The organism is Clostridium sp. Cult3, assembly GCF_021655115.1.
Lineage (GTDB): Bacteria > Bacillota > Clostridia > Tissierellales > Tepidimicrobiaceae > PPXY01.
Genome location: NZ_PPXY01000007.1, coordinates 1 through 52,047, shown reverse-complemented (window position 1 = coordinate 52,047; position 52,047 = coordinate 1). Strand labels below are relative to the sequence as shown.

The following is a 52,047-nucleotide window of genomic DNA, read 5'->3' as shown; positions in this document are numbered from 1 at the left end:
AAAGCCAATCAACAAGGTTGGACAGAATATCGACTTAATAAAAGATCAAATTCTAAAGATTAACAAGCTATTGGATTTAAAAGATAGGCTGGATAAAGTGAATAAAAATCTATCTATTGGCATTGTTTATACAAATAAACTTACACATATTGAAGAAGTCATAGATATCCAGAATTCCCTAGAAGAAAAAAACGATTTATTGATGAAATTAATAAACCACAGAGAAAGATATGAAGGGATTGACAAAGAAAGACTAGATGTGAAAAGGAAGGTAAGTAATATAGATAAACAGATAAACGAAAACGCTGATGAATATAAAAAAATATTAACAAAAATTGAAGTGTGCCCATTATGTTTTAGTCCTATTAATAGACTAAAAATTGAAGATATCATAGATAATTATAAATAGGGAGGATAGAATATATGGATTATGAGAAGGAACTTAATATACTAAAAGACAATCTTGAAAGGGCTAAGAATTTGAAATATAAAGCAGAAGCCAGATTGGAGCAATTAAACAATCAACAGGAGGAAATCATTAAAGAACTAAATAGCCTAGGGGTAAATCCTGAGAATTTAGAAGAAGAAATTCAAAAATTAACATCGGAGATAAATGATCTATTTAACAAAGCCAATGCTTTATTACCAAGGGATATTTTAGAAAAGAAGTGATAATATGAATATCAATAATTATAGTGAATTGGATACTTATGTATCCGAAATGAAATCCTATATTTCAAAGGAGCAAGGAAAAAAAGAAAAAATATTAGAACAAATACAGCAATATATAGAATTAGTTGAACAGATTGAATCCGATATTGATCTAATAGAAAAAGTAAGTGTACTTTTACAAAGTACTTCTGAATTTGCTAGGAATCAAGCAAAACTTCAGGTGGAATCATTGGTTACAAATTGCCTACAGTATATATTTGAGAATAATGCGGAGTTTGAAATAGAAATTGAAGAATTATACGGTAAACCAAATGCAGAATTCTATGTATTAACTAAGGTGGAAGAAAGTATAATTAAAACAAAGCCAGAATTGTCGAGGGGCGGAGGCGTAGTAGATATAATATCCTTGGCATTACGGATAGCTTTCCTGCAAATATATAAACCTACAATAGAAGGGCCACTTATATTGGATGAACCAGCTAAACATGTAAGTGAAGAGTATATATTCAATGTAGCTGATTTTTTGATGAGAAGTTCAGAATTATTTAATAGACAAATTATTATGGTAACACACAATAACCATCTCTCATCCATTGGTACCAGAGCTTATAAAGTTTATATGAAGGGAACGGAGAGCCAAATAGAAGAGATAACTCCTAATTAACCCACTTGACATATTTACCAAAAAGTAATAAAATAAAATCGTACCTTGCTATACAAAAATATATGTGTAGACTCTATAGGCCGAGACTACTCGGTTTATATTTTTATCCAAGGCTTGAAAATGAAGATATGTAAAATGGAACTTGAAAACTAAATAAAATAGGAGGTGGGTCGTTATTGACTTTGTAATAATTATTATAAGTATTACTGTTGGAATTGTAGTTGGTTTTTATATTAGAAAAACCATAGGAGAGCGTAAAATAAAAAATGCTGAGGAATTAGCAATAAAGATTGTAGAAGATGCCAATCGAGAAGCTGAAACACATAAAAAAGAGGTTCTACTGGAAGCAAAAGAAGAAATTCACAAAATAAGGATTGAAAATGAAAGGGAAAATAGAGAAAGACGATCTGAGATACAAAAGTTAGAACGTCGTTTGATGCATAAAGAGGAATCTATTGATAGAAAAAGCGAATCCCTTGAAAGAAAAGAAGAAAATCTTAATAAAAAATCAAAAGAATTAGATGGAAAAGAAATTCTTATTGATGAATTGTATAATAAGCAGGTAGAAGAACTAGAAAGACTTTCAGGCTTGACCTCCGAAGATGCTAAAGAATTGTTGCTAAATGACATTAAAAAGGAAATTGCTCATGAATCCGCTATTATGATAAAAGAAATTGAAAATAGGACAAAGGAAGAAGCGGAAAAGAAAGCTAGGGAAATCATATCATGTGCAATTCAAAAATGTGCCGCTGACCATGTTGCAGAAACCACTGTAACAGTAGTAAATCTACCTAACGATGAGATGAAAGGTAGAATAATTGGTCGTGAAGGTAGAAACATTAGAACCCTTGAAACTTTGACAGGAATTGATTTAATAATAGATGATACCCCAGAGGCAGTAGTGTTATCTGGCTTCGACCCTATTAGAAGAGAGATTGCAAGAATTGCATTAGAAAAGTTAATTGTAGATGGACGAATACATCCAGCTAGAATTGAGGAAATGGTAGAAAAAGCCAAATTAGAGGTCGACAATATTATTAAGGAAGAAGGGGAACAAGCAGCCTTTGAAACAGGCATTCACGGTCTTCATCCAGAGTTAATTAAACTACTGGGTAGATTAAAATATAGAACAAGCTATGGACAAAATGTCCTTAGGCATTCTATAGAAGTATCTCATCTTGCAGGGGTTATGGCAGCTGAGTTAGGAGCTGATGTTAGAGTCGCCAAAAGAGCAGGTCTATTACATGATATAGGCAAGGCAGTAGATCACGAGGTAGAAGGTCCACATGTTGATATTGGTGTAGACTTAGCTAGAAGATATAGAGAGCCAAAGGAAGTGCTTCATGCTATAGCAGCACATCATGGAGACATAGAGCCACAAAGCGTAGAAGCTGTATTAGTACAAGCAGCTGATGCAATTTCTGCTGCAAGACCTGGTGCAAGAAGAGAAACCTTAGAAGCTTATATTAAAAGACTTGAAAAGCTTGAGGAAATTGCAAATTCCTTTGATGGTATAGAAAAATCCTATGCTATTCAAGCTGGGCGTGAATTAAGAATTATGGTAAAACCTGAGGATGTTAAGGATGATGAAATAATCCATACTGCTAGAGAGATTGTTAAGAGAATAGAATCAGAATTGGACTATCCAGGTCAAATTAAGGTTAATGTTATTAGGGAGACAAGAGCTATTGAATATGCAAAATAACATCGTTGATTTATGCCCTATAAATTCTATTAGATGGTTCTTATAAGATAATATTGCAGAAGTTTCAAATTTTATTAAAATTTTTTAAAATAAAAGAGGATTTTTGAATTATCTGTAGAATTAATAATATATACAAAATATATTAATATAAGGGGGATATTTTAATGGATGTATTAAAAGTATCAGCAAAATCAAGTCCAAATTCTGTAGCAGGAGCACTAGCTGGAGTTTTGAGGGAAAAAGGAAATGCAGAAATCCAAGCAATTGGAGCAGGTGCTTTAAATCAAGCAGTTAAAGCAGTAGCTATAGCACGAGGATTTGTTGCACCTAGTGGAATCGATCTCATTTGTATACCAGCTTTTACTGACATCGAAATCGATGGTGAAGAAAGGACAGCTATTAAGTTAATTGTAGAACCAAGATAATCTTAAGGGGGATATTTTAATGGATGTATTAAAAGTATCAGCAAAATCAAGTCCAAATTCTGTGGCAGGAGCATTAGCCGGAGTCTTAAGAGAAAGGGGCAATGCAGAACTACAAGCAATTGGAGCAGGTGCTTTAAATCAAGCAGTTAAAGCAGTAGCTATAGCGAGAGGATTTGTTGCACCTAGCGGGATGGATCTAATCTGTATACCAGCTTTTACTGACATCGAAATTGATGGGGAGGAAAGGACAGCTATTAAGTTAATTGTAGAACCAAGATAATCTTAAGGGGAAGTATAATAAAAAAACCTGTTGAATTCAACAGGTTTTTTTATATCTTGATACTATATTATATGATTGTATATAATATAGTTATGATACAATAAAAGGAGAACATAGAATATGATATTTGATTTACATGTGCACACTAATTATTCTGATGGATTACTTACTCCAAAACAAGTAATCGATTTAGCTGTATTAAAAGGCCTTGATGGTATAGCTATTACCGATCATGATACTGTAGATGGTATAAAGTCTGCAATACAATATAGTAAAACTATAGATAAAATATACATAATTCCAGGTATAGAGTTTGGTTGTATATATAAGGATGAAGAAGTTCATATATTGGGATATTTTATTGATTACAAATCATCGATAATTGAACAAGTAACCGATAGTTTGAGACAAGAAAGAATATTAAGAGGATTGAAAATCATTGATAAAGTTAATAGCCTTGGTATGAAGATAGACGTGGATGAAGTATACAAGATTGCTGAAGAGGATTATATTGGCCGACCTCATATAGCTAGAGTTCTAGTAAAACATGGATATGTTTCTAACGTTAAAGAAGCTTTTGAATTATACTTAAATAGGGGTAAACCTGCCTATATAGAAAGAAAAACATTAAGTATAGTTGAAACTATAGACCTTATCCACAAATTAGAAGGAATCGCAATATTAGCCCATCCAGGAGTTTTAAAAGATAATAGTATAATAGATTATTGTATACATATGGGCATCGATGGCATAGAAGCTATACATTCCAAACATGATTCAGATAGTGTAAAATACTTGTTAGAAGTTGCTAAACAATATGGATTAATTGTTACGGGTGGTTCAGATTGTCATGGCGAAATTATTGATGGAGATTACTTATTAGGGAAATATTATATCAACATAAATCATATCCCTATTATGAAAGGAAGGATATAGTTGAACAATTATAGAAATGAAAGGAATAGGCAATTCCCCTCAAAGATCAGCACAACCTCCTTCGTAAAATTATATATATTACATCTACTAAAAGATAGGAGCTACTATGGAAATGAAATTATCGAGGAAATCAAAAGTAGATTAAATGGCAAATGGGAGCCTAGTCCTGGGATGGTATATCCATTACTTAGAGAACTTGAAGAAGAAGGGTATGTAACTGGTTGGTGGGAAGAACCAGATAAAAGATCTATTAGACATTATCGCCTTACCGACGAAGGATATAAGCACTACAAAGTCATATTATTACAGCATAAACCTACTTTTGAGGATTCCTTGCATATCGTACAAACCGTGCTAAAAGATATATATGGAATGAAATTCTGACAAATATTTAACTTGAAAAGAAGGGAATTGAGAATTTATGTAGAAATATATAATATGGAATTTAATATTTGGATAAAAAATGAAGAATATGGAGGTATTAATATGAATTTAAACTTATCAGAAAAAGGGCTTAAAATATCCCCGTCTGTTACTCTAGAAATAACAGCAAAAGCAAAAGCTATGAAAGCTGAAGGGATAGATGTTATTGGTTTTGGAGCAGGGGAGCCAGATTTCGATACTCCTGAAAATATTAGAAGAGAAGGAATAAGGGCTATAGAAGAAGGGTTAACAAGATATACTTCCGCATCTGGTATTATTGAATTAAAAAAGGCTATTTGCAAAAAATTAAAGAGAGATAATGGACTTGATTACAATAACAACAATATTATCATATCAAGTGGAGCAAAACATTCTATCTATAATGCTTTAATGGCAATAATTAATCCAGGCGATGAAGTAATAATCGGTATTCCATATTGGGTTAGTTATCCTCAAATGATAAAAATTGCTGGTGGCGAACCAGTATACATACAGACAAAAGAGGAAAATGATTTCAAATTCACCGTTTCCGATCTAAACAGTGTGCTAACTGATAAGACAAAAGCTATAATATTAAATAGCCCTAGCAATCCAACAGGTGCTATATATGACAAGGATGAATTAAAGAAAATTGCAGATTGGGCAGTTGAAAATAACATATTTGTAATTTCTGATGAAATCTATGAGAGGTTAGTATATGATGGTGAACATATTAGTATTGCATCTTTTAATGAAGATATTAAAAGGCAAACTATAGTAATAAACGGTATGTCAAAGGCCTATGCTATGACGGGATGGAGAATTGGATACGCCGCTGCCCATGAAGATATAGTAAAAGTAATGAGTAATCTACAGAGCCACACTACTTCCAATCCATGTTCTATATCCCAATATGCTAGCGTAGTAGGACTTTTAGATGATCAAAGTAGCGTTGAAGAGATGAAAAAGCAATTTGAAGAAAGAAGAAATTATATGGCAGAGACCATAAATTCAATAGAGGGATTAAGCTGTAAAAAACCAAAAGGTGCATTTTATATTATGGTAAATATTACTCAATTAAAAGGAAAAGATATTGGAGGAGTGAAAATCAATAATTCCTTAGATTTTGCAAAAATTTTATTAGATAAGTGTAAAGTAGCAGTTATCCCTGGTATAGGCTTTGGTGATGATGACTACATAAGATTGTCTTATGCAACATCAATGGAGAATATCAAAGAAGGCTTACAACGAATAAAAGATGTTGTAGGAAATGCTTAATTAAATATTTCAACTATATGTTGGAAACTTTATTAAATCTTCCAAGCTAAGGTTGACATAATAAAATTATGTCAACCTTAGCTTGGCTTAAAACAATATTTATATTAATATATAGATAGTTGGTGAAGGTATGAAACGTTATGAAAGAAATATGGATTCTTTATCTATTGCTGATATGAATAGATTGAATCATAGTAAGGTTTGTGTTATTGGCTGTGGAGGGCTTGGTGGATATGTGGTAGAAATGTTAGGCCGGATTGGTGTCGGATACATCACCGCAATAGATGGAGATGTATTTGATGAAACCAATTTAAATCGACAGATAGTTTGTCATACCGAAAATATTTCCATGAGTAAAGCAAACGAAACCAAAAAAAGAATGAAATTAGTCAACCCTCATATACAAGTAAATGCTATTGAAACAATGATAACGGAATCTAATGTATTAACATTGATTCAAGGCCACGATGTGATTGTGGATGCACTAGATAATATCCAAACGAGATTTATAGTTAAATATGCAGCAGAAAAACTAAATATTCCTATGGTCCATGGAGCCATTGCTGGTTTTTATGGACAAGTGGCCACTATTTTACCAGGAGATGATATACTAGATTTACTTTATCCCCCAAATAGTAGGATGGGAGAGGGAGTAGAAAAAAGATTAGGCAATCCATCCTTTATACCACCCTTAATAGCTTCTATTCAAGTAGCTGAAGTAATAAAATTATTAACTCAAAGAGGAAAGCTTATAAGAAACAAGGTATTATTTATAGATTTGTTAAATAGTAGCTTTGATTTAGTGACATTTTAATATGTTAGTGCAACCGATTATAAAATAGTAATATAGTATTGCTTAACAATAACAAAAGTTTACATACATAGCTATGTATGTAAACTTTTGTTATTTGTTATAAGTAAAACCTACAATTAGGTATTATTTAGCTATATAGAAAAGCTATTTTAATAATAAATAAGTCGATGTAAATAAGCTTAAAGTTTATTAAAATATGCATAGAAACAAATATTATGTATTTTCACAAATAATTACTATTCAAAGTCTATGAAAACCCGCCACAGGCCACGTAAGCCGATATAACGGTCTTTATATTGTACGTATACCTATTGCATGCATAGGCCACATAAAGCCTTTTAGAATCCAATTTAAAAGGCAGTTTGGACCTGTAGTTCATTTCTTTATGTCAATAAGAAAAGTTGATGCAATTTAATAAACAAAGATATTGTTCATAAAATAATTATTTAATATTTAGGAGGATTTTTAGATTTTATGGCGAAGTATATCATTAGTCACAAAATAGTTATTTTGTGACTAATGATATCAAAAATAATAGAAAGAGGGATTAAATTGGACGAAATACCGATTATACTTGAAGATTATCTAAATTACATGGAGACAATTAAAGGTACCTCTCCCAATACCACAAAAGAATATTTTTATGATTTACGTACATTTTTTAGATTTATTAAAACCAGATATAAACTGGTAGGAAAGGATATACCTTTTGACGAAATAAGTATTGGCGATGTAGATATGGAACTAATAGAAAAAATAGGAATTCAAGACCTACATGCCTTCATATCCTTTACAGATAAAAAATTAGGCAATAGCAATCTTACTAAATCTAGGAAGGTAGCTAGCTTAAAATCTTTTTTTGACTACCTCCATTCTAAAGTTGATTTAATAGACAAAAATCCTGCTAGTAATTTAGAATTTCCTAAGACTGACAATAGGCATCCGGTATACCTTACTCTTGAAGAGTGCAAATTATTGCTAAATACTATACTAGAAAATAATAATGATTTTTTCAGAAAGCGTGATTATGCTATTGTTATGCTATTCCTCAACTGTGGCCTTCGTTTATCTGAACTATCTAGTATTGATTTAAATAGGATAAAGGGCGATACTTTAACAGTTGTAGGTAAGGGCAATAAAGAAAGAACTATATATCTAAATCAAGCTTGCATTGAAGCGATTAATGACTATCTATCAGTACGCCCTAATGAGGTCTTCGATAAAGAAGCTCTATTTTTAAGTAAACGAAGACGAAGGATGAGCAATAGAGCTATACAACATATGATAGATAGATATTTAGAGAAGGCAGGATTTGATACTAGTATATATTCCACCCATAAATTAAGACATACTGCAGCTACATTAATGTACAAACATGGAAATGTAGATATTAGAGCATTGCAAGAAATCCTAGGCCATGAAAATGTATCTACTACCCAGATATACACTCATATCGATGACGAAAGGCTTAGACAAGCAGTTCAAAGCAACCCATTAGGCAATATTAATCCTAAAGTTGATAAATAAAGATAGGAGATTGACTCCATTCTTCTACCTTATATATTTATTAAACAAAAGCATAAAGTTTGCATAATATAGTTATGTAAACTTTATGCTTTGAATAAGATATTATAAAATTCTATTTCCCATTCCCAATTTTATATGTATTAGTCGGTATTTTAATTACATCTCCTGGATGTATATTAACATCTTCCATTTCATTAAATTCCCTTAATTCAAACACTAACTTTCTTATATCGCAATCCTTTGGCACATATCTCTTTGCTATATCCCATAGAGTATCCCCTTTTTCCACTTTTACCTCTACGTACTTATCTTCGTATATAGAACTATAAACTTTATTACTTCCAGCGGATATAATGATTACATATATAATTATGGTTATGAAGAATGATATGAAGGTAAAAAACCTTAACTTATTAACCACCCTATATCTTCTTTTTTTTGTTTTATTATTATACATAATATCACCCCATACATTAGTTCTAAGCACATTAGTTCTAAACATCTGTTCGTCATAACCTATTGTATCGAAACATTAGTTCCTTGTCAATAGTTTTTTTAAAAAAACCGAACCCACGTTTGATTATTTTATTTTCATGTGGTATAATTAGTTAAAACCAATAGAACGCCTAGTACCAATGTGTTTATATATTCGTTGAGACTAAATATCCTATATATGTGAGGTGTTTATTATGTATGAAGATTTAACCCAGAAACAAATTGAAATCCTGCATTTTATTAAAAACCATATACAAAGACAAGGATATCCCCCTTCTGTAAGGGAGATTTGCAAAGGAGTCAGTTTAAAATCAACCTCAACTGTTCATAGGCATATGGAAATATTAGAGGATAAAGAATATATTAGAAAAGATCCAACTAAGCCTAGAGCTATTGAAGTTTTAAGTAGGGATGAAGATTCCTTATTTGCGCCGAAAAAAACGGTGGATATACCTATTATAGGTAAAGTAACTGCTGGGCAGCCTATTTTAGCCGTAGAGCATATAGAAGATACTTTCCCTGTGCCTATAGAAATTGCAGAGCGCGGCCCTCTGTTTATGTTGAAAATTCAGGGTGATAGTATGATAGATGCAGGAATATATAGCGATGATTATGTTTTAGTAAAACAACAAAATGATGCAACAAATGGAGATATTGTAGTAGCTTTAATGGAAGACGAAGCTACAGTAAAAACATTCTATAAAGAAAAAGATCATATACGTTTACAGCCTGAAAATAAAACTATGGATCCAATTTTAACTCAGGATGTAACAGTTTTAGGAAAGGTAATTGGACTTTATAGAAAAATATGATTAATACCATAATAAACAGGCTAGCCTTATAAGGCTAGCCTGTTTGTATCGATTAAATTATTATTCAATAGATTATTTAGAGATATCATAACTCCAAGTTTGCAATGTTCATAAGTTAAACCACCCTGATAGTATGCTAAGTAAGGCTCCCTCATTGGTCCATCGGAGCTTAATTCAATTGATGAACCATCTATAAAACCTCCAGCTGCCATTATTACTTCATCTTCATAACCAGGCATTTCCCAAGGTAATGGAGTTACGAAAGAATCAACCACCGATGCCATTTGTATTCCTTTACAAAACTCTACAACCCTATCTGGAGAGTTAAACTTAACAGCTTGTATAATATCACTTCTAACATCTTCAATTTCTGGTATGATTTCAAATCCTAGTTCTTTGTATACTATTCCAACTAACAAAGCGCCTTTTATAGCTTCTGCAACTATATGAGGAGCTAAGAATAATCCTTGTAATGTAGTTCTGGTAGTTCCAAAAGTCAATCCACAATCCTTTCCCAAACCGGGTGCTGTACTTCTATTTGCTACTTGTTCCACTAAGCTTGACTTTCCAACTATATATCCACCAGCTAATGCCAATCCTCCCCCAGGATTTTTAATCAAAGATCCTGCTATTATATCTGCACCTATATCGCTTGGTTCAAGTTTTTCTACAAACTCTCCATAACAATTATCAACCATAATAATAATATCTTCGTTATAATCCTTTATTCTATTAATAGCAACTTTCATTTCATCAATAGTTACCGCTCTTCTGTCGCTATATCCTGTAGACCTTTGAATCAATAATAATCTAGTAGTTTTAGAAATATTATTAATAACTTGGTCAATATCTATTTTTTCATCTTTCAATGGTATTTCCTTATATTTTATACCATAATCTAATAAAGTTCCATTGGTATCTCCTTTTACACCTATAACCCTTTGTAAAGTGTCATAAGGGCTCCCAGTTATGGATATGAACTCATCATTGGGCCTCAATAGGCCAGATAAAGTTAAAGTGATAGCATGGGTCCCTGAAACTATTGTGGGCCTTACTAAGGCATCCTCAGTGTTAAATACATAGGAATATATTTCTTCTACTTTGTCCCTACCTATATCGCCATATCCATATCCAGTAGTCCAATTAAAATCTGTTGAACTAAGTTTTGCTTTTTGCATACTATGAATGATTTTCAATTGATTGTATTCTTTTATTTTGTCTATCTCGACAAAGTTATCCCTTATTAAACCTTCCTTTGAACATACAAAGTTTATTATCTTTTTATTTATGCCATAGTGTTTACATAATATATTTATTGTATCCTTGTCCATATTCATCCACCTTTCTAACAAAAGTACAAATACAAATGTCTCTGATATTGTCAGAGACATTTGATTGTTTAATTTATCTACCTAAAGGTCTACTGTTAAATCTATATATTGACTTGGTATTATTGTAGATATTGCATGTTTATAAATTAGTTGTTGCTTCCCTTCACTATCCAATATAATAGTATAATTGTCAAACCCCTTTACCAAGCCTTTAATTTGATATCCGTTTATTAAGTAAATTGTCAGGTTTATGCTTTCCTTTCGAGCCTTATTTAGAAATATATCCTGTAAGTTAATCGTTCCCTTCATACCATACCCTCCTTTAATTATTTTGTTAATTCTTCAGACACATAATCAGCTAAAAATTCGCTAATAGACTCAATTGAATGAAATTCATTAACATCCACCCACTTTATTCTATTATCCCTTCTAAACCATGTCAATTGTCTTTTTGCAAATCTCCTAGTGTTTCTTTTAAGCATTTCTATAGCTTCATACAACTCCATAGTACCTTCTAAATAATTAATAATTTCCTTGTATCCAATTCCTTGCATAGAAGTAAGATCTTTAGTATATCCCATGTTCATCAACATTTTCACTTCTTCTATCAATCCTTCATCTAACATAATATCAACTCTACTATTAATACGGGAATAAAGCTTTGGTCTATCCATGGTAAGGCCAACCATTACTAAATTATACTCATCTGTTTCCTTTCTAAAATTCTTATTATAATAGGACATTGGCTTACCTGTTTCATGTAGTATTTCTAAAGCCCTTATTATTCTCTTCCTATCATTTACATTAATACGATTTGCAGACACAGGATCAACTTCACTTAATTTATTATGTAGATAGTTATTACCATATTTATCTGCTATATCGTTATTTTCTGTCCTAAACTTTTCATTAGGTTTAACTTCAGTAAACTGCAACTTATATACTATGGAGTTAATATATAAACCTGTTCCACCAACTATTATTGGAATATTGCCTCTATGATTTATATCTTTTATATATTCTTCAGCTTTATTCTTGAAATTAGCAACTGTAAACTCCTCATCTGGGTAAACAATATTTATCATATAATGAGGTATATAACCCATTTCTTCCTTAGTTATTTTTGCAGTTCCAATATCCATATACTTATATATTTGCATAGAATCAGCTGAAATAATCTCACCATTTAATCTTTTTGCAAGGTCAATGGAAATAGAGGTTTTCCCTACTGCAGTTGGACCCAAAAGTACTAGTAAATTTTGTTTTTCTTTCATTATATCATCCTTTTACATAATTCTTTTAAACTCTTTTTCTAAATCTTCTCTTGATATTTGAACAATCGTAGGTCGCCCATGAGGGCAAGTATAAGGATTGGTTGTTTGACTCAGCTGATCTAATAAACTATCTATTTCAACATCTATTATATTATCGCCAGCTTTAATAGCTCTGGTACAGGCAATTTTCATTATTTTATCTAGTTTTACCTCATAGCTACTACTTATATCAAGCTTTATTGCATCGACTAACTCTAAAAACAATTCCTTAGTTTGAGGCTTACCAAATAATAAAGGTACTCCCCTTATAATGATGCTGTTTGTACCAAACTCTTCTATGACAAACCCCAATCTTCGAAATAATTCAATATTATCTATTACCAAAGCAATTTCTACATTGGTCAATTCTACTATTTCAGGAGTTAGAAGGTTTTGAATAACAACCTGTTCTCTCGCATATTCCATCTTATATTTCTCGTACATAATTCTTTCATGGGCTGCATGTTGATCAATAATTAATACCTTATCAAGCTCAATATCTTCTGCTAATATATAGGTAGAAAAAAGTATACCAATAGGTCTTATTCTTTGTAATAAATTTTTTAACTCTAAATCAGTTCCTTCTTTCTTTTTGTATTTGCCTCCATTATTGATAGCATTATTGCTATACTCTAATTCCACCTCTGCCACTTTATTCTTATTATCAATATCTATATTACTTGATTGATCCTTTGGAATATCGCCTAATCTAGTTTTTGTTTTGGTTTCTTCATTTTGCATTAGAAAATTATTATCATATAAAAGAGGAAGTTCATTTTCTTCTAAACCTTTATCTTGTTTTTTCAATATCTTAGGAATAGAAAGATTTTTCTTTAGTTCAGAATCAATGACATATTCTAATGCAGCATCCAATTGATTTTGATTAATAAATTTTATCTGTTGTTTTGTAGGATGAATATTAACATCAATAAAAGATGGATCTATATCAATAAATAGTATAAATATTGGAAACTTATTAACTGGTATTATGGATCTATATCTATCTTCTATTATTTTTGATATATGATCGTTATTAATGTACCTGTTGTTTACATATAGATATTGATGACTTCTATTGCCCCTATAAAAAATGTTATTAGATATATATCCAAATATTCTAAAACTTGGTGCCCTATATTCAATTTCCAATAGATTATCAGTAAAATCTTTTCCTAGCAAAGTATATATATTTGCTAGCATATCATTGTTTTTCGAAGTTTGAAATATTATTTTATTGTCCTTAATATATTTAAAGGATACACCATAATTCCCCAAAGCTAACTTATATACTATATTACTTACATGATTAGCCTCTGATATGTTCGATTTAAGGAATTTCTCCCTTACCGGAACGTTATAAAACAAATCCCTGACGATCATAGTAGTCCCTTTAGGGCATCCTACTGGTTTTTTTTCTATTATTTTTCCTTCTTCTACAAAAGCCTGAATGCCAGGTATATCCATATGGGTCTTAGTTAAAACTTCCACCTTAGCTACTGTAGAAATACTAGCTAATGCTTCACCGCGAAATCCAAAGGACATAATCTTAAAAAGATCATCTGCATTAGATAATTTGCTAGTAGTATGACGTTGAAAGGCAAGACCTAGGTCATCTTCAAGAATTCCGTCTCCATCATCTGTAATTCTCATATAAGACTTGCCACCATCTCTTATTTCAATAGTTATGCTTGACGAATTCGCATCTAATGAATTTTCAATTAGTTCTTTTGCTATAGAGGATGGTCTTTCAATGATTTCGCCAGCAGCAATTTTTTGTATTGTCTTTTCATCTAATACTTTTATCTTGTTCATTTTATGCCTTCTCCTTAAGTCTCTTAGCTTCCTCCGTTAAATCATACAATATATTAATAGCTTCCATGGGTGTTATCTTTGATACATCAACCCTATTAATTTTATCAATAAAGTAGTCTTTTTTATAGTCAGTTATACTTAACTGTTGGTCTGACTTTATAGGTTCATCACTAATAGAAAAGCCATGACTTTGTTCAATTTGATGTAACACCTCATTAGCCCTATCTATGATTATACTATCAATACCTGCCAATTTTGCTACTTCTATGCCATAACTTTTATTAGTACTTCCTTCTACAATTTTTCTCAAAAAGATTATTTCTTCTCCTCTTTCTTCTACTAATATAGTAAGATTCTTTACTCCTTCCATTCTTTCCTCTAATTCGGTTAATTCGTGGTAATGGGTTGCAAATAAGGTCTTTGCCTTTATGTTTTTTGTAATGTATTCAACAATGGCCCAGGCAATGCTAAGACCATCATAGGTACTAGTACCCCTTCCCACTTCATCTAATATTATCAAACTTTTCTTTGTTGCATTATTAATTATATTGGATACCTCATTCATCTCTACCATAAAGGTGCTCTCCCCTTGGGATAGATTATCTGATGCACCTATCCTGGTAAATATCCTATCTACAATAGCAATGTTAGCCCCTTTTGCAGGTACAAAAGATCCTGTTTGAGCCATTAAAGAAATGATTGCTACCTGTCTCATATAGGTAGATTTACCAGCCATATTTGGTCCAGTTAAAATTTGGACTCTATGAGTGTTAGTGTCTAAATAGGTGTTGTTGGGAACGAACATCTCGTTTTCTATAGTAGTTTCTACTACTGGGTGCCTTCCTTCTACTATATGGATTATACCCTCATCATTTAATTTTGGTTTAATATAATCGTTGTTATAAGCAACTTGAGCAAAAGAATTTAAAACATCTATTTGCGAGATTAATCTACTCGTTTTTTGTATTCTGTGAGTTTCAGCCTTTACTTTTTCTCTTATATCCTGAAATATTCCATATTCAATTTCCACCATCTTATCTTCTGCACCTAGTATTTTAATTTCCATATCCTTTAATTCATCGGTAATAAACCTTTCAGAATTAGTTAAAGTTTGTTTTCTTATAAAATAATCAGGTACTAATTCTAAATTTGAATTCGTAACTTCAAAATAGTAGCCAGCTTTTTTATTAAAACCAATTCTCAAGTTTTTAATACCCGTTTTTTCTTTTTGTTCAGCCTCCATTTCAGCTATCCACCGCTTACCATCAGTACTAGCCTTTTTTAATTGATCTAACTCCCTATCATAGCCTTGCTTTATTAACCCTCCTTCTTTTACAGAAATAGGAGGATTGTCTACTATAGATTCATCGATTAAATCGTATAGATCTTTCATAGAATCAATAGCCATTCCTAGCTCTAAGAATCTTTTCTCCTTAGAGTCTAACAATCTTTTTTTCAATTCAGGTATTTTACCTATTGAGTTTTTTAAAGAGATTAAGTCTCTAGCATTACAATTTCCATAGGAAATCTTACCAATTAGGCGCTCTAAATCATATATATCCTTTAAACAACTCTTTATATTGTCCATTAAAACAATATCGTCTATAAACAATTGGACTATTTCTTGTCTTTTTTCAATCTGATCTATATCCATTAAAGGTTGTTCTAACCATTTCTTCAACAGCCTTCCGCCCATCGCGGTAGAAGTTTTATCAAGAACTCCTAACAAAGATCCTTTTTTCTCCCTACTCATGATGGTTTCATGGATTTCCAAATTAGTACGGGTATTTATATCTAATATCATATATTCTTGCGACTCGTAATAATTTATCTGTGTAATATGTTCTAGAGAGTCCTTTTGAGTACTATATAAATAATCTATTAATATACCAGTAGACATAACGGAATACATTTTTTCTTTTATTCCTATGACATCTAAACTATCTATCTTAAAGTGATCTAATATTAGTTCTGTCCAATTATTTCTAACTACAGAATCATCTTCGTAGATGTTAATATAGGGATTTATTCTATTTTCTATAAATCTAGATATCTTCCTATTGGCCATAAAGGAATAGTTTGTTATTATCTCTGAAGGAAATATTTTTCCTAACTCATCTAATACAAAAGTATAACAATTTTCTTTATTGCCAATATATTCAGTAGTATACATCTCTCCAGTAGAAGTATCTACATAAGATAAACCTACTCCTACCTCATCTAAATATATAGATGCAAGATAATTATTAGATTTTTCATCAAGCACATTTATATCAGTTATTGTACCAGGAGTTACTACTCTTATAACATCTCTTTTTACCAATCCCTTTGCTACAGATGGATCTTCTAATTGTTCACATATAGCAACTTTATATCCCTTTTCAACCAGTTTTGAGATGTATACTTCGGATACATGATGGGGTACTCCACACATAGGTGCCTTTTTATCCCCACCACAATCCCGCTGAGTTAGTGCTATTTCAAGCTCTTTCGATGCTGTAATAGCATCATCAAAAAACATCTCGTAGAAATCTCCTAATCTAAAAAACAATATAGAATCATCATAATTTTTCTTAATAGTCAAGTATTGTTTCATCATAGGTGTTAGATTATCCAAAATTATAACCTCCGTATCAAATCAATAATCCCTCTAGAGTAAAGGATTTTGCTTTTATTATTTTTACATTAACTAATTGTCCTATTAAATCCTTTTCACCTTTAAAGTGGATTAGCTTACCCGTTCTAGTCCGTCCAGTTAGGACACTAGGATCATTTTTACTAATATCTTCCACCAGCACTTCAACAGTTTTATCCATATATTCAAGATTATTCTCATAAAATATGGGATATAAAGTATCTAGCAGCCTCTGAAATCTTTCATGTTTTATGTCATCAGGAATTTGATTTTCCATATTGGCAGCAATTGTTCCTTCTCTTACTGAATATAAAAAAGTAAAAGCCGAATCATACCTAACCTTTTCAACCAAATCTAATGTCTCATTAAAATCCTCTTCGGTTTCTCCTGGAAAGCCTACTATAATGTCTGTGGATATAGCAATATTGGGAATTGCTTTCTTTATCTTATCTATTAGCAACAAATAATTTTCTTTAGTATATTTTCTATTCATTGCCTTTAAGACTGCATTACTTCCAGATTGCACTGGCAAATGCAAATGTTCACATACCTTATCTAATTTTGTCATAGCTTCAATTAACTCTTCAGACAAATCCTTAGGATGGGATGTCATAAATCTTATTCTCTCTATACCTTCGATTTTATTTATTTGTTCTAACAGTTTAGCAAAAGAGTAATTTTTATCTAAAGTTTTCCCATAGGAATTAACGTTTTGACCTAATAAAGTAACTTCTTTATACCCACTTCTTGCTAAGTTTTCAACTTCTTTTATTATATTTTCAGGCTCCCTGCTTTTCTCTCTACCCCTCGTATAGGGTACTATGCAATAGGTACAGAAATTATTACATCCATACATAATATTGACAAAAGCTTTATAGGGATAGATGCGATTAGCTTCAATGCCCTCAACAATCTCTCTGCTATCCTCTACTATATCAACTACAGTATTACCCGTTTGCTCATATCTATTAATAAGTTGTGGTAGTTTGTGAATATTATTTGTTCCAAATATTATATCTACATGTTTATGCTTAGATAATATCACCTTTCTAACATCTTCTCTTTGCATCATACAACCACAAACTCCAATTATTAGTTCTGGCTTTTCTCTTTTTAGACCTTTCAATGAACCTAATTGTCCATATACTCTTAATTCTGCATTTTCCCTTACAAGACAAGTATTATATATAATAAAATCACTTTCTTCTTTATTATCTGTCCAGGTATACCCCATGTTTTCCAATATCCAAGATATTTTTTCTGAATCATGTTCATTCATTTGACAACCATAGGTTATTATGGTATATTTTTTATTTTTCATCTGCTATTCCTCCTAAAAAACTAATTATCATTATTATAACAAATATCTTAAAAAAAAGAACCTCCCATATCATCAATATATTATTTACTAAACTATGAGGAATATAAAATTTTCAATGGTTAAGTCTACCACTTATAGTATTATTATGGTATCATATACTATGAGTATATCATATAATTTAGTAGCTTTAATAACCTATCTATTTCAAAAGGAGGTCATCATATGAAGTTTTCCCAAAGAATTATGGGTATGCAAGAATCGCCTATCAGAAAATTGGTTCCCATTGCAGATGAAGCAAAAAAACAAGGCAAAAAAGTATACCATTTAAACATTGGACAACCAGATATTAAAACTCCAGAAGAATTTTTTGACCCAATAAAAAGTTTCGACGAAGATGTATTAGCCTACGCCCATTCCCAAGGCATTGCAGAACTAATTGACAGTCTTGTCAAATACTATGAAAAGCACCAAATTCAATTTGACAAAGATGAAATAATCGTTACCAATGGTGGTAGTGAAGCTCTTATCTTCGCAATGATAGCAACCTGTGACCACGGTGAGGAAGTACTTATCCCAGAACCTTTTTATACCAATTATAATGGATTCAGCAGCATGGCAGGGGTAAATGTTGTGCCAATTACCACTAAGGCGGAAAACGGTTTCCACCTACCTGAAAAGGATGCAATAACTAAATTGATTACTCCAAAAACTAAGGCCATACTAATTGCAAACCCTGGTAATCCAACAGGCACAGTTTATACAAAAGAAGAAATATATATGCTAAGGGATATAGCTAAAGAACATAATCTTTATATTATAGCTGATGAAGTATATAGGGAGTTCGTTTATGATGGTTTAGAATTTATTAGTTTTGCCCACCTAGATGATATTTCGGATAGAGTGATTCTTACAGATAGCATCTCCAAAAGATATAGCGCTTGTGGTGCTAGAATAGGTTGTATCGCATCAAAAAATAAAGATTTAATTAGACAGGTGATGAAATTAGCTCAAGGAAGACTTTGTGTAGCTACTATAGAACAAATTGGTGCAGCAAATCTAATAAATGTTCCTCATAGCTATATGGAGGAAGCTAAAGCTGAATATCGTAGACGAAGAGATGTAGTATACAGTGCACTTCAAAATATGGATGGAGTACTTTGTGAGAAACCACAGGGCGCTTTTTATGTAATTGCCAAGTTACCGATTAAAGATGCTGAGGATTTTGTTGTATGGATGTTGAGAGAATTCGATATAAATAATGAAACTGTTATGATGGCACCTGCAGCAGGCTTTTATGCTACGGAAGGTTTAGGAAAAGATGAAGTTAGAATATCATACTGCATTAATGCTAACGATTTAGAAAAAGCTATGAATATATTAAATGAAGGGTTAAAGGTTTATCCTAATAAAAAATAATGTATCTTAATTTCAATAATAATAGCCTATTGGTCTGATCAATAGGCTATTATTATTGAATATAAAACACATATATACATAATCAATCTTCCTGAATAAGTACGTTTTCGTAGAGTTCACATTTTTCATAACTGCATAAACCTTGTACATTATTTATACACGTTATGGCACCGCATCTCTTAAATTTATACTTATCTTTACCTTTAATAGTACCAATGGCTTTTTTCATAATCATCTACCCCTTATTATTTACTTAATTTAATTATACATCTAAAGTGAGATAATTGCAAGTCGATTATCTATTTATTGCAGTTCATTAAAATAATCGCTTGTTATTGAGTGGATAGATGCAATTATTGCAATGTAAGGTTTAATAAATTTCATTTATTGCCTTTGAATATCTTTTGAAAAAAGCTCTTATTATCTTCAATTCTCTTAATCTTTTCTCTCAAATCTGCTACCTCATAAGATTTTTCCTTTACCTTCATTTTTAGTTTTGCATTTTCACAAATGAGCACATCTCTTTCCTTACTATTTAATTCATTTCTCAAACTCATTATTTCATCTTTTAACTCCTCAATTTTCTCAACATTATGCTCAGTATTATTATTAAGAATTCTCGTTAAATCATCAAAAAATTCCATATAAAGATTTAAACTAATATCCTTAGCTAATTGGACCGAGTCTATTTTATCCCTAGAATTAATAGCTGTTAATGCCATCTCTTCACTAGAATTTATTAATAACTCTGGTGAATTCATAATTAACTTGATTTGTTTGTTACTAAAACCTTGATCTTGAAGGGATTTGATATACTGAAATATTTCAATCTCCTTATACGTATAATACCTATGATTTGATTCATTTCTTGGAATTTCTAATTCAAATTCTTTTTCATAATATCTAAGCACATGAGGAGGATAGTTAGTAATTTCAGCTACTTCCGATATACTATAATGTTTATCCACTTCTAACATAATATTACCCCCTTTTGAACGCTCTAATATTAGTATTCTTTAATATTTCTAAAATTCCTCTATAAAATATAAGTTATTATTTAACAAATATTGATATAATATATCAAGGATTATCATATACAAAGTATTATCAACTTAATAAACCAAAAAAGGACCGAAATATTTCAGTCCTTTTTTATTTATATATCAATATGGCTTTCTAATAATTTAATCAATAACTTTATTGAATTTAAAATATCGTTTTTCGATGCCATTTCTGATGTTGAATGAACATATCTGGTTGGTATGGATATGGCACCAGTAGGTACACCTTCCTTAGTTAAATGGATAGCTCCCGAATCTGTACCACCATATTCTAGTACCTCTAGTTGATAAGGTATACGGTTTTGTTTGGCAATATGGATCATGTGTTGGCGTAATTTTGGATGGGTTAATATGGAATTATCTTTAACTTTTATAGCAGTACCCCGATTTAATTCAACAGCAAAGGTTTTAGCCTTTGGTGTATCCCCACTACCAGTAACATCTAAAGATATCCCAATGTCAGGTTCAATTTTGTAAGCTGAAGTCTTTGCCCCTCTTAATCCAACTTCTTCTTGAACTGTGAATACAAAGTACAAATCGTTCTCTGGATGTTCTATTCTTTTTATAGTTTCTATGGCAACATAGCAGCCTACTCTATCATCTAAATATCTAGTAAATACAACATTGTCGTTTTCAGCAAATTCGGATTTATATATGCATATATCACCTATATTAACTAATTTTTTTGCTCCTTTCTGATCATTTGCCCCTATATCAATGAACATATTGGATAACTTTAGTTTAGAAATATCTTCAACCGGCTCTGCAGAAACTATCCCTATAGTACCATTTTCAAAAATTACTTGTTGGCTTAGTATCACAAAAGGAGATATACCTCCAATATTAGTAAATCTCAAGAAACCTTTATCATCAATATCCGTGACCATCAGTCCAATTTGGTCCATATGAGCTGCTACCATTACTTTTTTCCCTTTGCCCTTTTTTCTAGCAATTAGATTACCGAGATTGTCGACTATTATCTCATCAACATAGTCCTTTATATGTTCTTCGATAAATTTTCTAATGCTATTTTCATTTCCTGAAGGGCCATAGGTACTAGCTAGTTCTTTCATCAGTTGACTATCAAATTTCATATTATAATTCCCCCTTTTCATATTCAAATAGAATCGCTTTTAATAATTTATAAGTATTTTTATAATCCTCTTTACTCATAACTGAGGTTGGAGAATGAATGTTTCTACAGGGTACAGAAATGGTTGAAGTAATAGAGCCCTCTTTTGAAGTGTGTATTTTTCCTGAATCATTGCCTCCCATGGATGATTTTCTAAATTGATAGGGAATGTTATTGTTTTCAGCTATTTCAGTCAGCTTTTTCCTAAATTCAATATCGAATAAAGTTGTACGATCTATTAAGGAAATAGCAGGTCCTTTATTTAAATGAGTTGGTATTAGATGGCTATCGAGCTTAGGTATATCATAACATAATGTTCCCTCTAAAATTATACTTAAATCCGGCTCTACCGCAAATGCAGCAGGACCAGCACCTACCAGTCCTACTTCCTCCATAACAGTAAATACAGCATAGAAGTTAATATCCCTTATTTCTTTTACTAGGTCTATCAATAAACTGCATCCTACTCTATTGTCTAAAGCTTTTGCTTTAACAAGGTTGTCACCAAACTCTATATATTGACTATCAAACGCTACATAATCTCCTATAGAAACTAGTTTCTCCGCTTCAGCCTTGCTATTTACACCTATATCTATGTATAACTGTTCAATTTCCAATGCTTTTTGCCATTCTTCTCTTTTCTGTAAGTGAATAGGTTTAGCTCCTATGACCCCTAATACCTTATCTTTTCCTACTAATACAGGTTTAGATACCAATATTCTTTTATCAATTCCACCTACAGTAGTAAACTTTAATAAACCGGTATCATCTATATCAATTATCATTAACCCTACTTCATCCATATGAGCAGTAATCATTAGTTTTTTTGGATTATCTTTGCCTTTTTTATAAGCAATAATATTGCCTAATCTGTCAACTTTTACATCATCAACAAAATCCTTTATTTCACCTAATATTATATCTCTTACTTCTTTTTCATTTCCCGATACACCAGAAGCCTCTGTTAACCTCTTTAATAACATAATAACCCCTCCAAATTTTCATTTGAAATAGTTCCAATAAAGAATGCTAGTAATTTGGCAGTATTTTTGATATCTGCCATATCTATGAGCTCTACCGAAGTATGCATATACCTTAATGGTATAGATAGGCAAAGGGTTGGTATGCCTTGCCTTGTAATTTGTATTGCCCTTCCATCGGTTCCAGTTGGCCCTGGCGTTATCTCGTATTGGAATGGGATATTATATTCTTCAGCAATATCCACCAATCTTTTTCTTAATCCCGGATGTATATTTCCTCCCATCGTTATTCCTGGCCCTTTTCCCATCTCCAAAGTATCAGCTTTAGATAATTCAGGTGTTGAGCCAAATCCTACATCTATCGCTATACCTATGTCAGGATTAATTCTATAAGTGCTAGTAAAGGCCCCTCGAAAGCCTACTTCTTCCTGCACAGTAGACACAAAATAAACATCTACTTCATGTTGTATTTTTGTTAATTCTTTAATACATTCATACATAGCGGCAACTCCAGCCTTATCGTCTAAAGCCCTTGCTGTCAATCTATTTCCCTGTAAAATGTTTAGTTGCCTCTTAATGGTAATTGTATCTCCTATACTTATAACATCTATCAATTGTTCTTTCGAAAACCCAACATCTATTATCATATCTTCTATCTTAATAGCTTTGTTGATCTCCTGCGACTCTTGTAGATGAGGAGGCTTTGAGCCGATTACTCCGAATAAGTCTTCTTTTCCATGGACTATTACCTCTTGACCTAAGATGGTTCTAGGATCTATACCACCAATAGTGGTAAACTTTATAAACCCATTATCCTCAATGTGCTTTACCATAAGTCCAATCTCGTCCATATGGGCTGCTAACATTATCTTGATATTGCCTATATTGTTATGCCCTTTTTTCAAGGCTATAATATTGCCTAAACTATCCACTTTGATATCATTAGAATGATTTTCAAAAGCCGATACAATAGTTTCCTCTAATCTAGATTCATGTCCAGAAACACTGTCGGTATTGCACAATACTTCTAAAAAAGCTTTGGTATCCAATACAATCCCCCCTCGTTTTTTTACCATATATTGTTTTTAGAAAAACTATAAAAATCCTCTAATTAATTTTTTTATAAAAAAATGTTTTGATTGACCTAAAATTATACCTCTCTGGTAGTATTATTTGTTCTGTGCTACCGACAAACAATACTCCATCCTCACTTAAACTATTGTGAAACTTGTCGTATAGTAATTTCTTAGCCTCATCTGTAAAATATATCATCACATTTCTACAAGTTATCAAATCCATATCAGTTGGAAAAGGATCTTTTAATAAATCCATTTTGTTAAAACAAACCTGATCTTTTATACTTTGCTTTATTTTATAAGAGCTTCCTATTTTGTCAAAATAGTTTATTATAAACTGTTTAGGTAAATTAACCAATGCCTTATCGCTATATATACCTAATTTAGCTTTCTCAATTGCACCATCATCAATATCTGTAGCTAATATTTTAATATCTTCAATATCATAAAATTTGCTTAATAACATAACTAAAGAATAGGGTTCTTCACCAGTAGAACAGGCAGAGCTCCATACTTTTAAAGGCTTAGTAGGAGTATTTATTAATTTGGGTAATATTTCCTTTTCTAGCACTTGCCATTGAGATGGATTTCTATAGAATTCAGACACATTTATGGTTAAATAGTTAATAAACTGCTCGAGCATTACCTGGTCAGATTTCAAAGCTAAGAAATAGTCACCAAAATCGTTAAAACCATTTCTATTCATTAAAGAGGTAATCCTTCTTTTCATCTGTTTTTCTTTATAATAGTTTAGATCTATATTTGTCAATCTATTAATATTCTTTTTAAAAACTTCATACTTACCCATATAAGCCCCCTACAGTTATTAAAATGTATCTTTAATATTATGAAAATTTCTGTGGTATACCACAGAAATAATTTAAAGGGTTTTGATGTATCAAATTAGATTGCATTACATCAGTTATCCAATTGAATAGTCTCTCAATATACATCAAAACCCTTACATTCTTATTTATCCTTTATTATGTCTTCTATTTTTACTTCCAAATCTTCAATTTCATCTACATCTTTTTCAGAATCTTCTTCCAGTTCCTTCATACTTAAACTTATCCTTTCTCCTTCAGGATTTATATCTATAATTTTAACTGTAACTTTTTCACCAATTTCCAGTTTATCCGATGGTTTGTTTACATGCTCTTTAGATATTTCAGAGACATGGACTAATCCATCAACGCCCTCTTCTAATCTCACAAAAGCACCAAAATCTAATATATTTACTACTTTTCCGTCTACTATATCTCCAACTTCCCTGTTTTCAATAAATACATCCCATGGTTGTGGTAATGTTTGTTTTAAACCTAAGGATATTCTATTTCGCTCCTTATCAAAATCAAGTATTTGAACTTGAACTGTTTCTCCTGCGCTAACTACCTCGGAAGGATGATCTATTCTAAACCAAGATAAGTCGGATATATGAATTAATCCATCTAAACCACCTAAGTCAACAAAAGCGCCAAAGTCAGTTAATCTTGCTACTTTTCCCTCTATGACCTTTCCTATTTCAAGGTTGTTCCATAGCTCCTCTCTTTTCTCCTCTAATTCTTTTTCTTCTATTTCCCTGCTTGAAAGAATCACCCTTCTTTTATTCCTGTCAAAATCTATAATCTTTGCATTCAAAGTTTTACCATTATAGGCACTAAGATCATCTACATAGCTCACTGAAATCTGGGAAGCAGGCATAAAAGCTCTGATGCCATTAACTACTACTGATAATCCTCCCTTTACGTCCGTAAGTACTTTACATTCAACTATCTCTTTATTCTCATAGCTGTCCTCTAGCTTGTCCCACCCTTTTATAGTTTCAAGTCTTTTGGTAGAAAGTACAACATTGCCTTCTCCATCATCTAACCTAACTACATATACTTCTACTTCATCTCCTTCTTTGAATAAATCCTTAGGCTTTACATCTGGGTCGTTGGATAGTTCATCCCTTTCAATTATACCATCGGATTTATAGTTTATATTTACCATTACTTCATCATTAGTTACATAAATAACTTTACCTGTAACTACATCCCCCCTATGGATTCGCACAAGGGAACTTTCTATTGCCTCCATTATCTCATTGTTTTCATTATTATTATTCATCGTATTAACAACCTCCTTAATTATCCAATCAGGTGTCGAAGCACCTGCAGTTATTCCTATTGTATTAAATTTAGATAGCTCTTGTAAAGGTAAATCTTCATAAATTTCGATATGATATACATTATTACAATGCTTTTTACTAATTTCCACCAACTTATTAGTATTAGAACTATGGTAACCGCCAATGACTATCATAGCGTCTACTTTTTTTGCTAACTCTTCAGCTGCAGATTGCCTTAAATTTGTTGCATTACAGATAGTATTAAATATTTCTAATTCTTTTCCTTTAACTTGTATTATTTTTGTTATATTGTTAAATTTCTCTAAAGTGTTAGTAGTTTGCGATACTACACATATCTTGTCAAAGCTCGGTAAATTCATTGCTTCATCTTCAGTATTTATTATAATACCATCGTTGTTACACCATCCATTAATACCAATTACTTCAGGATGATTTTTATCGCCAATTATAATTATTTTGTAACCGGCATTATAGAACTTTTCGACTTTTTTGTGAACTGCTTTAACATACGGGCATGTACAATCTATTAGTTCTAAATTTAATTCCTCTATTTCTTTTTCAACACTATAGGGAACTCCATGGGATCTTATTATAACCTTTCCTTTTTGTAAGTCATTGATATTATCTATTACTTGTAAACCTTTTTTACTTAGCCCTTCAACTACCTGTGGATTATGAATTAGTGGACCCAATGAATAAATAGGGAGGTCATCTTTGTTACTGATAATATCCATAGTTGTATCAACTGCACGTTTCACTCCAAAGCAATATCCAGCATGTTCCGCAATATATACCTTCACATTTTTCCCTCCTATGAGTTTTTTAATGAATATATAGATTTCATTATCTCTTTACTGACTTCCCAATAATCTTGAGTTTCAAGTTTTTGACCATGATATTCATCAAACAATATAGGTTCCCCTATATTTACTACTACTTTACTGAATAATTTATAATTGGACTCAATAAATACAGGAATTACCGGAGACTTGTTTTTAATGCTTATTAAACCTATTCCAGGTTTTACATTGTCCAGATCCATTTCATGTACTCTTGTTCCCTCAGGAAATATACCTAGCACCTGTTCGTTCTTTAATACTCTGAAGGAAGTCTTTATTGCAGCAATATCCGAGCCTTTTCTATCAACTGGAAATGCACCTAGACCAGTCATTATCTTTGCAATAAATCTACTATTAAACAATTCTTTTTTTGCCATAAAAATAATTGGTCGATTAAAAGCAATGCCCAATATAATAGGGTCCAAATTACTTATATGATTTGAACAGACTATCAAAGGGCCTTCCATAGGTATGTTTTCTTTACCATTAATTTCTATTCTAAAAATTATCCTAAAAATAATACTAACAATAATCCTAGCAATGCGATAGAAATACAATTGATTACCTCCCTTCGACAATATTTATTATTTCATCAACAACTTGTTGAATAGTCATATTAGTCGTGTCGATTTCATATGCGTCTTCAGCTTTTATAAGGGGGGCAACTTCTCTTGTACTGTCTATTCTATCCCTTCGCTCTATTTCTGAAAAAATTTGTTCGTAGGTAATATTTTTTTCACCCTTTGATAATAATTCCTTATATCTTCTATTTGCTCTTTCCTCTATGGATGCAGTGATAAAAAACTTGAAATCAGCATGGGGTAATACCACCGTCCCAATATCTCTACCATCCATAATTACGCTAGATTTTTTTGATAATTTTTGTTGCATCTTTACCATTTCTCTACGAACTTCTTTAATTTTTGCCACATCTGAAACATATTTATTTATAATATTTTCCCTGATCTTTTCATCAACCCTTGTCCCATCCAGATAAATGTGGTTACCCATAAAATATATTGATGTAGATGCCATAATCCTTAGAATAGAATCTTCATCATTAGTATCAATTCCATTACCAATAACCTTTAAAGTTAAAGCTCTATACATGGCACCAGTATCAATGTACTCTAAATTTAATATATCCGCAACCTTTTTGGATATTGTACTCTTCCCTGATCCTGCAGGACCGTCTACAGCAACAACTAATCTTTTGCGCATCATAAGCCTCCTAATAAAATAATAACCACCCATTGGTGGCATTGTTGTTTTTATTTATTTAAATCAGGTCTTAATGTTCTTGCACCTTCAAGATACACATGCCTAACGTCTTTTTGATCCAAAATAGTTTCATATAATATCATAGCCCTAATACACTTTTCCAAACCGCCTACCACTTCAATTTCGTTGAAACACATTAAACCACATTGAGTATATCCTAACAATCTAGCAGCCTTAGCAGGATATTCAGCGTTTAAATCCTTTGTTGATGAAAAGAGTATGCTAATTACATTGCTTTTTTTTAAATTGTTTTTTTCTTCTATCTCTAACAGTAATTTTTGTGTGGCTTTTAATATTTCTTCTTTGGTATTTTTTTTTACAGTAATAGCCCCTCGGATTGAAACCACGTTCAATTTTATCACTTCCCTTAATAATTATATATTAAAAACAATTATCAAACAAGTTATTTCAACTTAACTTTACTTAAAATTTCTATACTTTGAGAAGTTATGGCAGTTGCGTCCAATTTCGGAGTTTCAACATTGTTACTTATACCAACAACCTTTACTTTTAACCGATTATTGTGTTTTGTTCCATCTATTTCAATTAAATCATTATGATATACGTGAATTTCTAGTTCATCATCTTCACCAAAATATCCAACAGGCTTACCATTTAATAATATTCCTACATTATCATAGCTTGGGGTCATGTTTTTTAGAACAACTATCCCTTTGCTTTTTATTCCATTATTGTTGAAAGGTAATAACTTATTATTGTTTTCGAAATTGTAAGTATGAACGCCATAGTCATTTTTATAATTTATAAACTGACAAACTAATAACAGAATAAAACACGTAAGGAATAAAAATAATATTAACTTTTCCAATTTATTAAATAGTTTTCCCATAAAATCCTCCTAATCATTATTTATAATACTTTATGCTTATTGTTTACAAATAATGAAATTTTTATGAGGTAAATTATTATACATTGGTACCAGCTAAGTATCCTGTTGAATAAGCAATTTGAAGATTATAGCCTCCTGTTAAACCGTCAACATCAATAATCTCCCCAGCAAAATATAAACCTGGGATTATTTTAGACTCCATGGTAGAAGGATCGATTTCTATAGTAGAAACACCACCTGAGGTAACAATAGCTTCTTCAATAGGTCTAAACTTTTTGAAGGTTAAAGGCAAAGCTTTTAATATATTTACTAGTTCTATTCTTTTGGACTTAGTAATCTGGTTAATAGGCGTTTCTTCATCAATAGAAATATTTTTTATTATTATAGGAATAAGTCTTTTTGGTAACAAATCATCTAATCCATTTTTTATCTGTTTATTATTATATATTTGGAAATCCTTTAATATTCTATTATCTAGTTTCTCATAAGATAATGCTGGCTTTAAATCGATAGCAAATTTTATGTTATTGCTCTTGTACTTATTTATCTGATTACTCATCGTCAAAACTATAGGACCAGAAATTCCATAATGGGTAAATATCATTTCACCAAACTTTTCATAAACCCTTTTATTATCAATGAAGGCAGTTAACTTTACATTTTTTAAAGATAAACCCTGTAAATCTTTAACCCAGGCTTCCTCAATTTCCATGGGTATTAAAGATGGTTTTAATGGTACAATGTGATGACCAAATCTTTTAGCAAATTCATAGCCATCTCCAGTGGAACCAGTTAAAGGATAAGATTTTCCTCCTGTAGATAAAATTAACTTATCAAATTTTAGTGTTTCCCCATGTAACAGTTCCACAATAAACTGTTCATCTTCTATATATATATTTTGAACTGATTTATTCAATTGAAGTTTTACGTCATTGGATATCAAAAACTTTTCAAAAGCTTTTATAACATCACTAGACTTATCGGAAGATGGAAAAACTCGATTACCTCTTTCAATTTTAGTTTTTAAACCATAGGCATTTAACAATTTGATTACATCCTCATTGCTAAACGAATAAAACCCACTATATAAAAAATTCCTATTGGTAGTTATGTTTTCAAAAAAATTCTCAATCGGAGAAGCATTGGTAATATTGCATCTTCCCTTTCCTGTTATAAATAACTTTTTACCCAACCGGTTGTTCTTCTCTATTAGAGTAACATCCTTTCCTCTAGAACCAGCAAATCCAGCAGCTATTATCCCAGCTGGACCACCACCAATTACCCCTACCTTTACTGACATTTTATATACTCTCCTTTAGATGGCATGTATCGTTTAATACTTTTAGTACTCGATTATATTCCCTGAATTCAATGACTGTTAACCCAACATTGCTAATAGTTAAGTTTTTAAAATAAGTTAAATCCATATCAAGTAAACCCAAAATAATAGTTTTTATTGTGGCACTATGGGATACTATTATAAAATTGTCATGTTCATCAGAGTCATCGATAATTTTATTAATACCTTTCATAGCCCTTTTTTGTAATTCTTCTATGGATTCTGCACCCTCTATCTTTAGTTTTTCAGGATTACTTCTCCATAGTAGAACATCATCATAAAATTCTTGTAACATTTGATCATTGGACATGCCTTCCCAAATCCCAAAGTTTATCTCTCTAAGCTCCTTCATGGGTGTTACATCTAATCCTATTTTATTACCAATAGTCTCTGCAGTAATATATGCTCTTTTGAGATCACTAGAGTATATCTTATCAATTTTTTCTTTTTTCAACCGATTACCAATTAGCTGAGCTTGTTTTAATCCCCTTGCTGTAAGTGAGATATCCTTTTGTCCTTGTATTTTCTTTAATGTGTTCCATTTTGATTCACCATGTCTTATTAGAATTATTTTTTTCATTTATTTTCTTCCTTTCATATCATTAGTTTGTATAATAATAATTAATATTATAACAGAAAAATGTATATTTTGTTATAATATCAATTATGATAAAGTCAATTATGACTACTTGCCTAAAAAACTAAACCGTCTTGCTAGACAGTTTAGTTTCGGTTTTTATTATTTGTATCATATACACTATGTTTTTTCCAAATCGTTTCTAGATCTTCAAAATAAGTAGTTATTTCTTCCTTCTTTTCCATACCAAGGGCAACAATAAAAGCATTTATTAAACTCATAGGCGCTACTAATGAGTCCACAAAGGATAACATATTACTACTAGAAATTAAAGTTACATCAGCATATTGGGCAGCTGGAGACACTAAGCTATCGGTAATACCAATTATATTACATCCTTTTTCCCTTCCGTAGTCTAATGCTTCTAAAGTTCTCTTTGAATATCGAGGATAACTTATTCCTATGATTACATCTTCCTCTGTTGCTTTTAGTAATTGTTCAAATACATCATTCGGTCCTGATGAAATAATCTTTACATTATCTAGCAAAAAGTTTAAATAAAAACCTAAATATCCGGCTAAGAAAGAGGAGCTCCTAAGTCCTAATATGAATACATTGTCCGCTTCTAAAGTTATTTCTACAGCTTTTTGGAAAGCTTGATAATCTATTTCATTGAGGGTCTTTTCTATATTATCCATATCTTTTTTGACTACTTGTTTTAAAGCATTTTCATAGTCTGAAAAATCTTTGCTTAAGGAAATTCTTTGTACGGTAGTTAGTTTGTTTTTAATTAACTCCTGTAGTTCTTTTTGGAGTTCCCTATAGCCATCATATCCAAGTGTATTAGCGAAACGTACCACAGTAGATTCACTAACACCTACAGTTTCTCCTAGAGTGGCAGCTGTCATAAAAGCAGCTTTATCATAATTATCCATTATATACTCAGCTATTAATTTTTGACCCTTACTAAGAGTATTAAAATTATTTTGTATAACTTTAATTAAATCAACATACTTCTCCATATGAACTTTCCTTATGATTTAATATTAATTTAAAACCTTCTCCTAAGGCCATCTTGTTTAATTCTTCTGTTCCTCGAGGTACCCTATTTAATACAGCTTTTTCTAAAGACTCCCTTTTAACTATTTTTGTCAACTCATATATACTACCAAGAGCGACAATATTTGCTACCATAGGCTTTCCTAGGTCCTTAGAGGCTGTTTCTAATATAGGTATAGAATAAATCTTTATATCATCTCTATCCGGTCTATTTTCAACCGTATCATCTAATATCAATGTGCCACCTGGCTTTAAAGAGTCAATATATTTATCGCAAGCTTTCTGTGTTAAAGATAATAGTATATCACATTTGTCAACCTTTGGATAATTGATAATATCATCACTTATTATAACTTCAGCCTTACTAGCTCCTCCTCTGGCTTCTGGACCATAGGACTGGGATTGAACAACGTTCTTCCCGTCAAGCAAAGCAGCTTCAGCTAAAATAATTCCTGCTAAAATTAATCCTTGCCCTCCTGAACCACTTAGCCTTAATTCTTGACGTTTCATATTTATATCTCTCCTTTAAAATGAATCAATAATCTTATTGTACTCTTCAATATACTCGGGCCTTTGACCTTTGTATAGTTCTCCTACAAGAATTTTATTCCTACGTTTTTCCTCTGGAAGTTTTTCGAAAGCAATTTTACTTACAGAATTTTCTTTTAAATAATTCATCATATCCACGGCATCCCCTTTTTTGTTTTTTCTTCCATAATAGGTAGGACAAGTAGTTATTGTTTCTATAAAAGAAAATCCTTTGTTCTTTATGCCCTCTTCTACTTGCTTTATTATCATGTTAGCACCATATACAGTAGATCTACTTACATAAGTAGCCCCAGCAGCTTTAGCTAATTCACATAGATCAAAGTTTGCATCTATATTGCCATAAGGTGCAGTTGTCCCTTTATCTCCAGTTGGAGTAGTTGGAGAATATTGTCCACCTGTCATGCCATAGATATTGTTATTAAAAACAATGGTTGTAATATCTATATTTCTTCTAGCAGCATGTATTAAGTGATTACCACCAATAGCAGCACAATCTCCATCACCAGTTATCACTATTACGTGAAGATTAGGATTTGCAAATTTAATACCCGTAGCAAATGCTAATGCTCTCCCATGAGTTGTATGTATGGTGTTAAAATCCAAATACCCGGAAGATCTTGATGAACAACCTATACCTGAAACTATACATACATCATCTCGATTCAATTCTAAATTATCTATAGCTTTTACGATAGCCCTTGTAACTATACCATTGCCGCACCCAGGGCACCAAATATGAGGCAAACTTTCGGTTCTAAAATATTTATCTACTAATTGACTTGGCAATTTTAACCCTCCTTAATAAAAGAGATGATTTCTTCTGGGGTAATCAACTCTCCATGTACACGACCATATTTACTTGTATGCGTATATTTACCTGCAATTCTATCTACCTCATTAAAATATTGACCCATATTCATTTCAACCACCGTAATTCTTTTTACACTCTTAGCAATAGCTTCTATTTGTTTTTCTGCCATTGGCCATATAGTAATAGGTCTAAATAAGCCTATTTTAACCCCATCTTTTCTTAATAAATCAATAGCGGTTTTTGCAGATCTTGCTGTCGCACCATAAGCAATGATTACCTCATCTGCATCTTCTAATCTATACTCTTCATATTCAACTATGTCATCTGTATTATCCTCTATTTTGTTAACCAATCTGTTTATCAATTCTTCTGCAATTTTGTGATTATTTGTTGGGAATCCTGTTTCATTATGGATAAGGCCCGTAACATGATATCTATACCCTTCTCCAAAGCTTGCCATTGGTGGTACCAACTCATCTTCATCCACCTTATATGGTAGATATTCAGCAGGTCCTACAGTAGGTTTTTTTCTATTCAAAATTTCTATTTCATCAACATCAGGTATTTCGATTTTTTCTCTCATATGTCCGATGACTTCATCCATCAATAGTATAACCGGAGTCCTATATTTTTCTGCTAAATTAAAGGCCCGTATAGTAGTATCATATATCTCTCTTACCGTTGAAGGATATAGAGCTATAATTGAATGATCACCATGAGTTCCCCATCTAGCTTGCATTATATCTCCCTGAGCTGGAGAAGTAGGTAATCCAGTGCTAGGACCTCCTCTTTGAACGTTGACGATAACACAGGGAACTTCTGATATAACTGCATAACCAATACCTTCTTGTTTTAATGAAAAACCAGGTCCACTAGTAGCTGTCATAGATTTTCTCCCAGCTAAAGAAGCACCAATAATAGCGCTAATACTTGCAATTTCATCTTCCATTTGAATAAATCTACCACCCAATCTAGGTAGCTTCTCCGCTGAAATTTCTGCAATTTCTGTTGAAGGAGTAATAGGATAGCCAGCATAAAACCTCATACCCGCTGCTATAGCACCCTCTACACAAGCTTCGTTTCCTTGCATTAGTTTTACCGTTTTTTCTGCCATTTTATTTACCTCCTAGATAAATAGCATAATCTGGACATCTTAGCTCGCATTGACCACACTGAATACATGCATCTAAATCCTTTATTGTTACTTTGCCCTTTTCTAATGATAAAACATCTTTTGGACAAAAGGCAACGCATATACCGCAACCTTTACATAATTCCTTTTCTACATAAAGCTTTTGCAACATCTTATCTGCCAAAGCTACTTCCCCCTTATTGTGATATTTTCTACTTTTATAATAACAAAGTTATTCCAAATATGCAAGATTTATTTCATTTTTTTTGCAATTTGATTAAATTTGCAAGATTTGTTTCATTAGTTATAAAAAAAACAAGCCCGAAGACTTGTTTTAAATAGGATAAGTTTTAAACTCATCATTCAATAAATTATTATCAATTTTATACTTTTCTGCCTGTCTATACTTGAAAAAGTCAATAGCAACCTGTGGGAATAAAGCATAGCTCAATACATCTTCTTCTTGTTCTATATACTCTTTTATTTCATCTTTTAGCTTATTCAATTCAGGCTCTAATAGATCTGCCGGTCTTCCCGTATATACTTCTTCATTTCCAATTATCTTTTCTTTTATATTCTCTTTTACGGGTACTGTTGGTTTCCCATAAAGACCCTTAACATAGTTCTTAGCTTCTTTTGGAACCATTTTGTATCTTTCACCTAATAATACATTAAATACTGCCGTAGTTCCTACCATCTGACTCATAGGAGTAACAAGAGGTGGATATCCCAAATCCTCCCTAACTTTTGGAACTTCTTCTAATACTTCTTCAAATCTATCCAATGCCCCTTGTGCATTTAGTTGGGAAACTAAATTGGATAACATTCCTCCTGGCACTTGATATTTCAAGGTCCTAGCATCCACATTCAATACCTTAGTATTAAGAAGCCCTTCTTTTAAATATTCATCCCTTAGCTCCTTAAAGTAATCAGTTATTTCAAGTAGTAGATTCATATCTATGTCTGGATAATAGGGAGACCCCTGTAAAGAGGCTACCATGGATTCAGTAGCAGGTTGACTTGTACCCATTCCTAAAGGCGACATTGCCGTGTCTATTATATCGGCGCCAGCTTCTATAGCTTTCATATAGGTTTGATTTGCAATTCCACTAGTAAAATGAGAGTGAATTTGAATTGGCACAGAAATTTTCTCTTTCAAACCTTTAACTAGTTTTTCAGCTTCATAAGGCATTAAAATGCCTGACATATCTTTAATACATATAGAATCGGCTCCCATTTTTTCCATTTCAACAGCCAGATTTATATAATATTCATTGTTATGAACAGGACTAGTTGTATAAGATATAGCAGCTTGAGCATGACCACCATACTTTTTTGTAGATTCTATAGATTTTTTAATATTTCTCGGATCATTTAATGCATCAAATATTCTAATAATATCTATACCATTTTCAATAGATTTTTTTACAAATTCCTCTACAACATCATCAGGATAGTGTTTATACCCTAATAAGTTTTGACCCCTTAACAACATCTGTAATTTTGTGTTTTTAAAAGCCTTCCTTAATGTTCTTAATCTTTCCCAAGGATCTTCGTTCAAAAATCTTAAACAAGAATCAAATGTTGCACCACCCCAAACTTCCAACGAATGAAACCCTACCCTGTCAAGCTTATCTGCAATGGGTAACATATCCTCCGTTTTCATCCTAGTGGCAATTAAAGATTGATGTGCATCTCTTAAAATGGTGTCTGTTATCTTTACACCTGCCATTATTATCCCTCCTGTTATTATAATTTTTCAACGCCATAAAGTATCGGCGGATTGTTTTTTTGATTTATAAAGTTAAATTGTAAAACATTATACTCATTTTGATCTAAGGATTTTAAAAGATTCTCTACCGCATCCTTTTCATCTTTACCACCATCATGTCCAATATAACAGGTAATTAATAATAATCCATTGTTGCTTAGCAATAGTAAAGACTTATTTAAACTTTCTATAGTCGTTGAAGACCTAGTCTTAATGCTCTTGTCCCCTCCAGGTAAGTAACCTAAATTATAGACGATGAAATCCAACTTATCATCGATATACTTGTCAATATGCTCATGTCCATCATTTATAAGTTCAACGTTACCATCAAGATTTAATTGTGTTAACTTTCTCTGAGTATGAATTATAGCCCTTTCTTGAATATCAAAACCATAAACTTTCCCACTTTTCCCAACAAGCTTTGCTAAATCTATGGTATCATTACCGTTTCCAACAGTACAATCTAAAACAATATGCCCTTCCTCAATATAGTAATTCATTATTTTCTTTACGGTTTCTACCGGATTAATAAAATGCTTAAATCTCATTTTCATCGCCACAACAACAGTTATTAAAAAAATTATTAATATTTAAGCTGAGTTCATACGGAATATTAGAAGAATCTTCAGTATAATTAAATCCTTTCTTAATTAAATATTGATGATATTTAGCATAGTATACCTCTTCTATGCCAATTGCCTTAGCCTTAAATAGCACCGCCCTTAAAAGACCATCACCATAATCAAGCCCTCTATTCTCCTTTTTTAAAACTATGTAGTCCAATATACCATATCCATTGTTAATTCTCATCTTACTTATCCCTATAACCTTATCATCCTTTATCAATACATAGACTATTCCTTGGGAGATATCATCTACTATACCTTCCCCTGATAAAATATTGTTTGCTATTTCAAATTCACTTGAATGTATTTCCCTAATTGCTATCATCCTTCAGTTCCCCCTAATTCTAATCCTAAACTAATTATAATGTATAATTAGCCAAAAAGAAAGCCAAAAGAAAAGTATTGTAGCACTATATATCGCTACAATACTAAAGCTCCCTTAAGTATTTAACTTCTTTGGATGTTAAATATCTCCATTTTCCAATCTCTAAATCTCCTAGTACTAGATCCCCAATAGCTATTCTTTTTAATTTTATGACAGGATGTCTAATATATTTACACATCTTTCTTACTTGTCTATTCCTTCCTTCATGTATTGATATCTCCAACACTGAAGAATTTTTGTATTTTTTAGCTATTCTTACATAGGCTTCTGCAGTCATTCTTCCATCAATTTTTAAACCCTTTCTAAATTTTTGAAGCTTTTTATTATTAGGAATACCTTCTACTAAAGCAATATATTTTTTTGGTATCTCATAACTTGGATGGGTTAGTTTGTAAGCTAGATCACCATCATTGGTCATTAGGAGTAAACCGGTAGTATCTGCATCTAATCTACCTACTGGATAAATTCTTTCCTCAATTCCATTAATTAAATCCAATACTATCTTTTCGCTATGTTTATCTTTTACTGTAGTAACATATCCTTCAGGTTTATTCAACATAATATATACATTGTTTTCTTCCAATTCTATTATCTTATCATCTACTCTCACTACATCCTTATCAGGATCCATAATTGTACCTAGTGTTTTAACAACGACACCATTAACTTTCACTCTACCTTTTATTATTAACTCTTCTGATTTTCTTCTTGACGCTACACCGCATTTAGCCATGTATTTTTGTAATCTCATCTAATTCATCCTCTCAATATAAAACTATATATAGTTTAACTTTTTTTATCCCATTTGTAAAATACTATTAAATTCTATCATATATATTTAATAGATTTAAATCTTCAACCCTCCTCTTGATTTGATGAAGATTAGTAGTATACAATCCCTTATCTATCATCCTATTAAAATAGGTACTACCAGCAAAAGTATATCTATCTTTTAACCCCTCTTCTGACTCTAGCCTTTCATTGGCAAAACAAATTAGATCGCCAATAGCCAATTCACTAGGAAGTTCCAATAAACGTCTATTAAACACATATCTAACACTATTATACCCTGCTATAGTTCCTGTTACAATAGCTTCCGTATGTCCTACAAACAACCCAGACTTTTCACCTGCACAAAATAAATTGCTAATTCCTTTTACCTTCATAGTATTTTCCCTTGGTGCGATAGATAGATATCTAATAGAATTTCCAACCCCTCCCGAGTAAGGGTCCTCATAACGAGCATTCTCTAAGCCTTTAACCCTTCTAAGTTTTTCTAAAGGATAAAAAGAAGTCATCATCTTAGCATGACCTGTATCCAGTAATATTATATTTTCTGCATATTCGTCTAATGCATATTGTTGACATACTTTTTTTGAAAGTTTATCTTTTTGAATATCCTCTTTAGGAACAGGCAAAATTACGACACCGTTTTTTTCTAGTTCATATTTGATTTCTGAACTTAAAGAGTCCTTATTTAATTTACAAGAACCACTAAAAGCTCCATAAGAGCCATCTTTTCTCATACCTACTTTATCCATAACACCAGCTCTTTTGCTAATGCTAATCCTAGGTCCGAAGGTAGGACATCTGAGTATGCACATAGCACAACCATTACCATATTTTAAACAATTCCCCATAGGGCCAGTAGATCCCGTGGTTTCTATAAAGGCATCTCCATAAACCCTCTCCCCATCATTTAATACTATTCCTCTTAAAGAATTGCCTTCCGCAATTACATCAACTGCTCTTTTTTGTAATTTTAACTCCACCCCTAATGATAGTATTAAATTTCTAACTGCTGGTTCTATCTTAGTTACATCATATAGATATGCATGCTTATGACCAGGAAAATCTATATTTCTATGCAAGGAAAATTGGTCAGTTATATTAAATAACTCTCCTCTTCCCATGAAAATATTCTCCTCTGCTGCCGTAAAGCGACCATTATTTCTCATTATTCCACCAACATTACCTAAGCCAAGTAACATATCCGTCTTTTCAATAAGAACAACCTCCACCCCTAGTTTTATAGCTGCTATACTAGCCGCACATCCTGCCCAACCTCCGCCTATTACAACTATCCTATTCATAAAATCTACCTCCCTAGTAAATCTTTCTAGGATCAATTACTGTTTTACACAGCTTTACTCTGTCTCCATCCTTTGTTTTTCTTATACAGGAACCACATAATCCTTCACCACAGCATAGTATATTATTATTAGATACAAACCATCTAATAGATTTATCAGTCTGTTCAATCATGGATTTAATCTCCCTATGCACCATATCTGATCCAGCACTAAACACTATATTTATGGGATTATGCTTTATGTAATCCTCTAATTTTTTCCTATCAATAGCATCAAACATATTCATAATTACTATCTTAACGTTCTTATTGTCTACATAATCCAAGCAATATAGTGAGTTTAACTTCCCTTCATCTAAAAATAATACTATCTTGTTTTTTTTATGAATTAATTTTTTCAAAGGTATTAAAATTGACGACTGGCCAATCCCCCGGGCTACAATAACTATTGATTCTTTTTCTATTTTTGATAAATCACCTTCCCCAACTATCCCACTCCAGTAAGGTCCCCTTAAAATCAAGCTATCACCTTTATTAAATCCTTTTGTCTTGGGACCTATTGCTTGATATACTACATATATAAAATCCTCATCTAGATTGAATACAGACATAGGAGTGTTATGATAAGTGTTAACATCAGCTTTTCTAATAAATATATAAGAACCTATAGAATCTAATTCTTTGATAAGCTTATTATCCGTTTTTATTTTTATCAAGAATAAGTTTTCATCTAAGTTTATTTTATCCACTATCTGTGACTCATAATCTAGTCGTTGATCACAAACCATCTGATTTTTCATATAGTATTCATAGAGAATACATACTCCATTCCATTGGCAGTCACAAAATACTTCTCCTCTTAATTGAGAACAAGAAATACAATCCATAGTATCTACTAAATGACACGGACAATACTTACTTCCTGAATCTATGCATTTATATGGTTTTGACATCTATCATCACTCCTTAAAATACTGCTTAATATATAGCATATTTAAATAGAGCCTTATTGGTTACAAATAAAAAAAGCCCAAAGGCTTTATTAAATAAATAATTATATGAAGATTGATTATTATCCCTTTTTATTATCCTTTTTTATTAGTTCCTTTATCAACTTCTGAATAGGTCCTAATTTTGATATATTCTCCTTAGCAATAATACTTTCTTCATGAATCATTATTCCATCTAAATATATCTTTACTTTTCCAATACTGTCACCTTTCCCTATTGGAGCTTTTATTTTATCTGGCAGATCTATATGAATTTTAATATTTTTTAGTTCTTCTTCCTTTAGCGGATAAAAAAACATTTTTTTTGCTACTGCCGCTATATATTCTTTATCCCCATCTATTACGGGAATACTCCTAAAATATTGGCCTTCATCAAATATTACATAGTCTTTAAAGTGTTCAAAACCATAATTAAGTAAACTGTAGCAATCGTTAAACCAATTTCTATCATTTAACACTATAGCAATAAGGGTACGATCATTTCTAGTAGAACTAGATACTAAACACCTACCGGCCCTCATAGTATATCCAGTTTTGACACCATTTCCCCCTTCGTATTCCCATAAGGTACTGTTTTTATTGTAAAATATATTATTTTTTTCTCTATTGGCTTTCCATGACTTTGATCCAACAATCTCTCTAAACTTTTCAAATTTCATAGCTTCTTTAGTAATTAAAGCAAGATCGTAGGCAGTCGTGTAATGATCGTCATGATGAAGTCCGTGAGGGTTCATAAAGTTAGTGTTATTAGCATTAATAGATCGAGCTTTATCGTTCATCATAATAATAAACTGTTCTATATTGCCACCAACATAATCTGCTATAGCTACAGCAGCATCATTTCCTGATCTTAGCATTAAACCATATAGTAGATCTTCTAAACCTATTGATTCACCTTCGTATAGGTATATACTAGAGCCTTCAACACCTACTGATTCCTTCTTTATGGTTATCTTGTCCTCTATACTACAATTTTCTAAAGCAATAAGCCCAGTCATTATCTTAGTAGTACTAGCCATAGGTAATTTAGTATGTGGACTATACTCCAATAAAACCCTTCCAGATTCCAAATCCACTAAAATTGCGCTTTGAGCAGTAATAGTAGGTTTTTGACAATATGAATAACTGCTTATTAATAAAATACCAAAAAATAATAACAATGAAATGCCTTTTTTCAAAAGTATCTCTCCTTTACCTATATTAATGATATAATATTTAATATAAGTTAATATTTATCCTAAATTTAAATGAATAGAAGCAGAATGTTTCTGCTTCTTAACTTATATCTATGGTGTTATCATCATTACTTGTGGTTTTATCTTTAACCATAGAATTTTGGATATTATCGGCTATTTTGCTCATAAAATCAAATAAACTACTTAAAGCGGTATTTCCTTCATCTACAGTTAATAGTTTTATTTGATTGTTGCCTACTACTATAAAACCAACAGGTTGAACTGAAACACCAGCTCCACTGCCTCCCCCAAAAGGAAGTTTTTCTTCAGATAGATTTTGTTCTTTAGTACTTGATATCTTTTTAAACTCTGTTCCTCCTGATGCAAAGCCAAAACATATTTTGGATACAGGGATAATAATCAATCCATCTGGTGATTGGACTGGATCGCCAATAATTGTATTTACATCAACCATTTCCTTTAAACTGTTCATCGTTGTATGCATAAGCCCTTCTATTGGATGTTCTGACACTTTTCCCACCACCTTTAAACATTTTTATAATTCTAATCCATATATTTATAATATAAACCATTCTAATTTTTATTATACAATTAAATAAAATATCCAATAATTCTTCATTAAAATTTACATTAACATCAATATCTACTTCATCTATTTCCTTATTAGCTAAAATAAGACTTATAACAATACTTTTAATACTCCATATACTTCCATAGACAACAGCTGCTAAATAAGCATTTTTAAAACCCATATTGGTTTTCCAAGTCAACTTCTCGAAGCTAATTTTATCCCAAATATAGTCCATCAAGCCTCTAGTATAAACTTCTTTAATGCTATTTTTCCCTCTGGTCTTCTTCTTTTTATCAAAAGGATATATTTCTGGGCTAAAAAGGCCAAATAAATAGGAAATTGAAATATTAAATTCTATAGCATCAACTCTATATAAAAAATAAATATTAAACTGTACAGGCAATAATAACAAAATCATAATAATAATAGGTATTAGCAACCATATATACCTCATATATCCACCCCAAATGTATTATGCAACTTCCTTTATCTATATCTTTCCAAATAAAAAGAGAATAATACCATAAATAAGTACTATTCTCCCTTTTCTATATCCTTTTCATCTATTTTAAAATCTTTAAGTGATGGTAAATCCTCTAAACTTTCCAATCCAAAATACCTTAAAAACTCATTAGTTGTACCATATATAATTGGTCTACCAGTTCTATCTAGTCTACCTTTTTCTTCGATTAAATTTTTCCCTTGCAAAGTATCTAATGCTTTATCACATCTAACCCCTCGAATAACCTCTATCTCATTTTTAGTTATAGGTTGCTTATAAGCTATAATTGATAAAGTCTCCAGGGCTGCTGCTGATAAGCTTTTGGTACTCTTCTCTTGAGTCAATTTATTAATCCATCTATGATGCTCAGGCCTTGTACACAGTTGATAATTATTTTCCATACATATTATTTTTAATCCTCTTCTGTTAAAATTAAATTCATCTATCATATGGTCAAGTATTTCTTTTACTTTACCCTCCTCTACTTCAACTATTTTAGATATATCTTTTATAGATAGAGGGTCTCCCCATATAAACAAAAGGGCTTCAATTATTGCCTTTGTCTCTCTTTCATCCACTGATCAAACACCTCTTTAATTTCTTTTTCTGATTATTATATCGGAAAAACTCTCCTCTTGATATATGGTAATATACTTCATCCTTATCAATTCAAGCACAGATAAAAATGTAACTACAATCAATTGTCTACTAGCTTCTTCGTCAAATAAATGTTGAAAATTTATTGTTTCTTTTTCTTTTAGTTCTTCTTTTATCTTTCCCATACATTCATCTAAAGTATATTCCTCTTTTTGAATTTCATCTATATCAATGGAAAATTGGGTGTCCTTGTTTTTTGCAAGTATATTGTTAAAAGCTTTTACCAATTCTTTTAAATCCATTTGCTCCAATTCTTCTTCTACCCCCACAAAAAAAGATAAGTCTTCCTTTGGTTTATAATATATCTTTTTCTGTATTTCTTCAAAATTACGTAGTTCCTTAGAAGCATGTTTGAACTTTTTATATTCAACCAACCTTTTTACCAATTCTAATCTAGGATCAATTTCCTCTATTTCCAACTGTTCACCCTCAACTTTTTCAACCTGAGGAAGAAGCATCTTAGACTTTATTTCTAATAATGTGGCAGCCATTACTAAAAATTCACTAGTCACTTCTAAGTCTAATTCTTCCATCCTAGTTATATAATCTATATATTGTTCCGTAATCTCATTAATTGGTATATCATAAATATCTATTTGGGCCTTATCTATAAGGTGTAATAATAGATCCATAGGACCTTCAAAAGACTCCAATACAATTTTATATTTCATATATAAAACTCCTATATTAACTGATAATTTTGATTAACAAATTTAAACTAAAATCTATAAATGGACTAAGTATTTTGTCAATAGTGTTTGTAGCTATCAACAGTATTAAAATTAAATATAAGTATCTTTCATATTTATAGAATGCATGTTCGTATTTGCTTGGCAGTAAACTAGCTAGAATTTTTGAACCATCTAGTGGAGGGAAAGGTAGTAGGTTAAATACTCCTAACATAATATTATACCATAACATTATTATCAGTACATTGAATAATATACTATTAGTTATTATTCCTGATGATATCACAAATCCTATAATTATAGCTACTATGAAATTTGAAAAAGGTCCAGCCAAAGATACCAAAATGGTATCCCTCTTTCGTTTTTTAAAATTATAAGGATTAATAGGTACAGGCTTGGCCCATCCAAATCTAAACAACAATAAAAAAACAAATCCAACTATATCCAGATGTTTAAATGGATTGAGGGTTAGTCTTCCAGATTCTTTTGCTGTATTATCTCCCAATAAGTAAGCCATATATCCGTGGGAAAACTCGTGAATTATTATTGCCACTAATAAACCAGGTAGGTTTAATAAATAATTATATTTCATATTCTGCCCTCTTCCTAATTATTAATTAGTATAACCTCGACTTAATAGCCGAGGTTTATTTAATTCTTATTCTATTTTATAATGTTTTGGTTAAAAATACAAACATATATTTTTATTACTTATTTATGAGGAGATTTTTCATGACCCTTTTAAGCATTCCTTTGAAACTTGCCCTGTCTACATTAGATTTTGATACCAGTTTTATTTTATCAACTTCTTTACCATCTAAACTCACTACTAGATAGCCAATTTCTGTTCCCTTATCTATAGGACTTTCTACAAACTCTGGTAGAATTATCTCTTTAGCCATACTACCTCCCTTTCCCTTAGGAGTTAATATATAGCTATCCCTTTCTAAAATAACTTCAATATATTCCTGATCTCCTTTTTGGACTAATACCTTACCCACCACTTCTCCCATTCTACCTATGGGTATAGAATCGTAATTGGCAAAACCATAATCTAACAATCTAATACTTTCTTCAAATCTAATCTTAGAGGTTTCACTTCCCATTACAACAGCTATTAGTTGTAAATTACCACGCTTTGCCGATGCTGATAGACAAAAACCTGCTTCGCTAGTAGAACCTGTTTTAATTCCTGTAGTGCCTTCATAATCCTTTACTAGCCTATTGGTATTGACCAAACTCTGCACTTTATCTTTCTTTTTCCCAACCTTCATTTCATCCATATAAATAGTCAACCAATCATGAATCTTCTTATGTTTTAGAAGCTCTTGGGACATTTTAGCTACATCATATGCAGACACATATTGATCTTCATGAGGTAGGCCACTAGCATTGACGAAATTGCTGTTGTCCATACCTAATTCCTTTGCCCTATCATTCATCATCTTGACAAATGCCATTTCACTGCCCGCTATATGCTCAGCTAAAGCTACCGAAGCATCATTAGCAGATCTTAAGCATATGGCTTTAAATAGATCTTCTACTGATTGAACTTCTCCTTCTTCTAACCACAACTGACTACCTCCCATTCTTGCGGCATGCGCACTTATCCTAACCTGATCAGTTAAGTTAATTTTTCCCATTTCTAATGCTTCCATGCCTAATAAAAGTGTCATAATTTTACTAATGCTTGCAGGAGGTAATCTATCATAGGAATTTTTTTCGTAAATCACCTCACCGGTATGGTAATCCATAAGTATAGCTGATTTTGCCTTTATGTCCAAGTCCCCTTCAGCACAAGTATAAGTAGTCATTGTAAATAATATTATAATTATACAGAGAATAGTCGAAGTAAATCTTTTATTCACATAAATACCTCCTATCGATTTATTTACTTTTATATTCTCCATTTCTCTACTACTTATACAATCTAACAATCATATGGTGTAATATACCACAAAAAATAACTGTCTCTTAATTAAGAGACAGTTATTTTTTAATAGATTTCTACTCCATTTTTAGTTACCAAACCATAAACTAGTTTTTTATTCTTTTTGTTTTTATCACCGATGATATATAGTTCCTTTAATCTTGTTTCTACTTCCTTTGCCTTATCAATATCATTAGCATGTATATAGGCTAATACATCCCCTTTGTCAACTTTATCATCAACTTTTTTATTTAAAACGATCCCTGCTGACAGATCGATAATGGAGTCCATAGTTTCCCTACCAGCTCCTAATGCTAATGCACATTTTCCTACTTCTTCAGCATTTAAAGCCTTTACATAACCTACCTGCTGACTTTTAACTTCAACGATATGCTTTGCTTTTGGTAAAAGTTCTGGATTTTTTATATAATCAATATCCCCATCTTGATACTGGACTAATTCTATAAGTTTTTTATAGGCAGACTTAGAATCTATGGTTTTTTTAAGCATATATCTAGCTTCATCCCGTGTTTTTGCCTTGTTGGCTAATAGTAACAATCTTGATCCTAGTTCAAGACAAAGCTCATATAAATCCTCAGGACCATTTCCTTTTAATACCTCAATAGCTTCCTTAACTTCTAAAGCATTACCAATTGCATTACCTAAAGGTTCATCCATATTGGTAACTAAGGCAATTGTTTCTCTTCCGTATCCTGTCCCAATTTCTACCATCTCTTCTGCTAAGCTTATAGCATCCTTTAAATTTTTCATGAATGCTCCACTACCTACCTTTACATCTAATATAATGGAGTCAGAACCAATAGCAAGCTTTTTGCTCATTATACTGCTCGCAATCAATGACAAATTTTCCACAGTAGCAGTAACATCCCTTAATGCGTAAAATTTTTTGTCTGCTGGAGTTATATTGGCCGTTTGGCTACATATGGATATATTTATATCGTTGGAATTGTTGATAAATTCTTCAGTGCTCAGTTCCACCCTAAAATCTTTTATGGATTCTAACTTATCTAATGTTCCACCTGTATGGCCTAAGCCTCTTCCTGACATTTTTACAAAGGGTACTCCACAGGTAGCTACCATAGGCCCTAATACCAGAGTTGTAGTATCCCCAACACCTCCAGTTGAATGCTTGTCTACCTTTATTCCATTTATTTTAGAAAGGTCTACCTTGTCTCCAGAATTGACCATCGCCCTTGTTAAATCTAATGTCTCCCTTTTGTTCATCTTATTTAAGTATATAGCCATAAATAGTGCTGAAATCTGATAATCTGGTATATTTCCATTAGTATAATTTTCAACAAAATAGTTTATTTCATCCGTTGATAATTCGCTACCATCCCTTTTTTTCTTGATTATATCATATATTCTCACATCATCCACCCCAATTACATATTAACCAATATTTCTATCACTAATCGTTCAAACTTATCTTTAACCATCATAGATGTTTCAATAACTTCTTCATGATTTAATGGTTTATCCAATATTCCAGCAGCCATATTGGTTATACATGATATACCTAAAACCCTAATGCTTTGATGGGAAGCTACTATTACCTCTGGCACTGTAGACATACCAACTGCAGATGCTCCTAATATCCTTGCCAATTTTACCTCTGCAGGCGTTTCATAAGTAGGACCGGTAAACCACATATATACGCCTTCTTGCAATGAAATATTCAATTTATCTCCCACTTTTTTAGCTAGGTCTATCAATTCTTTGTCATAAGCTCTAGTCATATCTACAAATCTCGGTCCTAGATCATCCAAATTTTTCCCTATCAATGGATTCTGTCCTGCAAAGTTGATGTGATCTTTTATTATCATTAGATCTCCAGGTGAAAAGTTTTCATCAACACCCCCGGCTGCATTAGTTACTATCAGATTTTTAATTCCCAAACCTATCATAACCCTTACGGGGAAAACAACATCCATTAATGGATAACCTTCATAGTAATGAAATCTACCTTGCATAGCTACTACTACTTTTCCACCTAATTCTCCAATTACTAACTGTCCCTTATGACCTTCTACTGTAGAAACGGGGAAATTAGGTATCTCATTGTAATGAATCACTGTTGGATTATCTATTTTCTCCCCTAAATCTCCCAGTCCTGAACCTAATATCAATCCAATCTTAGGTTCTTTATTACATCTTTCCTCAATATAGTTTACACTCTCCTGAATTTTCTCCATATACCTCATCTTTTTACCTCCTATGCTCTAGGATGTGATTTTTCATAAACATCCCTTAATTCCTTATTATCAGTTGCAAATAAATACATTTGAGTGGTTGAAATATCAGAATGACCGAGCATCTCCTGTACCATCTTGATATCAGCTCCATTTTGCAATAAATGTACCGCAAAAGAATGTCGTAGTGTATGTGGCGTAATCTTTTTATCTATATTCGACTTTTTTGTATAACCTTTGACGATTTTCCAAAACCCTTGTCTAGTCAATCTGTTACCATTATAATTTAAAAATAACGCTATTTCATCATCATCCTTTAAAACATTTTCTCTATAATCCTCTATGTAGATAATAATATACTCTAAAGCAACTCTCCCAATGGGAACAATTCTTTCATTAGAACTATAGCTCCCTAAATGTAAATAACCCAATTGTAGATCAAGGTTGTCCACATTAAGAGCAACCATTTCTGATACCCTTATACCTGTTGCATATAGCAATTCTAACATAGCTTTATCCCTAATACCTTTAAAAGTATCATTATCTGGTTGGGATAACAATATGTCCACTTCTTTTTTAGATAATATACAAGGCAACTTCTTTTCACTTCTAGGAGATTGAAGATTAAGAGTAGGATCCTCCTTTACCAAATTCTCATTTAACAGATATTGATAATAACATCTAATAGATGCAAGGTTTCTAGAAATAGTAGAAGCTGCTCTCCCACATTTCTGCAAATACATCAAATATGTGATGACTATAGTTTTGTTTACGTCGGTAGTGCTATCTATATTATTGGATTCAAGATATTCCATAAACTGTTCCATATCTCTAATGTAAGCCTCTAAAGTATTGGGACTTAATCCCTTTTCATTCTTAATATAATCTATGTAATCCTTCATAATGACATTAAACATAATGTTTCTCCTTTGCAATAAGACCTTATAATGTAGTTTAATCTTCTCAATAAAACATGTTATAACTCATAGCTTTCACTAATTAAAATAATCCGATATAAGTCGTAAAAAGATTGGTGAAATATATGCCTCTATCAAACATCCTATGATTACTATAATGGAAAAAAACAATATTAGGATCGAATAATTTACAATATTCCAGTGCATATTGTTATTGATAGATTTAAATTTTCTGTTTTTAATGCTTTTCATTGAAAAAGCCATACCTATAGATGAAATAGATAATATAGCTGGAATTATAATTAAATTTTGGGGTAATATCCCCAATATAGAAAAAAGAAATCCTTGTAAGCCATATTCATTCACTAAAAATCCCACTGTAAAACCTAAAGCAAAACCTCTAAACATCACAGTTACTGGTATAATAGGTATTCCTATAATGACTAGCCCGGTTATATAAATTAATCCTATAGTCTTAAAATTATCTATTAAAGATTGTTTAAATATAGATAGATTTTCAAAGCTATTATTACCCATAGCCCTAAAAAATGTATTAATGAATATCATTATACCATTTTTTTGCTCCGAGTTTAACACTTTTATGGTTACTGCTCCAGTTATTATCCCAATAGCGAATACAATTGCAACAATAAAGTAGATAGCAAAATTCTCTTGAAACTGTTTAAATAGCCATCTTTTGATCTTATAGGGCAACGATAAATCCTCCCTTCAATTGATACAAGCCTATATAAAATAATATGCTTTAAAAGGAGATATTATCACTACCATTTATTTTAAGTTTAGATACTTTTGCCCATACAATATGCCTATAATAGTCTTGCTATCGACTATCTCTCCTCTGACTACCATGTTCATCAAATCTTCAATTTTTATCTTTTTTACTTCTATATACTCATCATTACCTGGTTCTGCCTCACCTTCTACTAGACCCATGGCTACGAACAAATACATCTTTTCGTTAGAAAAACCAGGTGATGTATAGAATTCAAACAGGTACTCTAGTTTACTTGCAGTAAACCCCGTTTCTTCACACAATTCCCTTAAGGCAGTTTCTCTTGGTTCTTCATTGATTTCTATTTTTCCTGCAGGTATTTCTAATAAACTTTTTTCTACGGGCTTCCTAAATTGTTCTACTAATATTATGCATCCATCATTAGTTATGGGAATTATGCCCACAGAGCCTGGATGTTCTACAATTTCCCGTTTTGAATACTTTTTATCTGGTAATTCTACAGTGTCTATTCTCAAATTGACCACTTTACCTTCATATATCTTCTCGGTTTTCATGGTCTTCTCTTCATAATTCATAAAGCGTTCCTCCCCTATTTAAGCATTCCTATAACAAAAGCCCCCACTGCCCCTAATGTCCAAAAATACTCCTTATCTTCCTCATATCCTCGTCCCATAGTTGTAATATATAATCCATATTTATCCATAGCATTAGTAATCTTATATCCTTCTTCATAAAAAATCTCATGTTTTTTATGAATGTTCAAACTAGTAATTTGATCTTTTATTATTTTTAGTTTGTATTCATCTAGTTTTGGTAAAACCACCTTTCCTGGTGTTTTTACAATTTCCGATAAAACAGTTCTAGTATGATGAGATATACCCATATGTCTAGGTCTACTATCCTTAAAGCTTATCCGAGGCACAATAATCGGCTCTCCTCCTAAAGTATTAATAGCATCCACTATTTGCCCTTGTTCAATTCCGCTAAATCCATACTTGGTTCCTGTACCTACAATCCCTGGCCCCATGGTTATAATAGTTATATCCCCATCTAATATTTCTTTTGCCGCAATTAAACCGGTATAAATATTAGTACATTCTAAATCCCCACCAAAGGCATGCCCTATAGTGATGGTATTGTTAATTAATCCATTTTCTTTTAAGGTTCTAACGGTATTACTAAAATAAATAGGTAGTGAACCACCATCAGTCATTATATAATTGATCTTTATGTCATTCTTGAGATATTTAAGCATAGCTGCTATTGGTGCTAACATACTATGCAAAGAACCTACAATATAAACATGCTCATCCAAAGATTTAAATTCCTCGAAAATATGATGATAAGGACTACTCTCCTCTTCGACAGCCAAACATTTTAATTGTAATGGAGTATAGCGTAGTTTCATTATATGGCCATTACCATGGAGCTTTTTACTTTCATTGCTATAATTAAATATTACAAAGTGTGTGCCGCCAGTTCCTAAAGATAATTCCACAGCAGTCGTATTTACAATAACCATATCCCCTATTTTAACTTCTCCAGTTAAATCATTATAATTGATAGCTTTATGGGTTTTTCCATCTAGTTCAACTAATAACCAAGAAACCTGTTGATACTCTTCCTCTATTCCTACTACCTTTCCCTTTTTGTAACTTAACAGAACAATCCCTCCTATCTGCCCAGATTATCTATATAGTTTAATATTTTATTGTTCTCTATAACCTTAGTAATGGATACTTTTTCTGCTAATATATGAATCAATATTAACATTAATAGATATATAGATTTTGCTAATAATGTCTGTGTCAGAGCACAGTATATTCCTAATGTTATACCAATGACATTAGACCCTACATCTCCCATCATAGCCCTTGCTTTTAAATCAATTGGAAAATATATTATCAATATACCATAGATTGAATACAAAATAAAATTGTACTCTCTTGTATTAGCTGAAAACAACATAATTAAAGATATTAATAAGAATACTTTAATAGATCTACCTGGCCTTAAATCAAATATATTCATAAGATTAGTAAACAAAGCTATAACTAAAGTATTTATAATTATATTAAT

At 31.7% G+C, this 52,047-nt stretch carries 57 protein-coding genes and 1 pseudogene; 13 read left to right on the top strand and 45 right to left on the bottom strand.

All coding sequences use genetic code 11. The annotated features are described in order from the left end of the window. The 11 genes from C3E88_RS01740 to C3E88_RS01690 all read left to right on the top strand — a co-directional run. Positions 1-409, top strand: a 409-nt coding sequence (locus C3E88_RS01740) for a hypothetical protein (protein WP_236908318.1), incomplete at its 5' end; no start/stop codon positions are given. A gap of 14 nt (positions 410-423) precedes the next feature. Beyond that, on the top strand, positions 424-672 hold the full coding sequence (locus C3E88_RS01735) for a hypothetical protein (protein ID WP_236908317.1): 249 nt from the start codon (positions 424-426) through the stop codon (positions 670-672). A 4-nt stretch (positions 673-676) separates the two neighbouring features. Beyond that, positions 677-1,336, top strand: coding sequence for an ATPase (locus C3E88_RS01730; RefSeq protein WP_236908316.1), 660 nt, complete (start codon positions 677-679; stop codon positions 1,334-1,336). A 190-nt stretch (positions 1,337-1,526) separates the two neighbouring features. After that, positions 1,527-3,041, top strand: coding sequence for a ribonuclease Y (gene rny / locus C3E88_RS01725; protein ID WP_442870626.1), 1,515 nt, complete (start codon positions 1,527-1,529; stop codon positions 3,039-3,041). Between the two features lie 164 nt (positions 3,042-3,205). After that, positions 3,206-3,466 (top strand): stage V sporulation protein S, encoded by a 261-nt coding sequence (locus C3E88_RS01720; RefSeq protein WP_005582731.1) that lies wholly within the window; start codon positions 3,206-3,208, stop codon positions 3,464-3,466. Between the two features lie 19 nt (positions 3,467-3,485). Next, positions 3,486-3,746 carry a stage V sporulation protein S gene (locus C3E88_RS01715; protein WP_236908315.1) on the top strand — a complete coding sequence of 87 codons (261 nt, stop codon included), beginning with the start codon at positions 3,486-3,488 and terminating at the stop codon, positions 3,744-3,746. Between the two features lie 120 nt (positions 3,747-3,866). Further along, on the top strand, positions 3,867-4,682 hold the full coding sequence (locus C3E88_RS01710) for a PHP domain-containing protein (RefSeq protein ID WP_236908314.1): 816 nt from the start codon (positions 3,867-3,869) through the stop codon (positions 4,680-4,682). After that, positions 4,683-5,066 (top strand): helix-turn-helix transcriptional regulator, encoded by a 384-nt coding sequence (locus tag C3E88_RS01705; RefSeq protein WP_236908313.1) that lies wholly within the window; start codon positions 4,683-4,685, stop codon positions 5,064-5,066. A 102-nt stretch (positions 5,067-5,168) separates the two neighbouring features. After that, a complete protein-coding gene (locus C3E88_RS01700) occupies positions 5,169-6,362 on the top strand; it encodes a pyridoxal phosphate-dependent aminotransferase (RefSeq protein ID WP_236908321.1) in 1,194 nt (397 codons plus the stop codon). Positions 6,363-6,492: 130 nt separating this feature from the next. Then, entirely contained in the window at positions 6,493-7,176 is a 684-nt protein-coding gene (locus C3E88_RS01695; RefSeq protein WP_236908312.1) for a HesA/MoeB/ThiF family protein, read from the top strand. 519 nt (positions 7,177-7,695) lie between these two features. Further along, positions 7,696-8,703: a tyrosine recombinase XerC gene (locus tag C3E88_RS01690; RefSeq protein ID WP_236908311.1), complete on the top strand. Its 1,008-nt coding sequence runs from the start codon at positions 7,696-7,698 to the stop codon at positions 8,701-8,703. A 112-nt stretch (positions 8,704-8,815) separates the two neighbouring features. On the opposite strand, the gene yneA is transcribed toward C3E88_RS01690, so the two are convergent. Then, entirely contained in the window at positions 8,816-9,160 is a 345-nt protein-coding gene (gene yneA, locus C3E88_RS01685; protein ID WP_236908310.1) for a cell division suppressor protein YneA, read from the bottom strand. Between the two features lie 232 nt (positions 9,161-9,392). On the opposite strand from yneA, the gene lexA reads away from it, so the two are divergent. After that, the gene (gene lexA, locus C3E88_RS01680) at positions 9,393-10,010 is read left to right on the top strand and encodes a transcriptional repressor LexA (RefSeq protein WP_236908309.1); all 618 of its coding nucleotides are present in this window, start codon (positions 9,393-9,395) and stop codon (positions 10,008-10,010) included. 26 nt (positions 10,011-10,036) lie between these two features. Here the strand turns inward: lexA and C3E88_RS01675 are convergent, their stop codons facing one another. The 6 genes from C3E88_RS01675 to miaB form a co-directional block, all read right to left on the bottom strand. Then, positions 10,037-11,341, bottom strand: coding sequence for a methionine gamma-lyase family protein (locus tag C3E88_RS01675; RefSeq protein WP_236908308.1), 1,305 nt, complete (start codon positions 11,339-11,341; stop codon positions 10,037-10,039). Positions 11,342-11,422: 81 nt separating this feature from the next. Beyond that, entirely contained in the window at positions 11,423-11,650 is a 228-nt protein-coding gene (hfq, locus tag C3E88_RS01670) for an RNA chaperone Hfq (protein ID WP_236908307.1), read from the bottom strand. Positions 11,651-11,667: 17 nt separating this feature from the next. Further along, positions 11,668-12,615 (bottom strand): tRNA (adenosine(37)-N6)-dimethylallyltransferase MiaA, encoded by a 948-nt coding sequence (miaA, locus tag C3E88_RS01665; RefSeq protein WP_236908306.1) that lies wholly within the window; start codon positions 12,613-12,615, stop codon positions 11,668-11,670. Between the two features lie 12 nt (positions 12,616-12,627). Then, entirely contained in the window at positions 12,628-14,466 is a 1,839-nt protein-coding gene (mutL, locus tag C3E88_RS01660) for a DNA mismatch repair endonuclease MutL (protein ID WP_236908305.1), read from the bottom strand. A 1-nt stretch (position 14,467) separates the two neighbouring features. Continuing rightward, positions 14,468-17,083 carry a DNA mismatch repair protein MutS gene (gene mutS / locus C3E88_RS01655; RefSeq protein WP_236908304.1) on the bottom strand — a complete coding sequence of 872 codons (2,616 nt, stop codon included), beginning with the start codon at positions 17,081-17,083 and terminating at the stop codon, positions 14,468-14,470. A 16-nt stretch (positions 17,084-17,099) separates the two neighbouring features. Beyond that, complete coding sequence (gene miaB, locus C3E88_RS01650) at positions 17,100-18,422, bottom strand: tRNA (N6-isopentenyl adenosine(37)-C2)-methylthiotransferase MiaB (protein ID WP_236908303.1); 1,323 nt, start codon at positions 18,420-18,422, stop codon at positions 17,100-17,102. 222 nt (positions 18,423-18,644) lie between these two features. Between miaB and C3E88_RS01645 the strand changes: the two genes are divergently transcribed. Continuing rightward, positions 18,645-19,838 (top strand): pyridoxal phosphate-dependent aminotransferase, encoded by a 1,194-nt coding sequence (locus C3E88_RS01645; protein ID WP_236908302.1) that lies wholly within the window; start codon positions 18,645-18,647, stop codon positions 19,836-19,838. A gap of 82 nt (positions 19,839-19,920) precedes the next feature. Here C3E88_RS01645 and C3E88_RS01640 read toward each other — a convergent pair whose 3' ends face one another. From C3E88_RS01640 to C3E88_RS01455, 38 genes and pseudogenes are all read right to left on the bottom strand, one after another. Next, positions 19,921-20,067, bottom strand: a complete 147-nt coding sequence (locus C3E88_RS01640) for a hypothetical protein (protein ID WP_236908301.1) — start codon at positions 20,065-20,067, stop codon at positions 19,921-19,923. 151 nt (positions 20,068-20,218) lie between these two features. Further along, on the bottom strand, positions 20,219-20,815 hold the full coding sequence (locus C3E88_RS01635) for a MerR family transcriptional regulator (RefSeq protein ID WP_236908300.1): 597 nt from the start codon (positions 20,813-20,815) through the stop codon (positions 20,219-20,221). A gap of 179 nt (positions 20,816-20,994) precedes the next feature. Continuing rightward, positions 20,995-21,993, bottom strand: coding sequence for a M42 family metallopeptidase (locus C3E88_RS01630; protein WP_236908299.1), 999 nt, complete (start codon positions 21,991-21,993; stop codon positions 20,995-20,997). A gap of 1 nt (position 21,994) precedes the next feature. Then, the gene (locus tag C3E88_RS01625; protein WP_236908298.1) at positions 21,995-23,014 is read right to left on the bottom strand and encodes a M42 family metallopeptidase; all 1,020 of its coding nucleotides are present in this window, start codon (positions 23,012-23,014) and stop codon (positions 21,995-21,997) included. After that, positions 23,005-24,060: a M42 family metallopeptidase gene (locus C3E88_RS01620; protein WP_236908297.1), complete on the bottom strand. Its 1,056-nt coding sequence runs from the start codon at positions 24,058-24,060 to the stop codon at positions 23,005-23,007. The genes C3E88_RS01625 and C3E88_RS01620 overlap by 10 nt, the downstream gene beginning before the upstream one ends. A 58-nt stretch (positions 24,061-24,118) precedes the next feature. Continuing rightward, positions 24,119-24,895 (bottom strand): CheR family methyltransferase, encoded by a 777-nt coding sequence (locus C3E88_RS01615; protein WP_236908296.1) that lies wholly within the window; start codon positions 24,893-24,895, stop codon positions 24,119-24,121. Positions 24,896-25,056: 161 nt separating this feature from the next. Then, the gene (locus tag C3E88_RS01610; RefSeq protein WP_236908295.1) at positions 25,057-27,018 is read right to left on the bottom strand and encodes a bifunctional 4-hydroxy-3-methylbut-2-enyl diphosphate reductase/30S ribosomal protein S1; all 1,962 of its coding nucleotides are present in this window, start codon (positions 27,016-27,018) and stop codon (positions 25,057-25,059) included. A gap of 11 nt (positions 27,019-27,029) precedes the next feature. Next, entirely contained in the window at positions 27,030-27,614 is a 585-nt protein-coding gene (locus tag C3E88_RS01605; protein ID WP_272878359.1) for a lysophospholipid acyltransferase family protein, read from the bottom strand. Between the two features lie 4 nt (positions 27,615-27,618). Continuing rightward, positions 27,619-28,278, bottom strand: coding sequence for a (d)CMP kinase (cmk, locus tag C3E88_RS01600; protein ID WP_236908294.1), 660 nt, complete (start codon positions 28,276-28,278; stop codon positions 27,619-27,621). A gap of 50 nt (positions 28,279-28,328) precedes the next feature. After that, entirely contained in the window at positions 28,329-28,685 is a 357-nt protein-coding gene (gene aroH / locus C3E88_RS01595) for a chorismate mutase (protein WP_442870625.1), read from the bottom strand. 56 nt (positions 28,686-28,741) lie between these two features. After that, the gene (locus C3E88_RS01590; protein WP_236908292.1) at positions 28,742-29,188 is read right to left on the bottom strand and encodes a hypothetical protein; all 447 of its coding nucleotides are present in this window, start codon (positions 29,186-29,188) and stop codon (positions 28,742-28,744) included. Between the two features lie 76 nt (positions 29,189-29,264). After that, a complete protein-coding gene (locus C3E88_RS01585) occupies positions 29,265-30,488 on the bottom strand; it encodes an NAD(P)/FAD-dependent oxidoreductase (protein ID WP_236908291.1) in 1,224 nt (407 codons plus the stop codon). A 1-nt stretch (position 30,489) separates the two neighbouring features. Then, positions 30,490-31,107, bottom strand: coding sequence for a histidine phosphatase family protein (locus C3E88_RS01580; protein ID WP_236908290.1), 618 nt, complete (start codon positions 31,105-31,107; stop codon positions 30,490-30,492). 143 nt (positions 31,108-31,250) lie between these two features. Further along, entirely contained in the window at positions 31,251-32,126 is an 876-nt protein-coding gene (locus tag C3E88_RS01575; RefSeq protein ID WP_236908289.1) for a MurR/RpiR family transcriptional regulator, read from the bottom strand. After that, complete coding sequence (locus C3E88_RS01570) at positions 32,110-32,673, bottom strand: 2-oxoacid:acceptor oxidoreductase family protein (protein WP_236908288.1); 564 nt, start codon at positions 32,671-32,673, stop codon at positions 32,110-32,112. Before C3E88_RS01570 ends, C3E88_RS01575 begins: the two co-directional genes overlap by 17 nt. A 15-nt stretch (positions 32,674-32,688) precedes the next feature. After that, the gene (locus C3E88_RS01565; protein ID WP_236908287.1) at positions 32,689-33,498 is read right to left on the bottom strand and encodes a 2-oxoacid:ferredoxin oxidoreductase subunit beta; all 810 of its coding nucleotides are present in this window, start codon (positions 33,496-33,498) and stop codon (positions 32,689-32,691) included. Between the two features lie 2 nt (positions 33,499-33,500). Further along, positions 33,501-34,637, bottom strand: coding sequence for a 2-oxoacid:acceptor oxidoreductase subunit alpha (locus tag C3E88_RS01560; protein ID WP_236908286.1), 1,137 nt, complete (start codon positions 34,635-34,637; stop codon positions 33,501-33,503). A 1-nt stretch (position 34,638) separates the two neighbouring features. After that, positions 34,639-34,839, bottom strand: a complete 201-nt coding sequence (locus tag C3E88_RS01555; protein ID WP_336513049.1) for a 4Fe-4S dicluster domain-containing protein — start codon at positions 34,837-34,839, stop codon at positions 34,639-34,641. 150 nt (positions 34,840-34,989) lie between these two features. Then, positions 34,990-36,387, bottom strand: coding sequence for an oxaloacetate decarboxylase subunit alpha (locus C3E88_RS01550; protein WP_236908285.1), 1,398 nt, complete (start codon positions 36,385-36,387; stop codon positions 34,990-34,992). A 17-nt stretch (positions 36,388-36,404) separates the two neighbouring features. Continuing rightward, complete coding sequence (locus C3E88_RS01545) at positions 36,405-36,974, bottom strand: tRNA (mnm(5)s(2)U34)-methyltransferase (RefSeq protein ID WP_236908284.1); 570 nt, start codon at positions 36,972-36,974, stop codon at positions 36,405-36,407. Next, positions 36,964-37,377 (bottom strand): GNAT family N-acetyltransferase, encoded by a 414-nt coding sequence (locus C3E88_RS01540; RefSeq protein ID WP_236908283.1) that lies wholly within the window; start codon positions 37,375-37,377, stop codon positions 36,964-36,966. Before C3E88_RS01540 ends, C3E88_RS01545 begins: the two co-directional genes overlap by 11 nt. Before the next feature lie 103 nt (positions 37,378-37,480). Next, the gene (locus C3E88_RS01535) at positions 37,481-38,188 is read right to left on the bottom strand and encodes a pseudouridine synthase (RefSeq protein WP_236908282.1); all 708 of its coding nucleotides are present in this window, start codon (positions 38,186-38,188) and stop codon (positions 37,481-37,483) included. A gap of 67 nt (positions 38,189-38,255) precedes the next feature. Continuing rightward, on the bottom strand, positions 38,256-39,530 hold the full coding sequence (locus C3E88_RS01530; protein WP_236908281.1) for an FAD-dependent oxidoreductase: 1,275 nt from the start codon (positions 39,528-39,530) through the stop codon (positions 38,256-38,258). A 13-nt stretch (positions 39,531-39,543) separates the two neighbouring features. Continuing rightward, positions 39,544-40,482, bottom strand: a complete 939-nt coding sequence (locus C3E88_RS01525) for a hypothetical protein (RefSeq protein WP_236908280.1) — start codon at positions 40,480-40,482, stop codon at positions 39,544-39,546. A gap of 119 nt (positions 40,483-40,601) precedes the next feature. Further along, positions 40,602-41,717, bottom strand: coding sequence for a D-alanyl-D-alanine carboxypeptidase family protein (locus C3E88_RS01520; protein WP_236908279.1), 1,116 nt, complete (start codon positions 41,715-41,717; stop codon positions 40,602-40,604). A 97-nt stretch (positions 41,718-41,814) separates the two neighbouring features. Further along, complete coding sequence (gene ytfJ, locus C3E88_RS01515) at positions 41,815-42,246, bottom strand: GerW family sporulation protein (protein WP_236908278.1); 432 nt, start codon at positions 42,244-42,246, stop codon at positions 41,815-41,817. Continuing rightward, on the bottom strand, positions 42,182-42,724 hold the full coding sequence (locus tag C3E88_RS01510) for a DUF2953 domain-containing protein (RefSeq protein WP_236908277.1): 543 nt from the start codon (positions 42,722-42,724) through the stop codon (positions 42,182-42,184). The genes ytfJ and C3E88_RS01510 overlap by 65 nt, the downstream gene beginning before the upstream one ends. Before the next feature lie 116 nt (positions 42,725-42,840). After that, positions 42,841-43,386, bottom strand: coding sequence for an SMC-Scp complex subunit ScpB (gene scpB / locus C3E88_RS01505; RefSeq protein ID WP_236908276.1), 546 nt, complete (start codon positions 43,384-43,386; stop codon positions 42,841-42,843). A gap of 15 nt (positions 43,387-43,401) precedes the next feature. Continuing rightward, positions 43,402-44,136, bottom strand: a complete 735-nt coding sequence (locus tag C3E88_RS01500) for a segregation and condensation protein A (protein ID WP_236908275.1) — start codon at positions 44,134-44,136, stop codon at positions 43,402-43,404. A gap of 16 nt (positions 44,137-44,152) precedes the next feature. Then, complete coding sequence (locus C3E88_RS01495; protein ID WP_236908274.1) at positions 44,153-44,746, bottom strand: site-2 protease family protein; 594 nt, start codon at positions 44,744-44,746, stop codon at positions 44,153-44,155. A 115-nt stretch (positions 44,747-44,861) separates the two neighbouring features. Next, on the bottom strand, positions 44,862-46,022 hold the full coding sequence (locus C3E88_RS01490; protein ID WP_236908273.1) for a D-alanyl-D-alanine carboxypeptidase family protein: 1,161 nt from the start codon (positions 46,020-46,022) through the stop codon (positions 44,862-44,864). A gap of 128 nt (positions 46,023-46,150) precedes the next feature. Further along, complete coding sequence (locus C3E88_RS01485) at positions 46,151-47,476, bottom strand: pyrimidine-nucleoside phosphorylase (RefSeq protein WP_236908272.1); 1,326 nt, start codon at positions 47,474-47,476, stop codon at positions 46,151-46,153. Positions 47,477-47,490: 14 nt separating this feature from the next. Continuing rightward, a complete protein-coding gene (locus C3E88_RS01480) occupies positions 47,491-48,309 on the bottom strand; it encodes a purine-nucleoside phosphorylase (RefSeq protein ID WP_236908271.1) in 819 nt (272 codons plus the stop codon). 11 nt (positions 48,310-48,320) lie between these two features. Further along, positions 48,321-49,214, bottom strand: coding sequence for a site-specific tyrosine recombinase XerD (gene xerD, locus C3E88_RS01475; RefSeq protein ID WP_236908270.1), 894 nt, complete (start codon positions 49,212-49,214; stop codon positions 48,321-48,323). 78 nt (positions 49,215-49,292) lie between these two features. Beyond that, positions 49,293-49,928, bottom strand: a complete 636-nt coding sequence (gene spoIIM, locus C3E88_RS01470; protein ID WP_236908269.1) for a stage II sporulation protein M — start codon at positions 49,926-49,928, stop codon at positions 49,293-49,295. A 75-nt stretch (positions 49,929-50,003) separates the two neighbouring features. Next, a complete protein-coding gene (locus C3E88_RS01465; protein WP_236908268.1) occupies positions 50,004-50,543 on the bottom strand; it encodes an NUDIX hydrolase in 540 nt (179 codons plus the stop codon). A 14-nt stretch (positions 50,544-50,557) separates the two neighbouring features. Beyond that, entirely contained in the window at positions 50,558-51,598 is a 1,041-nt protein-coding gene (locus tag C3E88_RS01460; RefSeq protein ID WP_336513050.1) for a DUF3866 family protein, read from the bottom strand. Between the two features lie 44 nt (positions 51,599-51,642). Beyond that, a pseudogene (locus tag C3E88_RS01455) lies at positions 51,643-52,047 on the bottom strand (hypothetical protein); the annotation flags it as partial.

What these genes read in the sequence shown, in the direction of transcription:
- C3E88_RS01735 (WP_236908317.1), top strand. Translation starts at nt 424, where the DNA reads ATGGATTATGAGAAGGAACTTAATATACTAAAAGACAATCTTGAAAGG.
- C3E88_RS01730 (WP_236908316.1), top strand. Translation starts at nt 677, where the DNA reads ATGAATATCAATAATTATAGTGAATTGGATACTTATGTATCCGAAATG.
- C3E88_RS01720 (WP_005582731.1), top strand. Translation starts at nt 3,206, where the DNA reads ATGGATGTATTAAAAGTATCAGCAAAATCAAGTCCAAATTCTGTAGCA.
- C3E88_RS01715 (WP_236908315.1), top strand. Translation starts at nt 3,486, where the DNA reads ATGGATGTATTAAAAGTATCAGCAAAATCAAGTCCAAATTCTGTGGCA.
- C3E88_RS01710 (WP_236908314.1), top strand. Translation starts at nt 3,867, where the DNA reads ATGATATTTGATTTACATGTGCACACTAATTATTCTGATGGATTACTT.
- C3E88_RS01700 (WP_236908321.1), top strand. Translation starts at nt 5,169, where the DNA reads ATGAATTTAAACTTATCAGAAAAAGGGCTTAAAATATCCCCGTCTGTT.
- C3E88_RS01695 (WP_236908312.1), top strand. Translation starts at nt 6,493, where the DNA reads ATGAAACGTTATGAAAGAAATATGGATTCTTTATCTATTGCTGATATG.
- C3E88_RS01690 (WP_236908311.1), top strand. Translation starts at nt 7,696, where the DNA reads ATGATATCAAAAATAATAGAAAGAGGGATTAAATTGGACGAAATACCG.
- yneA (WP_236908310.1), bottom strand. Translation starts at nt 9,160, where the DNA reads ATGTATAATAATAAAACAAAAAAAAGAAGATATAGGGTGGTTAATAAG.
- lexA (WP_236908309.1), top strand. Translation starts at nt 9,393, where the DNA reads ATGTATGAAGATTTAACCCAGAAACAAATTGAAATCCTGCATTTTATT.
- C3E88_RS01675 (WP_236908308.1), bottom strand. Translation starts at nt 11,341, where the DNA reads ATGGACAAGGATACAATAAATATATTATGTAAACACTATGGCATAAAT.
- hfq (WP_236908307.1), bottom strand. Translation starts at nt 11,650, where the DNA reads ATGAAGGGAACGATTAACTTACAGGATATATTTCTAAATAAGGCTCGA.
- miaA (WP_236908306.1), bottom strand. Translation starts at nt 12,615, where the DNA reads ATGAAAGAAAAACAAAATTTACTAGTACTTTTGGGTCCAACTGCAGTA.
- mutL (WP_236908305.1), bottom strand. Translation starts at nt 14,466, where the DNA reads ATGAACAAGATAAAAGTATTAGATGAAAAGACAATACAAAAAATTGCT.
- miaB (WP_236908303.1), bottom strand. Translation starts at nt 18,422, where the DNA reads ATGAAAAATAAAAAATATACCATAATAACCTATGGTTGTCAAATGAAT.
- C3E88_RS01645 (WP_236908302.1), top strand. Translation starts at nt 18,645, where the DNA reads ATGAAGTTTTCCCAAAGAATTATGGGTATGCAAGAATCGCCTATCAGA.
- C3E88_RS01640 (WP_236908301.1), bottom strand. Translation starts at nt 20,067, where the DNA reads ATGAAAAAAGCCATTGGTACTATTAAAGGTAAAGATAAGTATAAATTT.
- C3E88_RS01635 (WP_236908300.1), bottom strand. Translation starts at nt 20,815, where the DNA reads ATGTTAGAAGTGGATAAACATTATAGTATATCGGAAGTAGCTGAAATT.
- C3E88_RS01630 (WP_236908299.1), bottom strand. Translation starts at nt 21,993, where the DNA reads ATGAAATTTGATAGTCAACTGATGAAAGAACTAGCTAGTACCTATGGC.
- C3E88_RS01625 (WP_236908298.1), bottom strand. Translation starts at nt 23,014, where the DNA reads ATGTTATTAAAGAGGTTAACAGAGGCTTCTGGTGTATCGGGAAATGAA.
- C3E88_RS01615 (WP_236908296.1), bottom strand. Translation starts at nt 24,895, where the DNA reads ATGGGTAAGTATGAAGTTTTTAAAAAGAATATTAATAGATTGACAAAT.
- cmk (WP_236908294.1), bottom strand. Translation starts at nt 28,278, where the DNA reads ATGCGCAAAAGATTAGTTGTTGCTGTAGACGGTCCTGCAGGATCAGGG.
- C3E88_RS01590 (WP_236908292.1), bottom strand. Translation starts at nt 29,188, where the DNA reads ATGGGAAAACTATTTAATAAATTGGAAAAGTTAATATTATTTTTATTC.
- C3E88_RS01585 (WP_236908291.1), bottom strand. Translation starts at nt 30,488, where the DNA reads ATGTCAGTAAAGGTAGGGGTAATTGGTGGTGGTCCAGCTGGGATAATA.
- C3E88_RS01580 (WP_236908290.1), bottom strand. Translation starts at nt 31,107, where the DNA reads ATGAAAAAAATAATTCTAATAAGACATGGTGAATCAAAATGGAACACA.
- C3E88_RS01575 (WP_236908289.1), bottom strand. Translation starts at nt 32,126, where the DNA reads ATGGAGAAGTATGTTGATTTAATTAAAGTTATACAAAATAATTTTAAT.
- C3E88_RS01570 (WP_236908288.1), bottom strand. Translation starts at nt 32,673, where the DNA reads ATGAAACGTCAAGAATTAAGGCTAAGTGGTTCAGGAGGGCAAGGATTA.
- C3E88_RS01560 (WP_236908286.1), bottom strand. Translation starts at nt 34,637, where the DNA reads ATGGCAGAAAAAACGGTAAAACTAATGCAAGGAAACGAAGCTTGTGTA.
- C3E88_RS01550 (WP_236908285.1), bottom strand. Translation starts at nt 36,387, where the DNA reads ATGGCAGGTGTAAAGATAACAGACACCATTTTAAGAGATGCACATCAA.
- C3E88_RS01545 (WP_236908284.1), bottom strand. Translation starts at nt 36,974, where the DNA reads ATGAGATTTAAGCATTTTATTAATCCGGTAGAAACCGTAAAGAAAATA.
- C3E88_RS01540 (WP_236908283.1), bottom strand. Translation starts at nt 37,377, where the DNA reads ATGATAGCAATTAGGGAAATACATTCAAGTGAATTTGAAATAGCAAAC.
- C3E88_RS01535 (WP_236908282.1), bottom strand. Translation starts at nt 38,188, where the DNA reads ATGAGATTACAAAAATACATGGCTAAATGCGGTGTAGCGTCAAGAAGA.
- C3E88_RS01530 (WP_236908281.1), bottom strand. Translation starts at nt 39,530, where the DNA reads ATGAATAGGATAGTTGTAATAGGCGGAGGTTGGGCAGGATGTGCGGCT.
- C3E88_RS01525 (WP_236908280.1), bottom strand. Translation starts at nt 40,482, where the DNA reads ATGTCAAAACCATATAAATGCATAGATTCAGGAAGTAAGTATTGTCCG.
- C3E88_RS01510 (WP_236908277.1), bottom strand. Translation starts at nt 42,724, where the DNA reads ATGATTTTGTTATTATTGCCTGTACAGTTTAATATTTATTTTTTATAT.
- C3E88_RS01500 (WP_236908275.1), bottom strand. Translation starts at nt 44,136, where the DNA reads ATGAAATATAAAATTGTATTGGAGTCTTTTGAAGGTCCTATGGATCTA.
- C3E88_RS01495 (WP_236908274.1), bottom strand. Translation starts at nt 44,746, where the DNA reads ATGAAATATAATTATTTATTAAACCTACCTGGTTTATTAGTGGCAATA.
- C3E88_RS01480 (WP_236908271.1), bottom strand. Translation starts at nt 48,309, where the DNA reads ATGAGGTATATGGAGAAAATTCAGGAGAGTGTAAACTATATTGAGGAA.
- xerD (WP_236908270.1), bottom strand. Translation starts at nt 49,214, where the DNA reads ATGTTTAATGTCATTATGAAGGATTACATAGATTATATTAAGAATGAA.
- C3E88_RS01465 (WP_236908268.1), bottom strand. Translation starts at nt 50,543, where the DNA reads ATGAATTATGAAGAGAAGACCATGAAAACCGAGAAGATATATGAAGGT.